This window comes from Streptomyces lacrimifluminis, assembly GCF_014646095.1.
GTDB lineage: Bacteria > Actinomycetota > Actinomycetes > Streptomycetales > Streptomycetaceae > Streptomyces > Streptomyces lacrimifluminis.
In genome coordinates, this window is sequence record NZ_BMMU01000039.1 from 1 (window position 1) to 56728 (window position 56728).

At 69.3% G+C, this 56728-nt stretch carries 52 protein-coding genes, 2 tRNA genes, 1 pseudogene and 1 riboswitch (1 of these 56 cut by a window edge); of the genes and pseudogenes, 28 read left to right on the top strand and 27 right to left on the bottom strand.

Annotation, left to right across the window (positions count from 1 at the left end; translation table 11 throughout):
- Positions 1 to 329 precede the first annotated feature (329 nt).
- A complete protein-coding gene (locus tag IEY89_RS35410; protein WP_189151647.1) occupies positions 330 to 878 on the bottom strand; it encodes a MarR family winged helix-turn-helix transcriptional regulator in 549 nt (182 codons plus the stop codon).
- A 147-nt stretch (positions 879 to 1025) separates the two neighbouring features.
- Here IEY89_RS35410 and IEY89_RS35415 point away from each other — a divergent pair, with 147 nt between their 5' ends.
- Entirely contained in the window at positions 1026 to 2300 is a 1275-nt protein-coding gene (locus IEY89_RS35415) for an MFS transporter (RefSeq protein WP_189151694.1), read from the top strand.
- A 31-nt stretch (positions 2301 to 2331) separates the two neighbouring features.
- Here IEY89_RS35415 and IEY89_RS35420 read toward each other — a convergent pair whose 3' ends face one another.
- The 3 genes from IEY89_RS35420 to IEY89_RS35430 all read right to left on the bottom strand — a co-directional run bounded on the left by IEY89_RS35420 (position 2332) and on the right by IEY89_RS35430 (position 6558).
- The gene (locus IEY89_RS35420) at positions 2332 to 3162 is read right to left on the bottom strand and encodes a class I SAM-dependent methyltransferase (RefSeq protein ID WP_189151648.1); all 831 of its coding nucleotides are present in this window, start codon (positions 3160 to 3162) and stop codon (positions 2332 to 2334) included.
- 114 nt (positions 3163 to 3276) lie between these two features.
- A complete protein-coding gene (locus IEY89_RS35425) occupies positions 3277 to 4962 on the bottom strand; it encodes a SpoIIE family protein phosphatase (protein WP_189151649.1) in 1686 nt (561 codons plus the stop codon).
- Positions 4963 to 5181: 219 nt separating this feature from the next.
- Positions 5182 to 6558, bottom strand: a complete 1377-nt coding sequence (locus IEY89_RS35430; protein WP_189151650.1) for an NAD(P)/FAD-dependent oxidoreductase — start codon at positions 6556 to 6558, stop codon at positions 5182 to 5184.
- 380 nt (positions 6559 to 6938) lie between these two features.
- Between IEY89_RS35430 and IEY89_RS35435 the strand changes: the two genes are divergently transcribed.
- Positions 6939 to 7760 carry a TetR/AcrR family transcriptional regulator gene (locus tag IEY89_RS35435; RefSeq protein ID WP_189151651.1) on the top strand — a complete coding sequence of 274 codons (822 nt, stop codon included), beginning with the start codon at positions 6939 to 6941 and terminating at the stop codon, positions 7758 to 7760.
- A 241-nt stretch (positions 7761 to 8001) separates the two neighbouring features.
- Entirely contained in the window at positions 8002 to 9963 is a 1962-nt protein-coding gene (locus tag IEY89_RS35440; RefSeq protein WP_189151652.1) for a sigma-70 family RNA polymerase sigma factor, read from the top strand.
- Positions 9964 to 10061: 98 nt separating this feature from the next.
- On the opposite strand, the gene IEY89_RS35445 is transcribed toward IEY89_RS35440, so the two are convergent.
- Together IEY89_RS35445 and IEY89_RS35450 are read right to left on the bottom strand one after the other, a co-directional pair.
- Entirely contained in the window at positions 10062 to 10208 is a 147-nt protein-coding gene (locus IEY89_RS35445) for a hypothetical protein (protein ID WP_189151653.1), read from the bottom strand.
- Positions 10209 to 10779: 571 nt separating this feature from the next.
- On the bottom strand, positions 10780 to 12948 hold the full coding sequence (locus IEY89_RS35450) for an asparagine synthase-related protein (protein ID WP_189151654.1): 2169 nt from the start codon (positions 12946 to 12948) through the stop codon (positions 10780 to 10782).
- Positions 12949 to 13760: 812 nt separating this feature from the next.
- On the opposite strand from IEY89_RS35450, the gene IEY89_RS35455 reads away from it, so the two are divergent.
- From IEY89_RS35455 to IEY89_RS35470, 4 genes are all read left to right on the top strand, one after another.
- Positions 13761 to 15185 (top strand): NsdA family TPR-like regulatory protein, encoded by a 1425-nt coding sequence (locus IEY89_RS35455; RefSeq protein WP_189151655.1) that lies wholly within the window; start codon positions 13761 to 13763, stop codon positions 15183 to 15185.
- 101 nt (positions 15186 to 15286) lie between these two features.
- The gene (lhgD, locus tag IEY89_RS35460) at positions 15287 to 16510 is read left to right on the top strand and encodes an L-2-hydroxyglutarate dehydrogenase (RefSeq protein ID WP_189151656.1); all 1224 of its coding nucleotides are present in this window, start codon (positions 15287 to 15289) and stop codon (positions 16508 to 16510) included.
- Positions 16511 to 16714: 204 nt separating this feature from the next.
- Complete coding sequence (gene trmB, locus IEY89_RS35465; protein WP_189151657.1) at positions 16715 to 17509, top strand: tRNA (guanosine(46)-N7)-methyltransferase TrmB; 795 nt, start codon at positions 16715 to 16717, stop codon at positions 17507 to 17509.
- Between the two features lie 127 nt (positions 17510 to 17636).
- Positions 17637 to 19043, top strand: a complete 1407-nt coding sequence (locus tag IEY89_RS35470; RefSeq protein ID WP_189151658.1) for a PrsW family intramembrane metalloprotease — start codon at positions 17637 to 17639, stop codon at positions 19041 to 19043.
- Between the two features lie 36 nt (positions 19044 to 19079).
- On the opposite strand, the gene IEY89_RS35475 is transcribed toward IEY89_RS35470, so the two are convergent.
- From IEY89_RS35475 to IEY89_RS35495, 5 genes are all read right to left on the bottom strand, one after another.
- Positions 19080 to 19532 (bottom strand): aldo-keto reductase family protein, encoded by a 453-nt coding sequence (locus tag IEY89_RS35475; RefSeq protein WP_189151659.1) that lies wholly within the window; start codon positions 19530 to 19532, stop codon positions 19080 to 19082.
- Between the two features lie 102 nt (positions 19533 to 19634).
- Complete coding sequence (locus IEY89_RS35480) at positions 19635 to 20699, bottom strand: M23 family metallopeptidase (protein ID WP_189151660.1); 1065 nt, start codon at positions 20697 to 20699, stop codon at positions 19635 to 19637.
- A gap of 11 nt (positions 20700 to 20710) precedes the next feature.
- Positions 20711 to 20868: riboswitch (cyclic di-AMP (ydaO/yuaA leader) on the bottom strand.
- Positions 20869 to 21198: 330 nt separating this feature from the next.
- Positions 21199 to 22320, bottom strand: a complete 1122-nt coding sequence (locus tag IEY89_RS35485) for a PP2C family protein-serine/threonine phosphatase (protein ID WP_373287336.1) — start codon at positions 22318 to 22320, stop codon at positions 21199 to 21201.
- A 173-nt stretch (positions 22321 to 22493) separates the two neighbouring features.
- Positions 22494 to 22567: transfer RNA gene (locus IEY89_RS35490), tRNA-Met, on the bottom strand.
- A 77-nt stretch (positions 22568 to 22644) separates the two neighbouring features.
- Complete coding sequence (locus tag IEY89_RS35495; protein ID WP_189151661.1) at positions 22645 to 23784, bottom strand: dihydrofolate reductase family protein; 1140 nt, start codon at positions 23782 to 23784, stop codon at positions 22645 to 22647.
- 132 nt (positions 23785 to 23916) lie between these two features.
- On the opposite strand from IEY89_RS35495, the gene IEY89_RS35500 reads away from it, so the two are divergent.
- The 6 genes from IEY89_RS35500 to IEY89_RS35525 all read left to right on the top strand — a co-directional run bounded on the left by IEY89_RS35500 (position 23917) and on the right by IEY89_RS35525 (position 27765).
- Positions 23917 to 24459 carry a MarR family winged helix-turn-helix transcriptional regulator gene (locus tag IEY89_RS35500; protein ID WP_189151662.1) on the top strand — a complete coding sequence of 181 codons (543 nt, stop codon included), beginning with the start codon at positions 23917 to 23919 and terminating at the stop codon, positions 24457 to 24459.
- 134 nt (positions 24460 to 24593) lie between these two features.
- The gene (locus IEY89_RS35505) at positions 24594 to 25262 is read left to right on the top strand and encodes a GTP cyclohydrolase II (protein ID WP_189151663.1); all 669 of its coding nucleotides are present in this window, start codon (positions 24594 to 24596) and stop codon (positions 25260 to 25262) included.
- Positions 25263 to 25370: 108 nt separating this feature from the next.
- The gene (locus IEY89_RS35510) at positions 25371 to 26450 is read left to right on the top strand and encodes a YihY/virulence factor BrkB family protein (RefSeq protein ID WP_189151664.1); all 1080 of its coding nucleotides are present in this window, start codon (positions 25371 to 25373) and stop codon (positions 26448 to 26450) included.
- Positions 26451 to 26618: 168 nt separating this feature from the next.
- Positions 26619 to 27038, top strand: coding sequence for a phage holin family protein (locus IEY89_RS35515; RefSeq protein WP_189151665.1), 420 nt, complete (start codon positions 26619 to 26621; stop codon positions 27036 to 27038).
- Entirely contained in the window at positions 27035 to 27502 is a 468-nt protein-coding gene (locus IEY89_RS35520) for a DUF3618 domain-containing protein (protein WP_189151666.1), read from the top strand. The genes IEY89_RS35515 and IEY89_RS35520 overlap by 4 nt, the downstream gene beginning before the upstream one ends.
- Entirely contained in the window at positions 27499 to 27765 is a 267-nt protein-coding gene (locus IEY89_RS35525; RefSeq protein ID WP_189151667.1) for a DUF4235 domain-containing protein, read from the top strand. Before IEY89_RS35520 ends, IEY89_RS35525 begins: the two co-directional genes overlap by 4 nt.
- Before the next feature lie 68 nt (positions 27766 to 27833).
- Here the strand turns inward: IEY89_RS35525 and IEY89_RS35530 are convergent, their stop codons facing one another.
- Positions 27834 to 28037 (bottom strand): cold-shock protein, encoded by a 204-nt coding sequence (locus IEY89_RS35530; protein WP_164320436.1) that lies wholly within the window; start codon positions 28035 to 28037, stop codon positions 27834 to 27836.
- A gap of 244 nt (positions 28038 to 28281) precedes the next feature.
- Positions 28282 to 28620 (bottom strand): helix-turn-helix domain-containing protein, encoded by a 339-nt coding sequence (locus tag IEY89_RS35535; RefSeq protein ID WP_189151668.1) that lies wholly within the window; start codon positions 28618 to 28620, stop codon positions 28282 to 28284.
- Between the two features lie 290 nt (positions 28621 to 28910).
- Between IEY89_RS35535 and IEY89_RS42090 the strand changes: the two genes are divergently transcribed.
- Together IEY89_RS42090 and IEY89_RS35545 are read left to right on the top strand one after the other, a co-directional pair.
- A complete protein-coding gene (locus IEY89_RS42090; protein ID WP_373287337.1) occupies positions 28911 to 29240 on the top strand; it encodes a hypothetical protein in 330 nt (109 codons plus the stop codon).
- Between the two features lie 96 nt (positions 29241 to 29336).
- Entirely contained in the window at positions 29337 to 29696 is a 360-nt protein-coding gene (locus IEY89_RS35545) for a hypothetical protein (RefSeq protein ID WP_189151669.1), read from the top strand.
- 117 nt (positions 29697 to 29813) lie between these two features.
- Here the strand turns inward: IEY89_RS35545 and IEY89_RS35550 are convergent, their stop codons facing one another.
- The 4 genes from IEY89_RS35550 to IEY89_RS35565 all read right to left on the bottom strand — a co-directional run bounded on the left by IEY89_RS35550 (position 29814) and on the right by IEY89_RS35565 (position 32639).
- Positions 29814 to 30122, bottom strand: coding sequence for an SCO5918 family protein (locus tag IEY89_RS35550; protein WP_189151670.1), 309 nt, complete (start codon positions 30120 to 30122; stop codon positions 29814 to 29816).
- An 88-nt stretch (positions 30123 to 30210) separates the two neighbouring features.
- A complete protein-coding gene (locus IEY89_RS35555) occupies positions 30211 to 30537 on the bottom strand; it encodes a CBS domain-containing protein (protein ID WP_189151671.1) in 327 nt (108 codons plus the stop codon).
- Positions 30538 to 30583: 46 nt separating this feature from the next.
- Positions 30584 to 32101 (bottom strand): DEAD/DEAH box helicase, encoded by a 1518-nt coding sequence (locus tag IEY89_RS35560; RefSeq protein ID WP_189151672.1) that lies wholly within the window; start codon positions 32099 to 32101, stop codon positions 30584 to 30586.
- 334 nt (positions 32102 to 32435) lie between these two features.
- Positions 32436 to 32639 carry a cold-shock protein gene (locus IEY89_RS35565; RefSeq protein WP_164320284.1) on the bottom strand — a complete coding sequence of 68 codons (204 nt, stop codon included), beginning with the start codon at positions 32637 to 32639 and terminating at the stop codon, positions 32436 to 32438.
- A 457-nt stretch (positions 32640 to 33096) separates the two neighbouring features.
- Here IEY89_RS35565 and IEY89_RS35570 point away from each other — a divergent pair, with 457 nt between their 5' ends.
- Positions 33097 to 33531, top strand: a complete 435-nt coding sequence (locus IEY89_RS35570) for a PASTA domain-containing protein (RefSeq protein WP_229695603.1) — start codon at positions 33097 to 33099, stop codon at positions 33529 to 33531.
- A 123-nt stretch (positions 33532 to 33654) separates the two neighbouring features.
- Here the strand turns inward: IEY89_RS35570 and IEY89_RS35575 are convergent, their stop codons facing one another.
- The 3 genes from IEY89_RS35575 to IEY89_RS35585 all read right to left on the bottom strand — a co-directional run bounded on the left by IEY89_RS35575 (position 33655) and on the right by IEY89_RS35585 (position 35280).
- Positions 33655 to 34104, bottom strand: a complete 450-nt coding sequence (locus tag IEY89_RS35575; RefSeq protein ID WP_189151673.1) for a hypothetical protein — start codon at positions 34102 to 34104, stop codon at positions 33655 to 33657.
- A 208-nt stretch (positions 34105 to 34312) separates the two neighbouring features.
- Positions 34313 to 34382 (bottom strand) — tRNA-Lys (locus IEY89_RS35580).
- A 337-nt stretch (positions 34383 to 34719) separates the two neighbouring features.
- Positions 34720 to 35280 carry a hypothetical protein gene (locus tag IEY89_RS35585; protein WP_189151674.1) on the bottom strand — a complete coding sequence of 187 codons (561 nt, stop codon included), beginning with the start codon at positions 35278 to 35280 and terminating at the stop codon, positions 34720 to 34722.
- 351 nt (positions 35281 to 35631) lie between these two features.
- On the opposite strand from IEY89_RS35585, the gene IEY89_RS35590 reads away from it, so the two are divergent.
- The 4 genes from IEY89_RS35590 (at position 35632) to IEY89_RS35605 (ending at position 43064) form a co-directional block, all read left to right on the top strand.
- Positions 35632 to 39060, top strand: coding sequence for an AAA domain-containing protein (locus IEY89_RS35590; protein ID WP_189151675.1), 3429 nt, complete (start codon positions 35632 to 35634; stop codon positions 39058 to 39060).
- Positions 39047 to 40456 (top strand): phospholipase D-like domain-containing protein, encoded by a 1410-nt coding sequence (locus IEY89_RS35595; RefSeq protein WP_189151676.1) that lies wholly within the window; start codon positions 39047 to 39049, stop codon positions 40454 to 40456. Before IEY89_RS35590 ends, IEY89_RS35595 begins: the two co-directional genes overlap by 14 nt.
- 672 nt (positions 40457 to 41128) lie before the next feature.
- Positions 41129 to 41911, top strand: a complete 783-nt coding sequence (locus IEY89_RS35600; RefSeq protein ID WP_189151677.1) for a hypothetical protein — start codon at positions 41129 to 41131, stop codon at positions 41909 to 41911.
- On the top strand, positions 41901 to 43064 hold the full coding sequence (locus tag IEY89_RS35605) for a helix-turn-helix domain-containing protein (protein ID WP_189151678.1): 1164 nt from the start codon (positions 41901 to 41903) through the stop codon (positions 43062 to 43064). The genes IEY89_RS35600 and IEY89_RS35605 overlap by 11 nt, the downstream gene beginning before the upstream one ends.
- Before the next feature lie 168 nt (positions 43065 to 43232).
- Here the strand turns inward: IEY89_RS35605 and IEY89_RS35610 are convergent, their stop codons facing one another.
- Both IEY89_RS35610 and IEY89_RS35615 read right to left on the bottom strand, forming a co-directional pair.
- On the bottom strand, positions 43233 to 43772 hold the full coding sequence (locus IEY89_RS35610) for a GNAT family N-acetyltransferase (protein WP_189151679.1): 540 nt from the start codon (positions 43770 to 43772) through the stop codon (positions 43233 to 43235).
- The gene (locus IEY89_RS35615) at positions 43769 to 45082 is read right to left on the bottom strand and encodes an NsdA family TPR-like regulatory protein (protein ID WP_486389068.1); all 1314 of its coding nucleotides are present in this window, start codon (positions 45080 to 45082) and stop codon (positions 43769 to 43771) included. The genes IEY89_RS35610 and IEY89_RS35615 overlap by 4 nt, the downstream gene beginning before the upstream one ends.
- A 214-nt stretch (positions 45083 to 45296) precedes the next feature.
- On the opposite strand from IEY89_RS35615, the gene IEY89_RS35620 reads away from it, so the two are divergent.
- The 7 genes from IEY89_RS35620 (at position 45297) to IEY89_RS35650 (ending at position 51026) form a co-directional block, all read left to right on the top strand.
- Positions 45297 to 45743 (top strand): ATP-binding protein, encoded by a 447-nt coding sequence (locus IEY89_RS35620; protein ID WP_189151681.1) that lies wholly within the window; start codon positions 45297 to 45299, stop codon positions 45741 to 45743.
- 192 nt (positions 45744 to 45935) lie between these two features.
- On the top strand, positions 45936 to 46829 hold the full coding sequence (locus IEY89_RS35625) for a glycosyltransferase family 8 protein (RefSeq protein ID WP_189151682.1): 894 nt from the start codon (positions 45936 to 45938) through the stop codon (positions 46827 to 46829).
- 11 nt (positions 46830 to 46840) lie between these two features.
- Positions 46841 to 47743 (top strand): phosphotransferase family protein, encoded by a 903-nt coding sequence (locus IEY89_RS35630; protein ID WP_229695605.1) that lies wholly within the window; start codon positions 46841 to 46843, stop codon positions 47741 to 47743.
- Positions 47740 to 48474, top strand: coding sequence for a glycosyltransferase (locus IEY89_RS35635; RefSeq protein WP_189151684.1), 735 nt, complete (start codon positions 47740 to 47742; stop codon positions 48472 to 48474). The genes IEY89_RS35630 and IEY89_RS35635 overlap by 4 nt, the downstream gene beginning before the upstream one ends.
- Before the next feature lie 22 nt (positions 48475 to 48496).
- Entirely contained in the window at positions 48497 to 49372 is an 876-nt protein-coding gene (locus IEY89_RS35640; RefSeq protein WP_189151685.1) for a PIG-L deacetylase family protein, read from the top strand.
- Entirely contained in the window at positions 49369 to 49986 is a 618-nt protein-coding gene (locus IEY89_RS35645) for a hypothetical protein (RefSeq protein WP_189151686.1), read from the top strand. The genes IEY89_RS35640 and IEY89_RS35645 overlap by 4 nt, the downstream gene beginning before the upstream one ends.
- Before the next feature lie 2 nt (positions 49987 to 49988).
- Positions 49989 to 51026, top strand: a complete 1038-nt coding sequence (locus IEY89_RS35650) for a glycosyltransferase (protein WP_189151687.1) — start codon at positions 49989 to 49991, stop codon at positions 51024 to 51026.
- On the opposite strand, the gene IEY89_RS35655 is transcribed toward IEY89_RS35650, so the two are convergent.
- Positions 51013 to 52053: a phosphotransferase gene (locus IEY89_RS35655; protein ID WP_229695606.1), complete on the bottom strand. Its 1041-nt coding sequence runs from the start codon at positions 52051 to 52053 to the stop codon at positions 51013 to 51015. The genes IEY89_RS35650 and IEY89_RS35655 overlap by 14 nt on opposite strands.
- Before the next feature lie 69 nt (positions 52054 to 52122).
- On the opposite strand from IEY89_RS35655, the pseudogene IEY89_RS35660 reads away from it, so the two are divergent.
- Positions 52123 to 52323, top strand: a pseudogene (locus tag IEY89_RS35660) (IS1380 family transposase); the annotation flags it as partial.
- Between the two features lie 184 nt (positions 52324 to 52507).
- On the opposite strand, the gene IEY89_RS35665 reads toward IEY89_RS35660, so the two are convergent.
- From IEY89_RS35665 to IEY89_RS35680, 4 genes are all read right to left on the bottom strand, one after another.
- The gene (locus IEY89_RS35665) at positions 52508 to 53308 is read right to left on the bottom strand and encodes a hypothetical protein (protein ID WP_229695607.1); all 801 of its coding nucleotides are present in this window, start codon (positions 53306 to 53308) and stop codon (positions 52508 to 52510) included.
- A 564-nt stretch (positions 53309 to 53872) separates the two neighbouring features.
- Positions 53873 to 55609, bottom strand: a complete 1737-nt coding sequence (locus IEY89_RS35670) for a relaxase/mobilization nuclease domain-containing protein (protein ID WP_189151689.1) — start codon at positions 55607 to 55609, stop codon at positions 53873 to 53875.
- A 5-nt stretch (positions 55610 to 55614) separates the two neighbouring features.
- A complete protein-coding gene (locus IEY89_RS35675) occupies positions 55615 to 56166 on the bottom strand; it encodes a MobC family plasmid mobilization relaxosome protein (RefSeq protein WP_189151690.1) in 552 nt (183 codons plus the stop codon).
- Positions 56167 to 56513: 347 nt separating this feature from the next.
- A protein-coding gene (locus IEY89_RS35680; protein ID WP_189151691.1) for a DUF2637 domain-containing protein crosses the window boundary here: on the bottom strand, positions 56514 to 56728 show its 3' end. Its footprint extends 580 nt past the window's final position; the window shows 215 of its 795 coding nt (coding positions 581–795); its start codon lies beyond the right edge, outside the window; its stop codon occupies positions 56514 to 56516.

Here is a 56728-nt window from a genome sequence, read left to right on the forward strand (position 1 = left end):
CGGCGACTCCGACTCTATCAGATCCTTTCGGGCCTGATTCCCAGTCAGCGGGGCTTGTCCTCCCGGCTGTTGGGCCGTTCCGACGTTTCAAACCTTAGCGGATCCTCTCGGCGATTCCCAATCGGGCCGCTGAGCTCCATCGAGCCCCATTCGAATTGAATTCGGGCGTGCCGAAATCAACCCGGCTGGGAGATCGTGCTGATGGTTTGGGTTGCCGCTGCTGCGGCGGGTTGCCACCGCAGAACCGTTACGGCCCCGTGGCAACCCGGAGAACATTACGGATCGAGCAGGGGGATGTCAAGCACCCCTGTCCACGCCTGTCAAGATCTTTAGTCCAGGTCGGTGAGTCGCCCGCCGGCGTCCGGCTGGGCGTGCTCCACGCGGCGCAGGAGACGGGTGAGAACGTCGCCGAGCCTGCCGCGTTCGTCCTGGGAGAGGTCCTGGAGGAGGTCTTCCTCGAAGACGGTGGCCAGGCGCATCGCCTCCAGCCACTTCTCGCGGCCCTCGTCCGTCAGCTCCACGATCACGCGGACCCGGTTGGCCTCGTCACGCTCCCTGGTGACCAGTCCCTCCGTCACCATCCGGTCGATCCGGTGCGTCATCGCGGCCGGCGTCAGGCCCAGCCGCTTCGCCAGGTCGCTCGGGCCCATGCGGTACGGGGCGCCGGAGAGGACCAGCGCCTTGAGGACCTCCCACTCGGCGTTGCTGATGCCGAGCGTGGCGGTCTGGCGGCCGTAGGCCACGTTCATCCTGCGGTTCAGTCGGCCCAGGGCCGCGACGATCTTCTCGACCTGGGGGTCCAGATCTCTGAACTCGCGCTGGTAGGCGGCGATCTGCTCATCGAGCGTCGGCTCACCGACGGCGGGGGTGTCACCCATGGGCGCAGTGTCCCATGCGCGCGCTTGGTGTCGAAGCCCTTCGAGGTGTACTGTTCAGGCCTTAACTTTAGCTTCGAAGTCTTCACATCTAATCAATTCGGTAGGCGTACGACTTCACAATCAAGGCAGGTGAAAGTGACCAGGGCGATGGGCGCAGCGATGCGCCGGATCCATGTGGGCAACGCACTCAGCGCGTTCGGGCTCGGCTTCACCGTCCCCTATCTGTACGTCTATGTGGCGCAGGTGCGGGGACTGGGAGCGATGACGGCGGGTCTCGTACTTGCCGTCTTTGCCGTGGCCGCGCTGGTCGTGCTGCCGTTCGCCGGGCGGGCCATCGTCCGGCGCGGCCCGCTGCCGGTGCTGCTCGTCGCCCTGGTCACCGCCGCTGTCGGCGCGCTGCACCTCGGGCTCGCCGCCAACGCGACCGCCGTACTTCTTGCCGCTGTGGCGCTGGGGGCCGGGCAGGCCGTGATGCAGCCGGCGCTCGCGACGATGATCGTGGACTTCTCGTCGGCGGAGACGCGGTCGCGGGCCTTCGCCACCCAGTTCTTTCTGCAGAACCTCGGGCTCGGCGTCGGTGGGCTCATCGGCGGGCATCTCGTGGACACGACCCGGGTCGGCTCGTTCACCCTGCTGTTCGCCATCGAGGCGGCGATGTTCCTGCTGCTCGCCGTGATCATGACGGCCGTACGCATGCCTCGTTCGCCGAGGATCGACGGTGCTCCTGCTCAGGCCAAGGGCAGCTGGAAGCAGTTGCTCGGGAATCGGGCGATGGTGCAGCTGTGTGTGCTGGGGTTTGTTCTTTTCTTCGCCTGTTATGGGCAGTTCGAGTCGGGGTTGAGTGCGTACGGGGTCGAGGCGGCCGGGATCTCGACGTCCGCGCTCGGTTCGGCGCTGGCGGCGAACACCGCGGTGATCGTGGTCGCGCAGTTCGCGGTGCTCCGATTCGTCGAGCGGCAGAAGCGGTCCCGGGTGATCGCGGCCGTGGGAATCCTGTGGGCCGTCGCGTGGGGCGTGGCGGGGTATGCGGGGCTCGGGCACGGCAGCCAGGCCATGGCGACCGCCGCGTTCGTGTCGACGTACGCGCTGTTCGGGCTCGGGGAGGCGATGTTGTCGCCGACCGTCGCGCCGCTGGTGGCCGATCTGGCGCCGGACGGGATGGCGGGGCAGTACAACTCGGCGTTCGCCCTGGTGAAGCAGCTCGCGCTGGCTGTCGGTCCGGCGGTGGGCGGTCCGCTCGGGGCTTCGCTGCACGGGCCGTACATCGTGATGTTCCTGCTGTTCTCGCTGGGGATCAGCGTCCTCGCCGTACGGCTGGGGCGGGAGCTGACTCCCGTACAGAATCAGCCGTCACTGGCGCGGCGGAGTCGGGTGGTCGCGCAGGGTGGGGCTCCGGTGGAGGCCGTGGTGCCTACTCCGTAGGAGTAGGCACCGGCTCGGTGGCGTCCTGTTGTCAGCGGGTGGCTGTGGCCAGGGTCGAGGTGAAGGGGAGGGTTGCCGAGCCGTCGGGGGACGTGTGGGGGGCCAGGGCTTCGCGGATCGTTTCCGCCGCTTCGGTGAAGCGGGCCGGGCCGCCCGTCTCCTCGATCGACTGGCCCCAGGGGACGGCCGCGAGGTGGCCGGAGGCGAAGTCCGCGAAGTCGGGGAACGCGACGGCGAAGGTGACCTCGCGGGTCGTGACGTCGTGGAAGCCGGCGGTGGTCAGGGCGGCGGTGAGGCGGTCGGCGGGGCAGGAGAGGGAGGCGGCGAAACGTGCCTCCGCCTCCGGGGTGCCGTGTTCGGCGACCGCCTTGAAGTGGGCGGCGAAGTACGGGGAGCGGTCCACGGGTGGGGTCCAGGCCGTGGCCGTGAAACGACCGCCCGGACGGGTGACGCGGGCCGCTTCGGTGAGTGCGGCCTCCAGGTCGGGGAAGAACTGGAGGCCCTGTTGGCAGACGACCGCGTCGAACGAGTCGTCCGGATACGGGAGTTTGTCGGCCGGGGCCTGGGTGAACTCGATGTCCGGGTACATCCGCGGTGCCTTGCGGGCGGCGATTCTGAGCATGCCCTCGAGGAGGTCGACGGCGGCCACGTGGCCCGTGGGGCCGACCTGGGCGGCGGCCGAGCGGGCGACGAAGCCGGTGCCGCAGGCCAGATCGAGGACGTGGGCGCCCGGGAAGAGGTCGACGGCCTCCAGGGCCGCGGCGACGAAGGGCGCCATCAGGGGGGCGCTGTAGCGCTCGTAGTGCTCCGTGGCGGTGTGGGTGGCGTTGTCTTTGAGGGGGAAGCCTGTGAGATCTGCCATGGAGGAGCTACTAGCAGGCGCCGGCCGGTTCGCCTAGGTCCTGTCGTCACATTCCCGTCGTCCGCCCGGAGGGCGGGCCGGGCGGCGTCTGGTGCGTGCTCTCGGTGTGCCGGATCACTTGCCCACCGGCAGCACGAACTCGCACCACACCGCCTTGCCGCCTCCCGGTGTCCGGCGTGAGCCCCAGCTGGTGGCGACCGTCGCGACGATGGCGATGCCGCGGCCCGATTCGTCGCCGGGTTCCGCGGTGCGGCGCAGGGGGAGGTGGTCGTCGCCGTCCGTCACCTCGACGATGAGGCGGCGGTCGGTGCGGCGCAGGCGCAGGCGCATCGGGGGTGTGCCGTGCTGGAGGGAGTTCGCGACAAGTTCGCTGGCCGCCAGGACGCCCACGTCGTGCAGTTCGGTGGGGAAGCGCCAGCTCGTCAGGACCCCGGAGGCGAAGGCACGCGCGCGTGGGGCCGCCTCGATGCCGCCCAGCAGTTCCAGGGCCGCGTTGCGGAACAGGTCGCTGTCGGGGCCGGTGCGGGCCGGGTGCTGGAGGACCAGGACCGCCACGTCGTCGTCGTGGTCCGCGGTGACGCCCGCCGAGCGGACCAGGCGGTCGCAGATGACCTGGGGGCTGCCCGTGGCGCCGGACAGGGCGCGCTCCAGGGCGGCGATGCCCTCGTCGAGGTCCTCGTTGCGGCGTTCCACCAGGCCGTCGGTGTAGAGGACCGCCGTGGAGCCGGGAGTGAGCGGGATCGAGCCCGAGGCGTGCATCCAGTCGCCCGTGCCGAGGGGTGGGCCCGTGGGTTCGTCGGCGCGCTGGACGACTCCGCTCTCGTCACGGACGAGGATCGGGAGGTGGCCCGCGGAGGCGTACACCAGCTTGCCCTCGTTCGGGTCGTGGACGGCGTACACGCAGGTGGCGATCTGGTTGGCGTCGATCTCCGTGGCGAGGCCGTCGAGGAGCTGGAGGACCTCGTGCGGGGGGAGGTCCAGGCGGGCGTACGCGCGGACCGCCGTACGGAGTTGGCCCATGACCGCTGCCGCGCGCACTCCGCGGCCCATGACGTCGCCGATGACGAGGGCTGTGCGGCCTCCGCCGAGGGTGATGACGTCGTACCAGTCGCCACCCACGGCCGCTTCCGTGCCGCCGGGGTGGTAGGTGGCGGCGACGCGGAGGTCGTCCGGTTCCTCCAGTTCCTGGGGGAGGAGGGAGCGCTGGAGGGTCACAGCGGTCTCGCGCTGGCTGCGTTCGCTGGCGCGCAGGCGTTCGGCGGCCTCGGCGTGGTCGGTGACGTCGGCGGCGAAGATGAGGACGCCGCCACTCCCTTCGGGAGTGGCCGTGGCCTCGACCGGGGTGCACGTGATCGTGTACGAGCGCCCGCTGTGCGCCTTGCGGGACTTGAGCGTGCGGGGCTTGGCGCTGCGCAGGACCTGGTCCAGGAGGGGCAGCAGGCCCAGTTCGTCGAGCTCGGGGGCCACGTCCCGCGCGGGGGCGCCCTCCGCGCGTACGCCGAAGGCCGCCGTGTAGGCGTCGTTGGCGTACGCGATGCGGTGGTCCGGGCCGTGGACGATGGCGACCAGGGCCGGGATGCGGTCGAGGACCTCGCGGGTGGGCAGGTCGTCGACCGCGGGGAGGCAGGGCGCCCCGTCGGCGAGCTGCTCGGCGCGGGCGGCGGGTACGGAGCCGGGGCCGGGGCCGGAGCCCTCACCGAGTCGGTCCGGCAGCCGGTCCGGAGTGATCGGGTGATCCGTCCGCGCTGCGGCGCGGCGCTGCGTTCCGGGAAGTCGGGCGCTCCAGCGCGTGAAGTTCACGAAACCTTGCCTCGTGTTTGTCGGCACAGGCCGGCAGCGGGTCGGCCGGAGGTACGGGGGGCGTTCCCCGGGAGATACAGCACTTACGGAATGCCTCGCGGGTAGAGAGGGGTGGAGAAGGCGTGTGCGGCAAGAGCGTGGAGAACCAGTCTGGCAGGGTGGCCGACCCGGCCGACATCCTTCAGACGCCGGCCGCGTCGGTGGAGTTCCTGGATCCGGTCAGGACGACCCCTTCGGGTCCTGGTTCAGGTTCTGAGGATGCTTCCCACCGGCCGCGAGTTCGAACTCCGCACGGGGATGTTCGAGTGAACCGAGGGAGACGATCTCCCGCTTGAAGAGTCCCGACAGAACCCACTCGGCGAGCACCCGGGCCTTGCGGTTGAAGGTGGGCACACGGCTCAGGTGGTAGACGCGGTGCATGAACCAGGCAGGGTAGCCCTTCAGCTTGCGTCCGTAGACGTGTGCGACACCCTTGTGGAGTCCCAGCGAGGCTACTGAACCGACGTACTTGTGGGAGTACGTTTCGAGCGGCTCGCCCCGCAGCGAGCGGGCGATGTTGTCGCCGAGGACCTTGGCCTGGCGTACCGCGTGCTGGGCGTTGGGGGCCGTCTCCTTGCCGGGTTCCGCGGCCGTGACGTCGGGCACGGCGGCGGCGTCACCCGCGGCCCACGCGTGCGTGGTGCCCTCGATCCGCAGTTCGGCGGTGCACTTGAGGCGTCCGCGCTCGTTCAGCGGCAGGTCGGTGGCGGCGAGCAGGGGGTGGGGTTTGACGCCGGCGGTCCACACGACCGTACGGGTGGGGAAGCGGGCGCCGTCGCTGAGGACGGCGATCCGGTCCGCGCAGGAGTCGAGGCGGGTCTCCAGGCGCACGTCGATGTTGCGGCGGCGCAGCTGGGTGACGGTGTACTTGCCCATCTCCTCGCCGACCTCGGGCAGGATGCGGTTCGAGGCCTCGACGAGGATCCACTTCATGTCCTCGGCCTTGACGTTGTGGTAGTACCGCGCGGCGTAGCGGGCCATGTCCTCCAGCTCGCCGAGCGCCTCGACGCCGGCGTAGCCGCCGCCCACGAAGACGAAGGTCAGGGCCGCGTCGCGGATCGCGGGGTCGCGGGTGGAGGAGGCGATGTCCATCTGTTCGATGACGTGGTTGCGCAGGCCGATGGCCTCCTCGACCGTCTTGAAGCCGATGGCGTGTTCGGCGAGGCCGGGGATCGGCAGGGTGCGGGAGACGGAGCCGGGGGCGAGGACGAGTTCGTCGTACGTCAGTTGCTGGGCGCCCGTTCCCTCTTCCGCGGTGGCGAGGGTGGTGACGGTCGCGGTGCGCTTGGCGTGGTCGATCGCCGTGACCTCGCCGACGACGATCCGGCACTGGCCGAGGACCCGGCGCAGTGGTACGACGACATGGCGGGGCGAGATGGAGCCCGCCGCCGCCTCCGGGAGGAACGGTTGATAGGTCATGTACGGGTCGGGAGTGACGACGGTGATGTCGACCTGGCCCCGTTTCAGCTCCTGCTGGAGCTTCCGCTGGAGGCTCAGGGCCGTGTACATACCGACGTAACCGCCGCCGACAACGAGAATGCGCGCACGTTCCTTCACCGTCCCATGACGCACCCACCGCTCGCGTTTGTCCACAGGCCCGGCAATTTGTGTGACCTTCGACCAATGGGCCGCAACGTTGCCCGAATCGTCGGCGTGCGGGGCAGAACCGCAGGTCAGCTGGTGTGAGCCGGGTGGCACGAGGGGGCGCAACCGGGACGTAAGCGACGCATACTCCGATCGGGCGGCACCCCGTGCGGAACGTGCCCCTTCTGAATTGACCCTCGCTCAACTATGTTCGTAGGTCGACGGGGTGTAGGGGGATGCGCTCTTTCGGGTCCGCTCCGCGACGGGGGACCCGTGGTTCAGTGCTTGTTCCGCGCGCTCCGGCTGCCAATGGCGGGGTCTCCGGGGGGAGACGTCATTACCGGGGGAACATTATGCACATTCAGGATTCTCGTTGGTCATCCGCGTCCGCCATCGCACCAGGCGGACCGGTCAGCGCGGCGGCGGGCAACGGACGCGGTGAGGGATCGCGTACGGCGCCGTTGCGTGTGGACGCACAGCGCAATCTGGAGCACGTGCTGCGCGCGGCACGTGAGGTCTTCGGCGAGCTGGGATACGGCGCGCCGATGGAGGACGTGGCACGGCGCGCGCGGGTGGGTGTCGGCACGGTGTACCGGCGCTTCCCGAGCAAGGACGTCCTGGTCCGGCGGATAGCCGAGGAGGAGACCTCCCGGCTGACCGACCAGGCCCGTGCGGCGCTCGGGCAGGAGGACGAACCGTGGTCGGCGCTGTCGCGCTTCCTGCGGACGTCGGTGGCCTCGGGCGCCGGGCGGCTGCTGCCGCCGCAGATACTGCGGGTCGGTGTCGCCGACGACGACGCTTCCGATCGTGCCGACGGCTCCGGTGGTCTCGGTGGCTCCGGTGGCCTCGGCCTCGATGAGGCGCGGGTGCCGCAGCAGCGGACCCAGCCGGCGGGTGCCGGCTTCGGTGGCGGGGAGCTGCGACTGGTGTCCGACGACTCCGCGGCGGCTGCGCCTGCGGACGACGCGGGCGCGGTGGCACTGCTGGACGTGGTGGGCCGGCTCGTGGAGCGGGCGCGCGAGGCGGGCGCACTTCGGCCGGACGTGTCGGTGTCGGACGTCCTGCTGGTGATCGCGACGGCGGCGCCCTCGCTGCCGGATGCCGCGCAGCAGGCGGCGGCCTCTTCACGGCTGCTGGACATCCTGTTGGAGGGGTTGCGGTCACGGCCCCTGTGATCGAACGAACCCGAAGGCAACGAACTCGAACATTTTCGGGCGGGGTGGCCAACTTTCCTGCGGGGAGAGTCGGTTGAGCATTCCCCGTTCGGGTGAACGCTAGTACCTCGGTGCGGGAAGTCCCCACGGACGAGTGGTTGGTTCGTTCCAGGTGTCCTGAACAAAAGCCAATATGGCACTCTGACCCGGTGTTCGGGACTGGATGTGCAGGCAGCTGTGCAGGCGGCGGGGGCTTTCCGCGATGAGTTTTGACGGGCGGGACGAGTCACCGGGTGACGGCGACCCGGAGACCGGCGGAGGGCTGACCTCGCCACAGGTGCCGAACCAGGGCGGGCCGGGGGGCGTTCAGTACCTGGGCGGCTCGGTGGACGACGCGGAGTACCCCGAGTACCTCGACGACCTCATGGAGGGGAGCGTCCCGGCGCAGCGCGGGGGCAGCCTGCTGCCGCCCCGCGCGGACAGCGTGCTGCCGCCGCCCATCGAACTGCCACCCTCCGACACCGACCTGATCGGGCGGATGCGCTCGGGCGACGACACGGCGTACGAGGAGCTGTACCGGCGCCACGCCGACGCCGTACGCCGGTACGCGCGCACCTGCTGCCGTGACGGCCACACCGCCGACGACCTCACCGCCGAGGTCTTCGCCCGCATGCTCCAGGCGGTGCGTGGCGGCTCCGGCCCCGAGTACGCCGTACGCGCCTATCTGCTCACCACCGTCCGCCGGGTCGCCGCGAACTGGACGACGTCGGCGAGACGTGAGCAACTGGTCGACGACTTCGCGGTGTTCGCGGCGCAGGCGGCGCGCGGCTCGGACATGTCCGCCAGGTCCATGGTGTCCGCCGACAACGACACGCTGGACCTGGGCGCCGACGTGCGCGCGATGCACGAGGCCGAGCGGTCCATGGCCATGCAGGCGTTCCGGTCGCTGCCCGAGCGGTGGCAGGCCGTGCTGTGGCACACGGAGGTCGAGGACGAGTCGCCGAGCGAGGTCGCCACGCTCTTCGGGCTCGACGCCAACGGCACGCGCGTACTCGCCAGCCGGGCCCGCGAAGGGCTCAAGCAGGCCTACCTCCAGGCCCACGTCAGCTCCACCCTCACCACCGACGAGGAGTGCTCCCGCTACGCCGACCGGCTCGGCGCCTACGCCCGCGGCGGGCTGCGCAGCCGGGCCGAACGCGGGCTGCGCAAGCACCTGGAGGAGTGCGCCAGGTGCCGGCTGGCCGCGGGCCAGATCAAGGAGGTCGCGAACGGTATCCCCGCAGTCGTACCGATCGCGGTCATCGGCTGGTTCGGCGCCGCCGGGTACGCCAAGGTGGCCGCGCTGGTCGCCGGGGGCGCCGGAGCGGGTGCGGTGGGCGTCGGTGGCGCGGCGGCTGCGGCGAGCGGCTCGTCGTCCGGCGGGGCCGGGGGCGGCGCGGTGGCCTCGGAGGGGCTGGGAGCGCCGCTGAAGGCGGGGATCGCGGCGGGAGTCGTCGCCGTAGGGGTCGCGGCGGTGGTGTTCGCGCTGGCCGGTGACGAGGTCCCGAAGAAACCGGTGGCCCAGCCTGCGCCGTCCGCTCCGTCCGCGCCGGTGGGGCGGCCGGCGGCGCCGACACCGAGCCCGACGCCGCCGGAGCAGGAGCCGGAGCAGGCACCTCCGGCCGTGGTCCCGGCCCTGGCGCCCACGCCCACCCCGAGCCCGACCCCCACTCCGACCCCCAGCCCGACCCCGACGCCTGCCCCGACTCCCACCCCGACGCCGCCTCCCCCTTCCCCGCCGCCGCCCGCCCCGGCCGACTACCAGTGGAACGAGCTGGAGTACGGCATCACCGGCGACGGCACCAAGCCCGAGATGCGGCTCGGCGAGAGCAGTTGGGTGTGGCAGCGGTGGGGGGTGTCGATCGGGGACAAACAGTACGAGCACGGGGTGACCGTCCACGGGGAGTCCTCGGTCACCATCGATCTCCACCGCGAATGCGCCTCGTACGACGCCCTGGTCGGCGTCGACGACATGGCGCTGGGCCTCGGCCAGGTCCGCTTCTCGGTGTTCGCCGACGGACAGCGCATGTGGCAGTCCGAGCTGATCCAGGGCGGCCAGGAGGCCGTACCCGTCCACGTCGATCTCACCGGGCGCAAGACGATCCGCCTGGTCGTGGAACCTCACTCGCCGTTCGACTCGGTGGCACTCGCGGACTGGGCGGAGTCGAAGTTCATGTGCCGGTGACCGGGGTGCCGGTGCCAGGGCAGGTGGTGCCTGTGCCGGGGTAGATGGTGCCTGTGGCGAGGTAGGTGGTGTGGGGTGCGCCCGGTGGTGGCGCGTGGCTACCGGTGGGCGAGTTCGTCGAGGAGGTCGAGCACGTCGGCCGGGGTGAGGTCCGATCCCGTCGTACGTTCGGACTCGTACCGTTGCGGTCCCGGGGCCCTGCGGGCCGTGGTCTCCGTCTCCTCGGCCCGCGCGCGGTCCGGCATCGGGCGGGGGTGGCCGCCACGCCAGCTGTCGGAGGCGGCGAGGAGGCGGGCCGCGTGGGGCAGGTCGCCGAGGTCGGCCAGGGCGGGGCCGCGCCACAGGGCGAGGGCTCGGGAGGCTGCGGGCGGCGGTCGTGGGGTCGGCGCGGTCCAGGGCCGCCTTGCCCTGTCGTACGAGGCGTTCGAAGAGGTGGAGGTCGATGTGGTCCTGGGGTGCCGTCAGGCGGTACCCGCCGGGGTCCGAGGTGATCGTGTCCCTGCCGAGGGTGCGGCGTAGGCGGCCGATGAGGGCCTGGAGGGCTGCGGGGGCGTCCTTGGGCGGGGTGTCCGCCCAGACCTCGGCGATCAGGATTCTGTACCGCACCGGCCCATTCTCGCCCCGCCGCCCCAACCCGTCCCATCCCGTTCCTGGGGGCTGCCGTGCCCGGACGCCCGCTGTCGGCCCTGAACGGGCCTCGTCCTCAAAATCCCCCAGAGGGGGGACCCCCAGACGGGCTGGATGTCCCGGGCCCGCGCTGGACACAGACGGCGAACGGGCGGGTGGGTGGGAAACAAAGCCCCGTAAGGCCAGACCTCACCCCCGGTGTGCCCCCGCCCCCGCTCCCAACGCGCCCCTCTGGGGGGTGATTCCCGACGGTACGGCTCGTTGGCGGGCCGGGGTTCCGGTCCAGCAGGTGCCTCGGCGGGAGAGGAGGCGGCGTAGCCACACCTCCAGGGAGACCAGGTCGGCCAGGCCGTCCAGGGGGAGGGGTTCGCCCTCCGCGGCGCCTCGCAGGGCCTTGCGGACCACCCTCGCCTCCACCAGGCCCGCCTCCGCGAGCAGCGGCGTGTCGAACAGGGTCATCAGGGAGTCCACCGACACACGCAGGCCCGTCCGTGAGGCCGCGGTCGCCGACGCGTGGGACGGTGCGCCCCAGCCGGGGGGCAGGTCGGCGACGCCGGCGCCTTCCAGGACCGTACGGAGGATGGACGCCCGGGCCCCGGGCTGGACGCGCAGGGCCTCCGGGAGGGCCTGGCACGCGCGTACCACCTGGTTGTCCAGGAAGGGGGTGTGCAGGCGCTGGAAGCGGATCTCCGCGGCCTGTTCCAGGACGCGTACGTCGGCCGCCTGGCGGGTCAGTGCCGCCCGCGCGCGGAAGTGTCCGGGGCGTTGGCCGGGGCCCACGCCGACGCCCGCGCGGTCCGTCGTCCAGTTCAGGCGAACCGATACTTCAGCCAGCGCCTCACCGGTCAGCCAGCGCGCGGCCGGGCCGGGTCTGGCCCAGGTGAGCGCGGCCAGGGAGGCTCCCACCGCGCCGCCCGGCTCGTCGAAACGGCGCTGCATCAGGCGGTCGGCGAGGTTCTCGATGCCGGCCCGGTAGGGCGTACGGGAGAGCTTGCGGGCGGCGCCGTACACGCGCGCGGGGACCATCACCGAACCGTCGGCCTTCGCGAGCGCCGCCACCGGGCGGACCAGGTGGCGCCGTTTGCGGTCCATCAGGAGGTCGGCGAGGCGGGCGGGGTGGGCGTCCAGCACCTGCCGGGCGCCGTAGCCGGTGAAGTGGTCCGCGCTGCCCGACGCCAGTCGGGCCCGGTGTCTGGCCGCCGTCACCAGGGACGGGCCCGGCTCGTCGGTCAGCGGGCCCTCCAGGTCGGCGTACGGGAGGACGTCCTCGCCGCCCGCCACCACCACGTGGTGCAGGCGCGGGTTGGCCGCCAGGTTCCCCGCCCGCTCCAGTTCCGCCTCGCGCCCGCCCACCACCAGGTCGTTGAACGTCACCGCCACGAGCCGCTCCCCCGCGCCCGTGCCGTGGCCGAGGACCGTTCCCGGCATGCCCGGCAGACCTGCCGCCAGGAGCGCGAGCGTTCCCGAGGCCGGGCCGCCGGACAGGTCGGCCCCTATCCCCGGTACGGGCATTCCGCGCGCGGCACGCCGTTCCGCAGGGCCCATGCCGGGCACGGGCCCGGGATCCATGGTGGCGTCGGGCACATGGCGAGGGGCGGACAGCCGGGCGCGTACCGCCTCCACCAGCGCGTCCCGTACGCCGTCCACCGCGCTGTCGGCATCCACCGAGGCCGCCGCGACCGCGAGGGAGGCGACCGGTTCGTACCCGGCGATCTCCCGTGCGCCGGCGCGCAGGATCAGCGCGTGCCCGGGCGGAATGCGCCGTACTCCGTCGTAGGGGGTCGAGTCGTGCAGCGCGGCCGGTACGTCCGGGGCCGCGAGGAGCGCGGCGAGGTGGCCGAAGTCGAGGTTGGCCTCGATGAGGTCGGCGAGCGGGAGGGCCGCCGTCGCGTAGGCCGTGCCGCCCGACCAGGGGGTGTAGAACACCGGGCGCGCGCCCGCCAGGTCGCCGCAGACCATGAGCCGTCGGCCCACCTGGACGATCGCCGTGTAGCTGCCCGGCCAGGCCGTCAGATGGCGAAGTGCCCCTCCGCGCGCGGCGAACAGCGCGACCCGCAGCTGCTCGTCGGTGGCTCCGCAGATACCGAGGACCGCGATGCGGGTCTGTGCGTCGGCGCTCACGACGCGCACCTCGTCGGGGCGCCAGTCGCCGACCGCCCAGAGGGGGTCGGGGTCCCCCCAGAGAAGTTGGGAGCCCACCGGGTGGACGGACTCGCCGTCGTAGCCCGTCGCCCCCGCCGCGTATCCGGCACCGGCGCCGGTCCCGGCTCCGGCGCTGTCGGCCGCGTAACCGCCGGGTCCTGTCGCATACTTGGCGGCCACAGCTGCGGTGCTGCTCCATCCCACCAACCACCGCATCGACGCCTCCACAGGCTGTGGACAACCAGTGCACCGTACGAACTCGGCACCATGCTGCCATGAAGGACGCGCCTCGGAGGGACGGCGGAGCCGCTCGTGCTCCCCGAAGTGCGCCCCTGCGAACTCCTGTGCACCCCTTGGAACATGCCCGCCCGGGCCCGAACGCACGCGCGGGTCAAGGGACTTCGAGGCTCGGAACACGGGACTTCGACGTTCGGACCAGGGGATCGCCGGACACCGGCGGAAAGTTCACACCCCGTCGGGCAGGGAGTTCCCGACACATCTCCAGCACGGCTGCGACCTGAATGCGCCCCCGTTACGCTCCCCCAAGACGCCCCACGCGCCCTCAACTTCCATGGTGGGAGGGGTAATCGGCCCGGAATGGAGGGGGCTGTTTTCGGCCAAGTTGGCGAAGCGGAGGCAGGCTCGCGCACGCTCCGTACAGGCTCTGCGGAGCGCAGCGCCCACGCACAGTCCGGGAGGCGGAGTTCGCCTCCCGGACCGGTCCGCCGCCCGCGGGGATGTAGGCGGCGGTGTCCCCCAGCCCACTGGATCCAGTACAGCGGGCCGACCCACGCAGGATCCATGGAAGCGCTCCCGCCATGGCCGGAGAAGAGCGCACGGCCAGGCGCACGGCCACACGTCGGGAGCACGTCGCAACGGTGCGTACATCCCCAGAACTTCCGTACGGACCACAATCCCGCCATCCGGAACAATGCCCCTTAACGCTTGGGATGCGGCGAACTACGCTGGGTTTACGAATGCCGCATGGTTATGCCAGCGCGGCAGCCGTCTGTGTCGAGGGGTGGCGCATGTCCAGGGAGCAACGCGGGCCGAACGAAAAACTCGGCGCCGTTCTCGCCCTCGCGGGAATCAGCAACGCAGGACTCGCGCGTCGCGTCAACGACCTTGGCGCCCAACGCGGGTTGACTCTTCGCTACGACAAGACGTCGGTGGCGCGCTGGGTGTCGAAGGGCATGGTGCCGCAGGGTGCCGCGCCGCACCTCATCGCGGCGGCCATCGGCCAGAAGCTCGGCCGCCCGGTGCCGCTCCACGAGATCGGCCTGGCGGACGCGGATCCCGCACCCGAAGTGGGCCTCGCCTTCCCCAGGGACGTCGGACAGGCCGTCCGCTCGGCCACCGACCTCTACCGGCTCGACCTCGCGGGGCGCCGCGCCGGCTCCGGCGGCATCTGGCAGTCGCTCGCCGGATCGTTCGCGGTGAGCGCATACGCAACGCCCGCCTCACGATGGCTGATAACCCCGGCCGACAGCTCGGTGGCACGCGACGCGAACCCCTCCGAGGGCTCCGGCGCACCGCTGAAAGTCGGCCACAGCGACGTGCTGAAACTGCGGGAGGCCGCGGAGGACGCCAGGCGCTGGGACTCCAAGTACGGGGGCGGCGACTGGCGTTCGTCGATGGTGCCCGAGTGCTTAAGGGTGGAGGCGGCGCCTCTGCTGCTGGGGTCGTACTCGGACGAGGTGGGACGCGCGCTCTTCGGGGCGTCCGCCGAACTCACGCGCCTCGCCGGGTGGATGGCCTTCGACACGGGCCAACAGGAGGCGGCACAGCGGTACTACATCCAGGCGCTGCGCCTCGCGCGGGCGGCGGCGGATGTCCCGCTGGGGGGCTATGTCCTCGCTTCGATGTCCTTGCAGGCGACCTACCGGGGCTTCGGTGACGAGGGCGTCGACCTCGCCCAGGCCGCCCTGGAGCGCAACCGGGGCCTCGCGACGGCCCGCACGATGAGTTTCTTCCGGCTGGTCGAGGCACGGGCCCACGCACGCGCGAGTGACGCCCACGCGGCCGGCGCGGCACTGCGCTCCGCGGAGGGCTGGCTGGAGCGGGCCCGCGACGGCGACAACGACCCGTCCTGGCTGGGTTTCTACGGCTACGACCGCTTCGCCGCCGACGCCGCCGAGTGCTACCGCGATCTGAAGGCACCGCGTCAGGTCCGCCGTTTCACGGAGCAGGCACTGTCGAAGCCGACGGAGGAGTTCGTGCGCTCGCACGGACTGCGGCTGGTCGTCTCGGCGGTCGCCGAGCTCGAGTCGGGCAATCTGGACGCGGCATGCGAGCAGGGCGTACGGGCGGTGGAGGTCGCGGGGCGCATCTCCTCGGTGCGCACCACCGAGTACGTGAGGGATCTTCTGCACCGCCTTGAGCCGTACGGCGACGAGCCGCGGGTGGTGGAGTTGCGGGAACGGGCCCGGCCGCTGCTGATGACCCCGGCGTAGATTCCACAGCGTCCACAGACGCTACGACGTGTGTCCGCTTCCTGCGTTTGAAGTGACTGTCAGTGGCGCAGTGCACTATCGAAAGCAGGAGGTGGAGCGCGGTGGAGCTGACGCGTGGGATCGCTTACGACTGTGACGTGCTGGTGATCGGTGGGGGGATCGTCGGTCTGTCGACGGCGTATGCCATCACGCGCGCCGCCCCGGGCACCCGGGTGACGGTGCTGGAGAAGGAGTCGGGCCCCGCCCGGCACCAGACGGGCCGCAACAGCGGTGTCATCCACAGCGGTATCTACTACCGGCCGGGCTCGCTCAAGGCCGAGTACGCGGTGCGGGGCGCCGCCGAGATGGTCAAGTTCTGCGCGGAGTACGGCATCGCGCACGCCGTCACCGGCAAGCTGATCGTCGCGACGGAGCGGGAGGAGCTGCCCCGCCTGCACGCCCTGGTCCAGCGCGGCCGGGAGAACGGCATTCCGGTGCGTGAGCTGGGCCCCTCCCAGATCGGGGAGTACGAGCCGGAGGTGCGGGGACTCGCCGGCATACACGTGGGGACGACCGGGGTCTGCGACTACGTGGCGGTCGCCCGGCAGCTCGCCGAGTCCTCCGGGGCGGAGATCCGGTACGGAGCGGAGGTCGTCAGGATCGACCGGCGCCCGGAACTCGGGGTGGCCGTGCTGACGGCGGGGCCCGGGGGCGGCGAGGTCGTGCGGGGCCGGGTGCTGGTCAACTGCGCCGGGCTGTACTGCGACGAGGTGGCCCGGCTGACCGGCGACGACCCAGGGATGCGGATCGTGCCGTTCAGGGGCGAGTACTTCACGCTGGCGCGGCCCGAGCTGGTGCGGGGGCTGGTGTATCCGGTGCCGGATCCGGCGTTCCCGTTCCTCGGGGTGCATCTCACCCGGGGGATCGACGGGGGCGTCCACATCGGCCCCAATGCCGTGCCGGCGCTGGCCCGCGAGGGGTACGGGTGGGGGACCGTGCGGATGCGGGAGCTGGGGGCGACGATGGCGTGGCCGGGGTCGTGGCGGATAGCGGCGCGGCACTGGCGGTACGGGGGCGGAGAGCTGCGGCGGTCGGTGTCCAAGAAGGCGTTCACCCGGGCGGTGCGGAGGTTGTTGCCGGTGGTGTCGGAGGGGGATCTGGTGCCTGCGGCGGCGGGGGTGCGGGCGCAGGCGGTGCTGCGGGACGGGACGCTGGTGGACGACTTCCTCATCCGGGAGGGGGCGAGGGCGGTGCATGTCCTGAACGCGCCGTCGCCGGCGGCGACCGCGTCGCTGCCTATCGGGCGGGAGGTGGCTCGGCGGGCGTTGGGTGCGCTGGGTGCGTGACGCGAGGGTCCTTTCGCCCCCGCCGCCCCTACCCGTCCCACCCTGTCCCTCAGGGCTGCGCCCCCAGACCCCCGCCACGGCCCTGAACGGGCCTCGTCCGCAAACTCCCCCAGCGGGGGACCCCCGGACGGGCTGGAGGGTGCCGGCCGGCGCGGGAGAGGTACGGGATGAGCACGCTGCCGCGGCGGTAAAATCGGCCCCACTGTGTCTGACTCCATTGACTCCGCCTCCTCCCCCGACCCGACGCCCGCTGCCGTCCGGCCCAAGGGTGCGCCCAGGTTTCCCGGTGGGCCGCAGGCCGATCCCGCCGGGTCGCACTTCGAGCGGCGGATCAGGAGCTTCCAGCCCCGGCGCAGCCGGGTCACCGCCGGGCAGGGTGACGCGTTGCGCCGGCTGTGGCCCAAGTGGGGCCTCGACATCGACGGGCGCGCTCTCCGGCTCGGCGAGCTGTTCGGGGACGACCGGCCCGTCGTACTCGAGATCGGCTTCGGGATGGGCGAGGCCACCGCGAGGATGGCTGCCGACGATCCCGGTACCAATATCCTCGCCGTCGACGTGCACACCCCGGGGCAGGGCAATCTGCTCAACCTCGCCGACCAGCACGGACTGACCAACATCCGCGTGGCCAACGGTGACGCCATCATCCTGCTCCGCGAGATGCTCACCCCCGACGCCCTCGACGGCCTGCGCGTCTACTTCCCCGACCCCTGGCCCAAGAAGCGGCACCACAAGAGACGGCTGATCCAGGCCGAGTTCCTCGACCTTGTCGCCGACCGGCTGCGCCCCGGCGGACTCGTGCACTGCGCGACCGACTGGGAGCCGTACGCCGAGCAGATGCTCGATGTACTGAGCACGCACCCGGAGTTCGAGAACACCCGTCCCGAGGGCGGTTACGCGCCCCGTCCGGAGTTCCGGCCGCTGACCCGTTTCGAAGGCCAGGGACTTGAGAAGGGTCATGTCGTGAACGACCTGCTGTTCCGCCGCGTACAGCACTCGTAAAGCACGCACGGAGCCCGCACGGAACGGGCGCGGAGCCCGCACGGAACGGGCTCGCAGCATGCGTAGAACACCACATAACCTCCCGCATCGTCGCGGGCCGCGCCCCTCCCTCGTTAGGGTCAATGCCGTGGCCACCTTTCCTCCGTACCCGACGCACCCGAGCGGTCCCACCGACGGTCCCGTGGGCGGGGCGCTGCGGCACGCTCACTGGTGGCAGCGGTCATGGGTGCGTTACGGCGCCCTCACCAGCCTGCTCGCGCTCTCCGGGCTCGTCATCCTCGCCCTGGTCCGCGAACAGACCGGCACCGAGGGCTTCCTGGTCGGGCTCGGACTCGCCGTGTTTCCCGTGCCGTTGCTCGTCGCCGCGTTCCGGTGGCTGGACCGGGTGGAGCCGGGGCCCTGGCGGAACCTGCTCTTCGCCTTCGCCTGGGGTGCCTGCGCGGCGGCCCTGATAGCGATCGTCGCCAACAGCTTCGCGACCAGATGGATAGCGACGGCCACCGCCGATCCGTCCAGCGCGGACACCCTCGGGGCGACCGTCATAGCGCCGATCGTCGAGGAGTCGGCCAAGGCAGCCGCCGTACTGCTCATCTACCTCTTCCGGCGGCGCGACTTCACCGGGATCGTCGACGGGGTCGTCATCGCCGGGGTCACCGCCACCGGCTTCGCCTTCACCGAGAACATCCTCTATCTGGGCACCGCCTTCGGCACCGACCAGCTCACCGGGGACAGTGGAATCGCCTCGGTCACCGCGGCGACCTTCTTCGTACGCATCGTCATGTCACCGTTCGCGCACCCCCTGTTCACGGTGCTCACCGGCATCGGGTTCGGGATCGCCGCGCTGTCGGGCGAGCGCCGGCGCGTCCGCAAGGTGCTGCTGCCGCTGGCCGGGCTGTTGCTCGCGATGAGCATGCACGCCTTTTGGAACGCCTCGTCGACGTTCGGGGAGTACGGGTTCTTCGCGGTGTACGCCGCGTTCATGGTGCCCGCGTTCGGCCTGCTGACCTGGCTGGTCATCTGGACCCGGCAGCGCGAACTGCGCACCGTGCGCGCCGAGCTGCCCGCGTACGCGGTGGCCGGCTGGCTGACCCCGGCCGAGCCGTACGCCCTCGGCTCGATGCGCGCCCGCCGCCTGGCCCGCGAGTACGCCCGCCGTCACCTGGGCAGGCCTGCGGCCCGCGCGGTGGCGCAGTACGAGGCGTACGCCACCTCACTCGCGTTCCTCCGCCACCGGGGGCGCCTCGGCCGGGCGGGCGCCGACTTCGTCGTCCGGGAGCGTGAGCTGCTGGGCGAGCTGTGGCAGCGCAGGGCGGTGGCCCGCCCGGCCCTGGACCACGCGGCGCGCGCCATCGCCCCGGCCCCGGCTCCCGTCCTGCCGGTCATCTGGCCGCCGTACGGCCGACAGGGGTACGGCGGCCAGATGACGCCGTACCCCCCGTACAGCCATGTCCACGGACACACCGGCAACCCCGGCCACGGCCACCAGCGCCCCGCCCACGACCCGTACCCGGCCTACAACCCGTACCGCTCGTAGCCACGCCGCCGCACTCGCCGCGCACTCTGCGGAGTCTCAGGCCGAAGCCACCGTAAGGCTCGCGACCTCCGCCTCCGTCAGTTCCAGTTCCGCGACCGCGAGCAGCGGCGGGAGCTGGTCGACCGTGCGGGCGGACGCGATCGGGGCCGCCACCGTCGGCCGGGCGGCGCCCTGCGCACGCGGGCTGTCGACCGCCGTACCGGCGCGGTACTTGCCCGTGAGGAAGCCGGAGGCCAGGGCGTAGTACGGGTCGGCGGCGAGGCCCGTGCGGGAGGCGATGTCCCGCCGCGAGCCCTCGTAGGTGTCGCGTGAGACCAGGTTGTAGTAGGGCTGGACGGCCACGTACCTGGCCAGGCCCTCGCGGTCGGAGAGGTCCAGGGAGTCCTCGAAGGATTGCGTCTCGTCGGCGGTCCAGCCGAAGACGTTGCCGCCGAGGGCGAGCGGGAAGACCTCTAGGTCCGATGATCCGAGCTGGCGAAGAGCAGTCATGCTCGTCGTCAACGCCCGGCGGTCCTGACGTCGACGAGCGAGCGCCAGGACTGCCGGGGAGAGACCGCGGGACTACCGGAGCGAGACCGGGGAAAGCGTCTCCTACGGGTTCAGGCCCATGCTCCGCAGCCAGGCCATCGGGTCGATGCCCGCGCTGTCCGAGCTGCTGGTGTGCACCTCCATGTGGAGGTGGGCCCCGGTGACGTTGCCGGTGGCGCCGACACGGCCGATCACGTCACCCGTGTTGACCTTCTGGCCGACACTGACGTTGATCGACGACTGGTGGGCGTACCAGATCTCGGTGCCGTCCTCAAGGGTGAGGATCGTCCGGTAGCCGTACGAGCCGCTCCAGCCCGCCTCGGTGATCGTGCCGGTGTGGACGGCCTTGAGCGGGGTACCGGTGGGTGCGGCGAAGTCGAGGCCGGTGTGGTAGCCGGAGGACCACAGCGAGCCGGCCTGGCCGAACGACGAGGTGATCGTGTACGAGGAGGTCGGCAGCGTGTACTGCTTGGCGAGCTCGGCGAGGCGCGCGGCCTCCAGCTTCGCCTTGGCCTCCTCGGCGACCTTCTTCTTCTCGGCGGCGACCTTCGCGGCGGCCTCGCGCTTCACCTTGGCGGCCTCGGCGGCGGCCTTCTTCGCGGCGGCGTCCTGGGCGGCCTGCTGGACCTTGGCCTCGGCCTGGTCCTTCTGCTGCTCGGCCTGGAGGATGATGCGGGCGCGCAGGGCCTCGCCCGCGTCGCTGGTGCCCTGCTGCGTCTCCTCGGAGGTCACGCCGACACTGCTGAGCGCGGTGGCGGAGCCCTGGGGCTCGTTGTCCGAGTCGTCCTGTGTGAAGGGCGAGCCGACCGAGGGCAGGTCGGGGATGGAGATGGAGACCGGCGGCTTGCCGGTCTGCGCGCTGGCCATGCCACCCGCGCCGACGGCGGCTATGACACCGACGCCGAGAACGGTGGAGCTGCGGGCGAGCCCTCCGCCGCGCTGCTTGCTGACGCGGTGCCGGCCGCGGACAGGGCGGGTGGATTCCGCGGTGGGATTCCACTCTTCCCAGGGGCCCTCGTCGGTGCGGTTGCCGCCGAAGCCGAAGGTCGGGATCTTGCCGGCCTCGGTCTCGCTGCTGCGCTGACTCGGCACGAACGGGGCCTCTGGGGCAGCCGGGTTTGACGCCACGTGGGCGTGCTCCTTTCCTTCCCTCTCGCCTACCGGGTTAGCTGACGGGTTCGGAGCAGGAAGGTCTCCTACGCGCGTATACCTGCCGTGTGGCCACGGAGGCGGACGAGCGATTCACCCCAAGGTGGTGGTTCCCCGGTTCCCTTGCGGGATTCGGCGCGTGCGCACGTAGCCGTCTCTTGTGACGGCTGGGACAACCGCGCTGCGTTATCGAACGTTAATAGACCCGGCCACCTGTTTCCAAGCTGTTCCCAGTGATCGTTAACCCTTTTCCCGAGGACTTTCTGGGTCACCACCGGTGAAAATCGGGCGAGTTGACCATGTCACAAGTGACTCCTGAGTATTGACTGTGTGTCAGATGTTGCGCGGAGAGAGATCGCGCACTCACCTTCGGTGACAACCGATGAGAACCGAGTCGGACCGGATGTCACGACTGGCGTCAGAACCGATGTCAGGACTGATGTCAGGACCGATGTCAGGACTGATTCCGGTACCGGCATCACGGCCGTCGTACGGCGAGCAGCGCCATGTCGTCCGTGGTCCCGCCGCCCGAGTGCCGGCGCACCTCGTCCGCGAGGGTGGCGAGCAGGGTGACCGGGGACCGGAAGACGCGACCCGTGAGCCGGGCGGCCGGGTCGAAGAAGGCGCCGTGCTCGTCACGGGCCTCGGACAGCCCGTCGGTGTGCAGGAGCAGCGTCGCGCCGGCGGGGAGAGGGGCCTCCTCCACGCGGTCGGGCCAGGCGCCGAGGTCGCCCATGCCGAGCGGCAGCGCGGGCTCGGCCGGGTCGAGGGTGCGCAGGGTGCCGTCGGCGCTGAGGAGCAGGGGCGGGGGGTGACCTCGGTTGAGGATGCGTACGGTCCCGTCGCCGTGCGGGATTTCGGCGAAGACCGCGGTGGTGAACCCCTCCGCGGCTTCGAGCCCGTCGCGCCGGGCACCCTCACGCGCGAGGGCCCGCTCCAGCCGCTGGGCGACCCCCTCCAGGGTCGCCTCCTGTTCTGCGGCCTCCCGGAACGCCCCGATGACCACGGCGACGGCCGCCACCGCCCCCATGCCCTTGCCCCGCACGTCCCCGAGGACGAGCCGCACGCCGTACACGGTGTCCTGCACCGCGTACAGGTCTCCGCCGATGAAGGCGCCCTCATGGGCGGCCTCGTACCGCGCGGCGATCTCGAATCCGCCGATGCGCGCCTCCGGTTCGGGCAGTACGGCGCGCTGCACCGCCTCGGCGATCTCGCGGGCCGAGGCTAGGCGCCGGTCACCCCGGCGCACGACCCGGTTGATGACGACGGCCAGGACCGCGACCGTGGCCACGGTGACCGTCTCGGTGACCGAGTCGACGTCCGCGGTGAATCCGTAGCGGAGGTGGACGACGTACCCGGCGAAGAGGGCGGCGGCGCCGGTGACCACCGTGGTGCGCAGCGAGGAGAGCGGGGCGGCGATGAGCGGGGCGGCCGTGAAGAAGGGGATCGCGGTGAAGGGGCGCGGGGCGGCGTAGTCGTAGACGATCCCGGCGAGGATCAGGAGCGCGGGCAGGACGCGGACGAGGGCCCGCACCCGCGAGATGACCTCTTCCTCCGGCTCGCCCGCTGGCGGGTCCAGGAAGTGTCCCGACCGTCCCACTCGTCTCGTCTCCCGCCGGATCACCACGGCCCGTCCGTCCCGTCCAGGTTTCCGGGGGCGGGAGCGGCGGGCGAGCCAGGTGGACCGACCGGGCTAAGAGGGCAGGGAAACGGCTCAGGAAAACGGCCAAGGGCCGGAAACCAGTTTCCTGGTTTCCGGCCCTTGGCCTTTAGTAGCGGGGACAGGATTTGAACCTGCGACCTCTGGGTTATGAGCCCAGCGAGCTACCGAGCTGCTCCACCCCGCGCCGTTGAATGCAACTATACGCCATCCGCGGGACGTCGATCACCACGTTTGATTCGGCGGGCTCCCGGGCGCGGGACGTCAGCCGGACAGATGGGCGTTGGGAGCCTTGGCGCGCTCCTCGTACTCGGGGAGCACGACGACCTCGGTGCCCGCCCCCCTGAGCAGCCCGTTCCCGTCCGCCGCCACCACGAAGGTGTCCGGCTCGCGCCAGGCGGTCACCACCCGGCGGACGCCCGCGTCGAGGATCAGCCGGGCGCACGGTGCCGGGCGGGACGCGCGCCGGGCGCAGGGTTCGAGGCTGCTGTAGACGGTGGCCGTCGGGAGCCGGGGGTCGGCCGGGTCGAGCCTGGCGAGCGCCGCCTCCTCCGCGTGCACGACCGGGTCGCCGCCCTCCCGTGAGTGTCCGCGCGCCAGTTCCGTGCCGTCTGCGGCCACCACCACCGCCCCGACGCTGAACGCCGTGCGCGACGGCGGACACCGCTCCGCCAGTTCGCACGCCAGGGCCAGCCAGTGCCGGTCGGCGCCGGAGGCGAGCGGGCCGGTGCCGGGTGCGGTGGGCTCGTACCGCATGAGGACGACGTCCTCGATACGCCGGGTCTCCGTGAGCCGGAGCCGGCCGCCCTGGTAGGCGCCGGGGCCGAAGAGGCGGGGGGCGCCCGGGTCGCCGACGAAGAGGGGCGCGAGGACGAGCTGGAGTTCGTCGGCGAGGTGCTGCTGGAGGAGCTGGGTGTGGACGGTGCCGCCGCCCTCGACCATGAGGCGCTGGACGCCCCGTACGTCGTGGAGGTGTTCGAGGAGGGCCCGCCAGCCGAGGGAGCCCGGCCCCAGGGAGACGATGTCCACACCGGCACCGAGGTCCGCCCGCCGGGCCCGTTCGGCGCCCTGGTCCGTCGTGTACACGAGCTTCTCGCCGCCCGTGTGCCAGAAGTTGGCGGCCGGGTCCAGCACGCCCGATCCGCTCACCGTCACCTTGAGCGGGTACGCGGGTTTTCCGGCCGCCAGCCGCGCGGCCCGCCGCTCGGGCGAGTTGACCAGGAGCCGCGGGTTGTCGGCGCGGATGGTGCCGGCGCCGATGAGGATCGCGTCACTGGCAGCCCGTACCTCGTCGACCCGGTCGAAGTCGGCGGGGCTGGAGAGCAGCAGCCGCTCGGGGCCGGTGTCGTCCAGGTAGCCGTCGAGGGAGACTGCGGCGGACAACAGGACGTGCGGGAGGGGCATGGCAACACTCTCTTCCAGCGCTTCCAGGACATCGGGACTTCGAGGCTTCGGGCTTCGGGGCTTTCGGCGCCTTGGAGGCGGTCTTGACCGGGCGAGCTTGGTTCAAGTTTTAAACAAACCTACACTGGTCGCATGACGACCCGCTGGCTCACCCCCGAGGAGCAGCGCGCGTGGCGCGCGTACGTCGCGGCCTCGCTGCTCCTGGAGGACGCGCTCGACCGGCAGCTCCAGCAGGACGCCGGGATGCCGCACCTCTATTACACGATCCTGGCCTACCTCTCCGAGACGCCCGAGCGGCGGCTGCGGATGACCGATCTCGCCGAGAAGCTGAAGATCACGCGCAGTCGGCTGACGTACGCGGTGGCCCGGCTGGAGAAGGACGGTCACGTCCGGCGCGAGGCCTGCCGGTGGGACAAGCGGGGCACCGTCGCCGCGCTGACCGAGGAGGGCATGGCGGTGCTGGAGCGCAGCGCCCCGGGTCATGTCGCCACGGTCCGCGCGTCCCTCTTCGACCATCTGACCCCGGAGCAGGTGGGCCAGCTGGAGGAGATCGGCACCCGGATCGAGCGGGCGCTCCAGGGGGACGGGGCGGAGCCGGCGCCGGAGAGTCTGCCGTGGCTGCGCAGGTCGTCGACCTCGTGCAACGCCGGAGAGTCGGGCGACGCCGGCGCATGAGGCAGCCCGTGACGCAGCCCATGAACCCGTTGCTTTAACTTTGAAACATGAGGTAGGGTCACCCTTCGAGTGAGGATCTGCTTCAAAACTGAAGCAGATCCGAGGATCGATCACGACCGACCCGGGAGACCCGCATGCCCGACTTCCCCGCCGCCACCCAGCGCTCCCGCGTCCGCGTACCGCTGCGCTTCCACGACGGCTACAGCGTCGACACCGACCTGGTCACCTTCCATGGCCTGGCCGACGGTCAGGAACACGTGGCGATGGTCCTCGGTGAACCGGCGCCCGGCACCACCCCGTTGGTCCGGCTGCACTCCGAGTGCCTCACGGGCGACGTCTTCGGCTCGGCCCGCTGCGACTGCGGCCCCCAGCTGCGCGAGGCCGTCGAGCGCATCGCCGAGCGCGGCGGCGTCCTGCTCTATCTCCGCCAGGAGGGCCGGGGCATCGGCCTCTACAACAAGCTCGACGCGTACGCCCTCCAGGACGAGGGCCTCGACACCTACGCCGCGAACGCCGCGCTGGGCCTCCCGGAGGACGCCCGCGACTACACGGCGGCGGCCCAGATGCTCCAGGCCCTGGGGATCACCTCGGTGGACCTGCTCTCCAACAACCCGGACAAGGCCAACCAGCTCCGGGCCCTGGGCACGGACGTCCACGACCGCGTCCCCACCGGCGTGTTCACCACCCCGGCCAACGTCCGCTACCTCCGCGCGAAGGTCCTGCAGACCCACCACACGCTGCCGCTGGGCGAGTTGGGCGGCGTCGGCGGGCACACCGGCCTCACGGAGCTGAGCGTCGGCTGACGCGTCCGCCAGGGCTGTCACGCGACGGTGGCAGGCGGCTGAAGAGACTCGTCCAGGCGCGGTCCGCAGGAACGGTTGGATTGCCGCCCGACCGGATACTCGGGCGGCATGCCACGCATACTGAGACGCCAAGGACACGACGACGAGCCCGACGGACACGGCGGGCACGACACGGCCGACCGGACGGCCGAGAGGGCTCGGGCACCCGAGGCCGGACCGACCGAACAGGTGGAGCGGCAGTCACCCGACACCCCCACCGACCTGCCCAAAAGCTCCTGGTGGGCGGTACTGAAAGGCACCGCGAAGGAGTTCAAGAAGGACGAGCTGACCGACCGGGCCGCCGCGCTGACCTACTACGGGATCCTGGCGCTGTTCCCTGCCCTGCTGGTGCTGATCTCGATGCTCGGGATCATGGGACGGTCGACGACACAGCGGGTCCTGGACAACATCCAGGACCTGGCCCCCGGCGCGGTGCGGGACGTCCTGCGCAACATGGTGCAGCAGATGCAGGGCACCGCCGGAATCGGCTCGGTCCTGGCCGTCGTGGGTCTGGTGCTCGCGGTGTGGTCGGCCTCCGGTTATGTCGCCGCGTTCATCAGGAGCGCCAACGCGGTCTACGACATCCCGGAGGGCCGCCCGGTGTGGAAGGTGCTGCCCGTCCGCGTCGGCCTGACGGTGGTTCTGATGGTCCTGGCCGTGGTCAGCGCCATGATCGTCGTGTTCACCGGCGGCCTCGCCGAGAAGGTCGGGAGCGCGCTGGGAATCGGCGACACGGCACTCACGGTGTGGTCCATCGCGAAGTGGCCGGTGCTGGTGGTCCTGGTCACGATCATGATCGCGATCCTGTACTGGGCGACACCGAACGCGAAGATCCGCGGATTCCGCTGGATCACGCCGGGCAGTTTCCTGGCGCTGCTGATCTGGATGGCCGCCTCCGCCGGGTTCGCCGTGTACCTGGCCAACTTCGCCTCGTACAACAAGACGTACGGCACCTTCGCCGGCGTGATCATCTTCCTGGTGTGGCTGTGGATCACGAATCTGGCGATCCTGCTGGGCCTGGAGTGCGACGCGGAACTCGCCCGCCAGCGGGCCGTCGCGGGCGGCCACCCGGCCGACGAGGAGCCCTACGTACGGCCGCGGGACACCCGGAAGTGGGACGCGGAGGACCGCCGACGCTTCGAGTCCTGAGCCGGCCGAGCGGCGCGTGATCCGCCGGGGTGACACGGCGATGCGGGGGTACTCGCACAGCCTACGGATCCGACAAACGCGCAGGGCAGGGTCGTACGGGTGTCAACGAACGCCGGCCGGGCCTGCCACGCACACCGACGAACGCCGACGAAGGACGGGTGAGCACCCATGACAACACAGGGCTCCCACCGAACGGACAGCGGAGCGCAGGAACCGGTGGGCGACCTGGTCCAGCGTGCCTCGCAGCAGTTGTCACAGCTGGTCCGCGACGAGATGCGGCTGGCGCAGGCGGAGATGACCGAGAAGGGCAGGCGGTACGGCAAGGGCGGTGGCCTGTTCGGCGGTGCCGGCGTGCTGGGTGTGCTCACGCTGCAGGCACTGGTGGCCACCGTGATCGCCGCCCTGTCGCTCGCCGTGGACGTGTGGGTGGCGGCGCTGATCGTCACCGGCGTCCTGGCCGTGGTCACCGCGGTGATGGCGGCGCTCGGCAAGAAGCAGTTCAGCAAGGCTTCCCCGCCCACGCCCGAGCGGACGGTGGACAGCGTCAAGGCCGATGTGGCCACGATCAAGGAGAGTGCACAGCGATGAACGAGGACAAGTCGCAGCCGGGTGCCGAGGCGGCACCGTCCCCCGAGGAACTGCGGATGCGGGTGGCGGCGACCCGTGAGGAACTCGGCGTGACGGTCGAGGCGCTCGCGGCGAAGGCCGATGTCAAGGCCCGGGCCCAGGAGAAGACGACGGCCGTCAAGCAGCAGGTCGCCGAGAAGACCGCCCAGGTCGGCGCCCAGCTTCGGGACAAGGCGACGACCGCGGCCCACGCGGTGCAGGACAGGACCCCCGAGCCGGTGCGCGCCAAGGCCGCCGCGGCTACCGGGCAGGTCCACGAGAAGGCCGTGCACGTCGCCGAACTGGCCCGGGACAAGACCCCGGAGCCGGTACGGGAGAAGGCCGGCCAGGGCATGCGGGCGGCCCGCGACAATCGTGTCCCGCTGCTCGCCGTCGGGGTGATCGTCGCGCTGCTCATGGTCCGCCGGTCGAGGAGGAACCGATGAAGACCTCGAAGGCCGCCTACAAGCCGGTCGGCATGGCGATGGGCATCCTCGGTGGTCTGCTGGCCGGGGCGGTGTTCAAGCAGGCCTGGAAGCGGCTCGCGCACGAGGACGAGGCCCCCGACGCCACGGACGAGTTCCGCAGCTGGCGCGAGGTGCTCGGGGCAGCCGTCGTGCAGGGAGCGATCTTCGCCGGGGTCAGGGCCGCTGTCGACCGCGGCGGCGCCACCGCCATCCGGCGCCTGACGGGTACCTGGCCGGGCTGAGCGAACTCGGGACAACGACTGGGCCGCGCGGCGTGTGCCGCGCGGCCCAGTACGTTCACCGAAGAAAATCAGGCGGTGGTGATGTTCTCCGCCTGGGGGCCCTTCTGGCCCTGGACGACGTCGAACGTCACGGCCTGGCCCTCCTGGAGCTCACGGAAGCCCGAGGAGTTGATCGCGGAGTAGTGCGCGAAGACGTCCGGGCCGCCGCCGTCCTGGGCGATGAAGCCGAAGCCCTTCTCCGCGTTGAACCACTTCACAGTTCCAGTTGCCACAGTCATGCCTTCCAGTCGATGAAACGTCTGCCCCTTCGTGAGGCAGACGGAGGTGATCGCCCTGGTCCCTGCGGCACAGCACAGCAAAGCGCCCACACCAAAGGCGTGGGCAAGGGGAAATCCGAACCACGACAGCTCCCACAGACGCTACCCGTCCGCACGCGCCATCACCACAAAAAACGCCGCTCAGTATTCCGGCCATGCTCGTGGGTGATGGCCCGCCGACCCGGCGGGCACGCTCACTTCAGGTCGTTGTCGATGGTTTGGACGATTTGTCGGTGCGACGGTACTCGGCGTTGATGCGCTGGGCTTCTTCCAGCTGGTCCTCAAGGATGATGATCCGGCAGGCGGCGTCGATCGGGGTGCCTCGGTCGACGAGCTCACGTGCGCGCGCCGCAATGCGCAGTTGGTAGCGGGAGTAGCGGCGGTGTCCGCCCTCGGAGCGCAGCGGCGTGATCAGTCGCGCTTCGCCGAGGGCCCGCAGGAAACCGGGAGTGGTACCGAGCATCTCGGCGGCCCGGCCCATCGTGTAGGCGGGGTAGTCGTCGTCGTCAAGACGGCCCAGCGACTCGTCTGCTGTCATCTCACCTCTCTCATGGAACGCGTCGAGGGGCCTTGGTGCCGTAACGGCACCAAGGCCCCGAAGGAACTGCAAACACCATCTGCCGGCCCTACTGCTGCACCGGCCTACTTTTTCCGCACTGCCGTCCGATAACGCCGACGGGGGCGCGGGGATCGCGGATTTACGACCGGAGACCACCTACCTATCGATGTCCTGCGGTACCCGGGCTCAGACTCCGCCCGGGCGATCCTGATGGCGCTCGACTCCTCCGTTCTTTCCCTCTGAACCAACAACAACCTATCGAACAGGTACTGCGAACTGCTGGTACTGCTGGTACTGCTGGTACTGCTGGTACTGCTGGTACTGCTGGTACTGCTGGTACTACCACCGCGTCAACCGCGGCCCTGCTCACGGCGGCCCCTGATCACTGCGGGCCACCCGGTCCGGTCGTCAGTTCCGTCGCCGTCCTGCACATGCCTGGCTTCGAAACTCCACCACCGCACCGTCCTACGTGTACTGCCGCCCGGCAGTTCGTGTCTGCCAGGGCCTCGCTGCTGATCTCGTCTACGAGAGAAACAATAATGATCCGAGCCACCAATGTCTACTCCGGCAAGCATAGATTTTGGCGAGCTGGACGATGAGGTAATCCTCCTGGGCCGGTCTGCGGACGCCGCCCGTCCCGACAGGGACACCACCGCCCCAGCCGCCGGACGTGCCGTTGCATAGAATCCGGTGTCATGCCGAAGCCTGACGACCTGATCGTTGACATCGCCGCCCTTGTGGAATCCGGGCGGAGCAACCAGATGTCCCTGACCGTGGTCACCGGTGGTGCTGTCATCACCGGTCGACTGGCGCCCGAAGCCGTGTGGCGGCAGAGGGTGTCGGAGGTCCTGACGGACTCCGCCCAACTGGGGGACTTCTCCGCCGTCTTCAAGACCCCCGCCAAGAGGGACGGGCCGCCCACGCATCTGCACTTCCACGTGGCCCGCATCCTGCAGGGCACGGTGGGGATCCCGGAGACGGGCGGGATGTACCGCATCGCCATCGAGGACGTCAGCGCCTGGACCGTGGGCGACTTCCGCTACTCGGACCACTGATATCCACCGACCGTCGACCCACCGCCGCGTCTGAACGGCACGGCACGCACTGAGGGCCCTACCGGCGCGCGCCGGTAGGGCCCTCAGTTGCTTGTCCGGCTCGCGCCGGCCGGTCGGTCAGACGGACACCGGAGTGCCGAGCAGCGCCGAGGCCCGCTCGAACGGGTTCTCGGTCCGCACCGGTTCCGCCGGGGCGACGGTGCCGCAGGTGAAGCCGAGCCGGGTCATGGCCCGCACCACTTCGCCCGCGCTGAAATCGCGGGGGTCCTGGCGGGTGACGACCTGGCCGACCTGCTTGACGGGGTAGCGGCGCCGTCCGACGATCACGGTCTCACCGGTGACCGACTCGGGCTTGATGCCCTTCATCGACTCCAGCACACCGCTCTTGGTCAGGTCGAACGGGAAGCGTGCGATGACACAGCGCATGATGCCTCACAGGGAGAAGGAGAGACGGAGAGACTGAGGTGGAGATGGCGAGCGGACCGCGACACGGGGCCGACCGCCGTGAAGCGGTTCAGCCCGCCAGGCCGAGGACACCCGGGGCGCCGCCGTGTTCGGCGGGCCCACTGCTGTCGGTGATGTCACTCAGGCGGATGCGGTCCGTGTAGCCGAAGCCGTCCCGGACCGCGGCGAGCCGGGCCTGGGTCACCAGGCCCACGTACTGGCCGTCCTCGTCGCGCAGGACCAGATGCCCCGCCCCGGCGGCGGCCGTGACGGACAGCGCCACCTCCACGGTCATGTCGTGCCAGACCTGCGGTCCGGTCATGTCCGTGGCGTCGGCCGCCGTGCGGGGCACGGGGTCGGCGGTTGTCGGGCGGGGCTGCATCTGGACCAGCGGCAAAGAGTGCCTCCTGCGGAGATGGGACGGCTTCCTGAGCAAGAAGGTGCTACGCCGCCGCGGCGACGTTGGGCCGGCGTGAGGGCGCGCGGCCGGCCGCCGAGGCGGGGCGACGGCGGCCTCGTGAGGCGGCACCGCGCTTGGGGCGCTCGACCACCGGCGCCTTGATGACGACCGGGATGCCCGACGGGGTCTGGGCGCCGGTGATGCGGTGCAGGGCCTCTTCGCCGGCGCGGACCTGGGTGGTCTGCGGGACGATGCCGGCCGCCACCATCAGGCGGGTCATGTCACGGCGCTGGTTCGGGGTGACCAGGGTGACGACGCTGCCGGACTCACCGGCGCGGGCGGTCCGGCCGCCGCGGTGGAGGTAGTCCTTGTGGTCGGTCGGCGGGTCGACGTTGACGACGAGGTCGAGGTTGTCGACGTGGATGCCGCGCGCCGCGACGTTGGTCGCCACCAGCACGTTGACGTGCCCGCTCTTGAACTGCGTCAGGGTGCGGGTGCGCTGCGGCTGCGACTTCCCGCCGTGCAGCGCGGCGGCCCGTACCCCACTGTTCAGGAGCTGCTCGGTGAGGCGGTCGACGGCGTGCTTGGTGTCGAGGAACATGATCACGCGACCGTCGCGGGCCGCGATCTCGACGGTGGCCGAGTGCTTGTCGGCGCCGTGGACCTGCAGCACGTGGTGCTCCATCGTCGTGACCGCGCCGGCCGAGGGGTCGACGGAGTGCACGACCGGGTCGCTGAGGTAGCGGCGCACGAGCAGGTCGACGTTGCGGTCGAGGGTCGCGGAGAACAGCATGCGCTGACCCTCGGGACGGACCTGGTCGAGCAGGGCGGTGACCTGCGGCATGAAGCCCATGTCGGCCATCTGGTCGGCCTCGTCGAGGACGGTGATGGAGACCTGGTCCAGCCGGCAGTCGCCGCGGTCGATGAGGTCCTTGAGGCGTCCGGGGGTGGCGACGACGATCTCGGCTCCGCCGCGCAGCGCGCTGGCCTGCCTGCCGATCGGCATCCCGCCCACCACCGTGGCCAGCCTCAGCCGCACGGCGCGGGCGTACGGGGTGAGGGCGTCGGTGACCTGCTGCGCCAGCTCACGCGTCGGTACGAGGACCAGGCCCAGCGGCTGCCTGGCCTCGGCGCGCCGCCCGGCCGTACGGGCCAGCAGCGCCAGCCCGAAGGCGAGGGTCTTGCCGGAGCCGGTGCGCCCGCGGCCCAGTACGTCCCGGCCGGCGAGGGAGTTCGGCAGGGTCGCGGCCTGGATCGGGAAGGGCACGACCATGCCATGCGTGCCGAGCGCGGTCAGCAATTCCTTGGGCATGTCGAGATCGGCGAAGCCCTCAACGGCGGGAAGCGCGGGGGTGATCGTCTCGGGGAGAGCGAACTCACCCTGGACCGCTGCGGGTCGACGGCCGTAACCGCCGCCGCCGGAGCGACCCTGCCCACCGGATCGGCCCTGCCCGCCGGACCGGCCGGCGGTCGGCGAACCGGATCGGCCACCACTCCGTCCGGAGGCGGCACCACCGTTGCGGGTGCGGGAGAAGCGGTCGTTCGTACGTGTGCGGTTCATGCGGAACCTTCCTCGATGCGGCTCACATCTAGGAATTTCCGCAGCGAAGAGCGGCGCGGGAATTGCAAGAATGGGCCGAAAGAATGCGAAAGCGAATCTGGGCCGGCAGGGAATTCACGCGGGCTCAGGTAATGAATTGGGTGACTCGATACGGAGCGATGTCCGGGGCGTTCTTCCCGCTCGCGGACTCACTCGGAGTCCGTCGCCTCACACGTGAAGCAACTTGAAGCAGGCGAAGACGGGTGAAGACAGGTGAAACGATTGCGGAAAATGCATGCAGCTGGGGCCCGCACCCCGAGGGATGCGGGACCCAGCTGCACACTACGCGTCAGCGTCAGACAAGAACGATGTTCTCGGCCGTCGGGCCCTTCTGGCCCTGCGCGATGTCAAAGTTGACCTTCTGGCCTTCGAGCAGCTCGCGGAAGCCCTGGGCGGAGATGTTCGAGTAGTGGGCGAACACGTCAGGGCCGCCACCATCCTGCTCGATGAATCCGAAACCCTTTTCCGCGTTGAACCACTTCACGGTACCAGCAGCCATGTCAAATCTCCTTCAGGGGCAGTGATTACGGGTCCACACAACGCAGACTCCGTGTCGCCGCGATGATTACCCCGTCCGGAAAAAACCGGCATTAAAACTTCGGGAACCACAACTGCAACTTAGATCGACAGTAGCACACTGCGACCGCCGACGAGCGTTGAATAACTCTCAGCTATTTATTACGGCAAATAACCTGCCCGTGCGTTCCGTCAATATCTCAGCTTGCGGCCACAGATATTGGGGCGTGTCAGACGGAGGGCCCGGCCGGCACCCCGCTCCGCCGGCCGACCGACCGCCGACCCGCCCTCGGCCACGGAAGCCGCGCCCACCACCGCGCGGGCCCTCGTCGCACCCGGTACCCGTTCGTGTCACAGCAGCGCCACTCCGCCCGCACAGCCCCCCACGCACGACGCATGATGCTCCCCCGACTCACGCACCGTCCCTGGGGGAAACCAGCATGCGCACCCGGACCGTCGCAGCCGCACTCGCCGCCGCGGCACTGCTCACGCTCACCGCCTGCGCGAGCCCCGACGACACCGGCCCCGGCAAGCCGGACACCTCGACCCAGGACACCGACGACCGGACACAACAGGACACCGGCACCCCCGAGACCCCCACCAGGGCCCCCACGGAAACGCCCGGCAGCGCCACCGACGCAGGCTCCGAAACGGCAACGCTGCCCGACCTCGTCGGCCAGAACCTCCAGGCCGCCCAGGACGAGGCGCAGGCCGCCGGTTTCCGTGTCCTCGACGACCAGGACGCCAGCGGCGAGAACCGCTTGCAGGTCTTCGACCGCAACTGGACGGTCTGCAGCCAGGACCCCGAGCCCGGCACGCACCCCACGGACACCCCCGTCACCCTGTACGCCGTGAAGGAGGACGAGACCTGCTGACATCCCCCGCTGACCGGAACCGGGAGCGGTACCGACGGTTGATCCTGCCCCCCTCCTCAACGGGCTTGCACGTCCTCTGTACGCGCCAGTCGGCCCCTGTGCGGTTGCCGTCACCCGCGCTGGTCACGACACGGCCACAGCGGCCACTCGCTCGCCGCTCGCCGCTCGCCGCTCGCCGCTCGCCGCTCGCCGCTCGCCGCTCGCCGCTCGCCGAGCATGATGCCCACCTCCACACGCACGTCCAGGGGAAACCATCCGCACCGACATCAACACCAACACCTTCACCGTCGCTCTGCTGCTGGCCGCGGCCACGGCCTGCTCCGGGAGTAGCGACGCCGAGAAGCCGGTGGCGAAGCCCGGCACGACGAAGACCGCGAAGGAGAACACCGCGGCGAAGCCGAGCGCGAGACGTGCGGCGCCCCGCGCGCTCGGCAAGCCGTTCGCCTGCGCGGCCGACGGGGCGACGATGGTGAGGACCGTGCTCGCGTACGAGCAGGGGCGGTTCCACCCGCAGCAGTCCGCCGACGAGGAGTTCGGCACGACCGGGTACACGTGGGCGGCCGTCGAGATCAAGGCGTGCCTGAAGAACGGCGTCGACGACGCTGAAGACTCCGGCGGAGTGACCGGTCCCGCAAGCGTGACCCGATACCCCTCGTGTGCCAGGGGGTTCAGGGTGCCGTCCTCGCGTCCGCCGCCCGAGCACCGACCGAGCCAACGATCACTCAGCCCCCGGAAACGATGAAAGCCCCAGCTCAGATGTCCTCTGAACTGGGGCTGACCGTAGACCCTGTGGGACTCGAACCCACAACCAATGGATTAAAAGTCCTGGCCAAAGCTTGCCGGGTGGTTCCGGACGGTTCTTCGGCGTCCGGAACCACCTGGTCAGAGCAGGTGCCACTCCTCGCTCAGTCCACGCCGTGATGGCCTCTGCCACATCATCCGCTCACGCATCGCTCACGCACTGCGGGCCACTGAGCAGCAGCTTTTCGGCCTACACGAGAACGAACGACGCAGCCTCGCCGCTCCAGTTCGGTCAGCAGCGACGGCGAGGGCTCGCAGGCGTTCCAGCGCACGTCCAGCTTCTCCAGCGCGGGCATGTCGACGACCCAGTCCGGCAGCCGCGTGAGGCGGTTGCTTCGCACGTCGAACTGGCGCAGCCGGAGCAGGCCAATCCCTTCTTCGGTCCGTTCAGTGCCCGTAGGGAGGCTCGAAGCAGCCTGTCTCCAGGTATGGGCCGTTGGTATGTACGCCGTAGTTGGACTTCTGCACGAACGCGGTGACGCAGGCGTCGGGGTGGACGCGCAGGCCGACCATGGCCCCCTCGGGGGTGTAGTACTCGTTGTTCTTGAAACGCCGGAACATATCCCGGACAGTCAGCGCGTCGTCCCCCTCCTCGTACCCGAGCTCGAGCAGCGCCGCGCGCACGGTCGCGGGGTCCCACTTCCCCTGCTCCCACAGCCGCTTGAGCACCGGCTCGATACGGGCGGCCTCCCGCTCGGCATCCCGCTCGTGGGCGGGGGACATCTCGCCCGTTCGCCGGTAGGCGTTGTTCTCGTTGTAGTGCGGAGCACCGTCACCGGCCCCCGGCTCCACATACGGAGAGGCTCCCGGGACGCTGGGCGAGGCGCTGGAACCGGCTCCGGCTCCGGCCGCCGAGTGCGAGGCCCTCTGCTGACCGCAGGCGCCGAGCGTCAGAATGAGGACCGCACCGACAAGTACCGCGCGCTGGACGGACGTTGAAGTGGGCATGGAGCAACTCTGTCATCCAGGCGGACGGCGGCGGCTGAGTACCCGGACTCAATCCGACAGGTCACGGCGTCTGCGGCCCCTCCCGGGATCCGCTGCCCGGCATCCAGGTCGCTGTCCCGGGCGAAAGCTCCGCCGTCGGCCGCCATCCGCCCCCACAGGGCATCGGCCAGGGCCTCACAGAACTCGGTTGCGTAGGCCAAGGGAAGCGTCCTCTCGCAGAACCACTCCGCGAGGATCATTACTCGCCAAGTCCGCACCGTCTCGGTACAAACTGCTGATCCGAGGGGAGACCGCTGGCAAGATGGCCGCTTGTGTGGGCTGCGCGGCAGCCGGGGGAGCAAGGAGCAGTGGGTGGGGACGACGATTAACGGCCGGTTTCTGTTGCTCCCTCAGGAAGCCCGCCCGGGGGGTTTGTCCGAGGTCCGCAAGGCCGTGGACATCAAGAGCGCTGGCGGTGACCACGTCGCTGTGAAGCTGCTCAAACAGCGCGAGGACGACACGATCACTCGGATCTTCCTGGAACGGGAGACCTCTGCGCTCAAGGCACTGAACCACCCCCACATCGTGCGGATGCTCGACTCTGGCTGGGATCAAGGGCTGGAGCGGTACTTCATCACCCTGGAGTGGATTGACCGCAGCCTCAAGGACGAGATGGCGGACGGCCGTCCCCTTGACTGGCCGGCCTACTTCACGCGTATAGGCGGACCGCTAGCTTCCGCTCTCGCGTATGCCCACGAGAAGGAGATCGAGCACCGTGATCTGAAGCCGGGAAATGTACTGCTGGCCAGTGACGGCACGGTCAAGCTCGCCGACTTCGGGATCGCCAAGATCTTATCCAAGGCCGCGGCCGTGACCGACGAGACGGTCGCGGACTTCCGGTCCGCACTGTATTCGCCGCCTGAGCAGAGCGAGACGGTCCCGTACGTGCGTGACGTATACGCCTACGCGGTCCTGGCCATTCAGGTCCTCTCCCGCAGCCAGGCACGTGACTACCACGATCTGGCGACGGTACTCGACGGTCTGGAACTCGACACCGAGATCCGCAACGTCCTCAGAACCTGCATCGACTTCGACCCGAAGAAGCGGCCAGCCAACGCCATCGTCCTAGAACACCGGCTCCTGGAGGCCGAGCGGGTCTGCGAGAACCGTGATGCCCGCCAACGCAACGCGCTCTGGCTGAAGATGACCCGTCGCGCGGCCGAAAGCCTCAGCACCACCCCGGCCGGAGAAGAGATCGACTGGGATGCGGTGAAGAACACGGTGCTGGCGGACATCTCCGGCACCGTTCACGTCGACTACGGCTACAACGCGCAGAGCGACGAGGTCGACACCGGCACGGTGCGGGTGTTCGGTCAGAGTCTGTTTCTGCGCCTGGTCAACGACGAGGATCAACGCGACCGGTGCGTAGTCGTCTCGGCTGAGGAACGAGCAGAGGAATGGATGGCCAAGCGCCGTGCGTCCGCCCTCAAACTCGGCCCCATCCTCACTTGGACGTTCAACGACCCGGGCGAGGACCCGGCGTACGACGGCCTGAACCTGCTGCTGGACAGCCTCAACGCGGAACTGGACGCGCGCGAGACCCTGGCTAAGGAGGGCAAGCGCCAGCAGCTCGGCGACCTGTTCGACGGCTGGCGCCGCGTCCTGGAAGCCCGTGAGGAGGCGGCGGCCAACGGACGGCAGCCGATCCAGTACGAGCGGATGGAAGGCGGCGGCCGTACCCGGGTCTTCCATCTGGCCGCGCCCGACACCACCGCAGAAATTGGCGAAGAGTGGTCAGTCTCGGAGTACCCCTACAGCCGGCCCATCGACCGTGGCGAGATCACCAACCGCACCGACGACACCGTCGTCCTGCGGATGACGCGTCCCCAGGCCGTCCTGCCCGCTCGGGGTGTGCTGCTGCCCTTCCTCGGACCCAGCCAGAATGCGATTAACCGGCAGCGCGACGCGCTCACCGCGGTCGCCGCCGGCCAGACCGCCAATCCCGACCTGCGGCAGATCATCGACAACCCCACGGTCCTTGAGGTCGGCCCGCCCACCGAAGTCACCACCTGGGTCCGCGCCGATCTCGACCAGAGCAAACGAGACGTCGTCGCCCACGCCCTGGGCACTCAGGACCTGCTGCTCGTCGAGGGACCACCCGGTACTGGCAAGACCACCGTGATCGCTGAGATCGTCGAGCAAACCCTCAGCCGGCACCCCACCGCCCGCATCCTCATCGTCAGCCAGACCCACATCGCCATCGATAACGCCCTCAAGCGCCTTGAAGACGCCGGCATCACCGAACTCGTCCGCCTCGGCCGCGTCGACGATCCGCGCGTCGCCGAAAGCGCCCAGCCGCTACTGCTCGATCGGCAAGTCAAGAAGTGGACCCAGGGCGTCCGCACGCGCGCAGAACGACATCTGGAGAACGTGGCCGCCAAGAGCGGCCAGCAGCCCAGCCACCTCAAGGCGGCCTTGGCTCTGGAAGAGCTCGCCGCGGTGGCCGCCAACCTCGCCCACGTGACAACCCGACTCGACGAGCTGGCGAACCAGCCTGTGCCTGAGCGCACCACCTCCGCCAGGGAACTCGGCGAGGAAGTCGTCACCACCCGGGCCCGCCGAGAACAGCTCCTCGAACAGAGAGCGGAGCTGTTCGCTGACGTGCAGACCATGCTCGCCGGCGAACTCACCCTCCGCGAGGAAATGAGCGCCGCAGACGCCCGCGACGTCGTCGAGGTACTCCTTGGCCCGGCCGGGCCCGGCCGGGAACTGATGCACCTGCTGAGCCTGCAGGGCGAATGGCTCCAGCGTATCGGCACCGACCAGAACCTGATCGCTGGCTTCCTGCGCACCCGGCGCGTTATCGGCGGGACCGCGCTCGGCTTCCTCGGCCACCCGGCGGCCCGGGATCTCGAATTCGACTTGTGCATCTTCGACGAGGCGTCCAAGGCAACTGCGACCGAGGCGCTGGTGCCGATGGCCAGGGCCAAGCGGTGGGTGCTGGTCGGTGACACCAACCAGCTGCCCCCCATCGATGAGGATTTGCTGCGCGACGAAAAGATCATGGCCGACCACCAGCTCATCCCCGAATTGGTGAAGACCACCCTGTTCCAGTACTTCGCCAACTCCACCAAGGCACCCGTCAAGCACCTGCTGCGCGAGCAGTACCGGATGACCCCGGCTATCGGCAACATGATCAGCAGTTGCTTCTACGACAACAAACTGATCTCGCCGAACGACCATGTCCTTCCCGGCTACAGCACGGTTAACAAACCCGTCCTCTGGCTGGACACCAGCGCCCTGCCGAACCGCCGCGAGGACGAGCAGTCCGCTGCGCAGACCAGCATCTCCAACCGTCTTGAGGGCCAGCTCGCGATGCGACGCCTGGAAGTCATCGACCGGGCCATCGACAAGGGGGTGATCAAGACTCCCGACGGCAAGCGCCTCGACGTCCTACTGATCGCCCCCTACGGCCGCCAGGTCGACGAACTCACCAAGCGCCTAGCCTCCCTGAGGCTCAAGCACATCGCTCCAGAAGTGCTCTCCGTCGACGCGGTACAGGGCCGAGAATGCGATCTCGTCGTGTTCTCCGTGACCCGCAGCAACGTCAGCGGCCGCTTCGGATTCCTCGGCCAGCCCTACTGGCGCCGCATCAACGTCGCACTCTCGCGCGCCCGCTACGGCCTGATCATCGTCGGCGACGCCGGCTTCTGCCGCAGCAAGCCAGGCGCCCTACGCGACGTCCTCGACTACATGAGCGGCCACCCGGAAGACTGCGAGATCCGCAATGCCTACCTCTAGTCCCGCCTTCGGCGACGACAGCCTCCTGGCCCTCCGCTTCCACAACACCCGTCCCGGACTCGAACTTATCCAGATCGCCGACGCCGCGCTGCCCGTCGCCCGGATCACCGCCGAGGTCCTCGCCCAGGACAGCAAGGACCTCCCGCTCATGGAGGAATTCGTACTGCGGCTGGTCGAGCACAACGTGAGCAGCGCGCGTGGCATCGCCGGCCTGCTCGGCCTGCCCGAAAACATGGTCGAGCGGACCGTCGCCGTGCTGTTCGGTTCGGACGACCTCAAATGGGCCCGCCCCACCGCCGCAGACGTAGGCCGGGCCCCCGGGCTACGTCTCACCGACAAGGGTCATCTCACCGCTCAGAGGGCCGCCGCGATAGCGCCCGTGCGGGTCAACCAGCCTCTCGTCTACGACCAGATGCTGTGGAAAGTAGCCCCCTACGACCGCCGCACCACCATCCCGCGCGGACAGGCCGAGGAAAACGGCCTGCTCATGCTGCCAGTGGCACAGTCCGGGCCCGTCAACGACGGCGACATCACCGCAGCCGAAATCACCACTCTGCTCCGCGAGAACGGCAACAACAAGCGCGAAGTCCTCCAGGTCAAAGGCATCTCCCAGGCCCCGGCCCGCCGTGTTCTGCCGGTCAAACTCCTGGTGTACGCCGACGCGGAACGTACCGACGTCGAAGTCGGCATCGTCGTCGACGGCGAACTCAGTCAGGCCCACGAACTCGCCCTCATCGGCCACGGTGGTGCCAAGGCCCTCGGCATCACCGTCGCGCCGCCCCCCGAACGCCCTCTCCTGGACCCCGACCTTGAAAAGGCCCGCGTGCCGCTGCACGAGGTCACCCAGCAGCGTGCAGAACAGGCCGCATTCCAGCTCGGCGCTCACGCCCCCACGCCCGGTCCGCCAGCAGTTCAGCAGCCACAGGCAGACGAGATCCGAGCCATCGGCGTCTTCGAGCACCCGGATGTCCTCGACGACGCACTCACCAACGCCCGCCGCCGGATCCTGATCATCTCACCGTGGATCAAGAACGCGATCATCACCACCGACTTCCTCAGCAAACTCGAACGTCGGGTCAAACAGGGCGTCAAAGTGGACATTGCCTACGGCTACGAGGAGAACGACACCAAGACCGACCCAGCCTCCGTCCGCAAACTCACCAACCTCGCCGACCGCTACCGCGACAAACTCAGCTTCACGCGCCTGAAGAGCACCCACGCCAAGGTTCTCGTCTACGACGATGTCTGGGTGACCACGTCCTTCAACTGGCTCTCTTTCAAGGGTGACCCCGAGCGCACCTACCGCATGGAGGAAGGAAGTCTCGTCCGCAACCGCCAGATCGCCGACACCCAGTACGCCCGCTACCTTGAGCTGATCGCCGACCAGCGCCGATAACTGTCAGCCGTGGTGCCTCCCGCATGCCGCTGCCGCGGAATCCGGCAGCAGGAACGTCGAGTCTGCGGTGCCGATCGTGGCAGTGGCGGTACCGCACGGCCTGCCGACTCGGCCAGGACGTCTGAACCCAAAGCGGTTCGAACGTCCCCGGCCTCTTCGCCGCCAGCCGCGTCGTTGACCACATCTACCGCCAGGTCATCGCCGCCGCCGGTAGTGGCTGCGCAGCGACCCTGGACATCGCGCGCTGCCTCGCGGGCCTAAGCGACGGCAGCCCCAGCGGGGCTGAAGGCGTCGTAGCCACGGCCTGTCGCACGGAGCAGAGGCGCTGGAACTGAGAGTGAACAGCTGAGGGAGGGCCCCTCACGGTCAAGTCGTCGCCGAACGGGCACCACTCAACTGCCGGATGTCCGCAAGCCGTTCCCGCTCCCGGATGCCTCGGTGGACGCCGCCTTCGCTCACATGCTGCTGTGCATGGCGCTCTCCACTCAGGAGATCCACGCCCTGATCTCTGGGACCCGATCTCCAACGCCCGCACCTGCCGCTGGGCAGATCCACCTGCGACAACACTTTGAGAGGCAGGCGACTGAAGCAGAAATGCAAGTTTTACGTGTGGAACTGAAGCACTACGTGTACCATTGCGCATGGAACACTAGCAGCGGACTGGAGTGACACATGGACGGTTCCATCCCCGCCTGGGCTCAGTCGCGGTTCGGCGAACATGCCGCGACGATCCAAGGCGCCATATGGCGCGCCCTCAACGAGACGGCCCAGGGGGTTGCCGATATCCGGGCAGTGTCGCGCAACAAGAAGGGGTTCGCCCCTGGGGGTGAACGCGCCGTCGACCAGTTCGAGCTCCTGGTCGCCGAACTGGAGGAGCTCGCGATCGAGGGAACCGAGGTGGTCAGCACGGGCTCCTGGTATGGCTTGCCCCTCGTGCTGAACACGCTCATCTACCCGGTCCACACGCAAAACGGAGACGAGCACGTGGACCGCTGGCCTCGTCGGAGGCTGTCGAAGCTAATGAAGGAGATTTTCGCTTCGACAGCGGCTGGCAGGAGATGGGTAGCCGATCCCATCACTGGCTTCGATGCCGACGAAGAGCTCCGTGCTTCGCTAGCCGAGCTCGCGGGGCGCGATCCGAGACCTCGGTTGGTGCTTGTTGTCTATGAGTTGGATCGTTCCGGACTGAAGCGCACATGGTGGGGTGAGGCCGAACTACGGGATGAAACGGGCGCCATTCGATGGCTGACCGAGCGTTCGCCGCTCGTAGCGCCACTCGCTACCCCTCTTGCCCCTGTGGCAGACGAGGCAGGAGATGATCGGTTCGACTCGGGCGACCTGCCAGACCTGCCGATCGCCGACAGGTCCGAAGAGGAGCAACACTCTGAACAGCCTCTGCCCACCGAGCGAGCAGACGAGACCGACGACGACGCCGTAGAGAGTGATGAGAGCTGACCATCCAACGATCCCCGGCCTTGGTGGAGTATCCCCCAAGGCCGTCTGGGATGCGTTTCACCCGCCTCGCCTCACACAAGCCCGCCATCTAGCAGGCATGACCAAGAAGGAGGTTGCCCAGGATATCGGCGTCTCTCCCGCTGCTGTCGGACAGTATGAAACAGGCAGCAGTAAGCCGAGGCCGGACCTTCTCCCTCGATTGGCTGATGTCTTGGGGGTCCCGCTCGAGTTCTTCCTCGCAGGGAGGCCGATTGGGAAGCTGGACACGTCAATGGCCTATTTCCGCTCGTTGCGATCTACGAGCGGGGCACAGAGGAGCCGTGCGCTCGGTTTCGCAGGGCAGGTGTGGGAGTTGACTTTTGCCCTAGAGCGTCGCGTTCAGCTTCCTCTTGTTAACCTTCCTGGATTCACTGGCGGCGAAGTACATCCAGGCACCGAATTGCCTTCAGACGCTAGGGAAGCTGCGCAAGATCTTCGCGCTTATTGGAAACTCGGTCGAGGTCCCGTCAAGCACTTGGTGCGACAACTGGAGACTCACGGAATCGTGGTTTCTGTCCCGCCCGAAGCCGATGAAGCCGCATCCAAAATTGATGCGTTTGCGACTTCGGGCTTGCCTCGCCCGCTCATGGTACTGACCCGTAACCGAGCAGATGACGTGTACAGACATCGATTCAGCGCAGCGCACGAGTTGGGGCACTTGGTCCTACATTCCTCTTCTGCCGGAGATAGTCAACAAGAGCGGGAAGCTGATGCTTTTGCGGCCGAATTCCTCACGCCGCGAACGAGCATCCTTCCTTTCCTTCCACGCCGCATGGACCTGGCGCAACTTGCTGACCTGTCGCGCACGTGGGGCGTCTCGGTCAAGTCTCTGATCTATAGATGCCGTGAGCTCGGACTGGCATCAGACGCCACCGCGAGCCGCGCTTACCAGAGGCTGAATGCTTTGACTGGCCAGCCAGGTTTCTCTCCGGAACCTGTGGAGCGCTTTCCTGGCGAGCAGCCAATCATGCTCCAAAGGGCATTCGAGCTCGCACAGAAAAATCAAGGGCTAACGATTCGCGAATTGGCGAAGGAGCTCGCTTGGAGAGCGGAGCGAGTCCAGGAAATTCTGGGAGCACGAGAGACTCGGCCCGTTCTTCGCCTGGTTGACTGATTTGCAGGTGCGGCCTGCCACAGAGAGAACTTCGGCAGGCCGCACCTTTACGTCACAGAGAACGCATCTAGCATCCTTTTTGATTTCCGTGCGACTCGTCACCATGCTGCCGGGGCCACCACGTTCACGCCGTGCTGCTCGAAGACGGCGGGCAGTCGTGCGGGGCGGTCAGCGGCTGACCCGGATCATCACGGTAAGGACCGGCGAGGCTGGCGACGGCTGGCTCTGCCCGATGTCCTCGTACCCCCACGACTCGTAGAGCGCGTGGACCTTTCCGTCGCCGGCGGCCGGGTTGACCATGAGCGTGACGAACGGCTCGTCTCGTGCGGCGAGGAGGGCGTCATGGATGCGCCGGGCCGTGCCGGTCTTCCGCCAGATGGGGCGGACGCCGATCTCCTTCAGGGCTACGGCCGGACGCTCGGTGTACTTGTCCGCCGGCGCGGGTGTGGTGCGCTGCCAGTAGCGGTCGCCGTGCTCGATGGTGTTGCCGTAGGCGTAGCCGACCGGATGCCCGTCCGCGTATGCGAGGACGGCCGTGAACCCCGGCTCGGTGCTGTGCCGGTCCAGGCGCTCGCCGAATGCGGTGACCGCGTAGTTCGGCAGGTGGAGCAGCGGGGCGCGCACGTCGGCGTACACATCGAGGAGATCGCCTCGGGCGGTGTCGAGGGTGGTGAAGGTGCGCAGTTCGATGGCGGGCGCCGTGGTCATGCGGCAATCCTCCAGGTGGCGGCGTGCTCGGTCCAGGTCTGCGCGGTGGTGGTGTCCGGTGCGGTGGCGCGTAGCGCGGCCCCGAACTCCTGCAGCATGCGCGTCACCCGGGCATGCTGGGTAGCGGCGTCGGCCGGGACCTTCATGGCAGTGGCCGTCGCGGTTTCGGGCGCACCTTGGGCGAGCTGGGCATGTGCGAGCCGGGTCGTGGTGATGGCCCGGGACCGGACCATGTGGGGCCGGAGGGCGTACAGGCAGCGGTGGGCGTGGTACTCGGCGGTCGAGTAGTCGCCGAGCGCCAAGTGTGCTGACAGAGCCAGGGAGTCCAGCTCGGCCTGGTCGTAGAAGGCGAGCATCCACACCGGCCGGTAGTCGGCGGGGTCGGCGCGCAGCATGGCCTCCTGCGCCTGCTCGAAGGCGCGGCGGGTGCCGGTGCGGTCGTGTGCCGCGCCGTGGATGGCGCCCTGGCGGGCCAGTCCGAGGGATGCGAACAGGGGGTCTCGGCGGGTGAGGTGCAGGTTGCGGGCGACGTCGTTGGCTGCGAACGCGTCGGCGGGTCGGCCCATGTGGCGGTACATGGTCCCCGCGTGACTCCAGATGCGGAACTTGATCGACTGGTCGCCGGACATCTCGGCGAGAGCCTGCGCCTCACGCATGTGCGCCTTCGCGACGTCGTAGCGGCGGCCGTCGATGGCCGCCCACATCGCCGAGGAACGGAACGCGGCTGCGGAGGCGTAGAGGTTGCTGCGTACACGCTGGCTGGCGCTGCCGGCGTTCTGGAGGTTCAGGGCCTCGTCGGCGAGCGCGGCGGCCCGTTTCTCGATGCCGAGTTGGCCGCCGTGGCGGTGGTCGCTGGCGATGATCTCGGCGAAGCGCTTCTGTAGACGGTCGACGTCGCTCATGCCGATGCGGCGTGGGGATGCGGTGCCGGGAGCGGCGGCTGCCGCAGCGGCAGCCGCCGCGATCCCGCCGACGAGGGTACGGCGCTTCATGTCGGGGTCCTCCTGCTGCGGTGGGGCCGGGGTGGACGGAGTCCGACCCCGTGGCACGAACCCTAGAGCGACGGCGGGCAGGCCGCTGACGTCCTCAAGTGCCGTGCGGGTAGCCGATTTGGGCCACGCGACCCGGCCTGCTTTCCAGTCCCGGACCGATGAGCCGTCGAGGCCGCCGTGTCTCCCAGTCAGCTGCTCTAAAGCCCTGTTCACAGCCTCAGCAAGGCCGTTGGAGCTGTAGCCGTGTTCGGCCATCCACGCCTCAAGAACGGCGTTGCGCGTGGTGTCCATGTCCGCACGGTAGCTCTCACGCCCCATCACCCACCAGGTAAAGGGAAGGTCAAATCGCCCTAGTTCCTTCCAGCGCAAGGAGGGCTGATCGCCCTAATCACCTTGCTCAGAAAGGGAGTTGTCTTGTTGTCGGTCGCTCGCCACGCCCCACCGTGCGGGCGGCTGTTGACGGCCCGGCCCGCCCCTGAGGTTCCCCCGCGGGGGTGGGCCGGGCGCCGAGACAACCCGAAGGCTCCCCCCAATGACGAGACTCACTACGCCAGTTCACGTCGTCTCCGTCGGCCACCCCGCCTACAGCCAGACCTTCCCCTGCGAGCCGTCCACGGCCGAGATCGGCCGCCGGCTCCTCCGGGACGTCCTCGGCATATGGCGCCTCGACAACCTCGCCGACCACGCCGCGCTGATCGTCACAGAGCTGATCGCGAACGCCACCAGGCACACCCCGTGCCACGAGATTCGCCTGTTGGTCGAGCGGCCGAGCGCGACACGGCTACGTGTGGGTGTGTTGGACCGGGAGCCGGCGCGCTTGCCGACTCTCAGCCAGGCCGATGCCGATGACGAGTCGGGCCGCGGGCTGCTCCTCATCGACGCAGTCGCTGACCGCTGGGGATACGACCTGCGCAGCTCGGGCGGGCGCCCATGGGGCAAAGAAGTCTGGGCCGAACTCCGTATCGAGGACGGCTCGTGAAGACCCCGGCCACGGCGCACCTTCCCCTTCCGCACGGCGCCCCCCGCCCCCAACAAATCCGCGGGGTGAGCGAGGGCTCCAACGCCACCTGCAGCACCTGTAATTCGCACCCTCGTATGGCCTCCGGACCATGCACGGGTGCCGTGCGGTGATCACCCGTCGCTGTCTTGGCTCGTCCCTTGGAGGACTTCGGTGTACGCGATCGGCTTATGCATCGACGAGCGGTACATGCTTCCGGCGCTGGCCACGGTGTCCTCACTGGCGAACGGGCTGGCGCCACGAGAGCGCAAAGAAGTGGCGCTGCGCGTTCTGGCCTTGGACCTCACGGCCGCGCATGCCGTGACGCTGGCGCAGTTCGCCCGGCGGCTCGGTTTCGGATCGTTCGACATCCGGTGGTGTGCCCCGCCGGCCGCGTCCCGTCTGGTGGACGCCGAGTACATCAGCATCACCACCTACCTGAGGTTTCAGTTCAGCCCGGCGTTCGTCGGCCGTCCCTACCTGATTTACGTCGACTCGGACATCCTGGCGCGAGGGGACCTTTCGGTCCCGCTCCACGACCTGCCGGACGGGCAAATGGGTGCCGTGCAGGACGAGTTCATCCCGCAGGTCGGCGGAACAGGGCACGCGCTGCCTGGAGTGGCCGAGCGGTGGCCGCAGCTGCGGGACCGCGTCTACTTCAACGCGGGCGTGCTGTGGATGCCGGTGGCGATGCTGGCGTCCATCCGCGCCGGAGTCGAGGAGGCACTCGTCCGCTGCCGGCGGCACATCCTTCACAACGACCAGGACGCGCTGAACCTGTGGCTGCTGTCCTCCCAAGCCGTGCGTCCGGTCAACGCGGTGTTCAACCGGTTCGAGCTGGGGCGCTTTGGGGAGCGCGGGAACTGGGTGCGGCGGGTGGTGGACCGGCCGGTGCGCTCGGACCCGGATGCGGTCCTGGTGCACTTCGTCGGGCCCGAGAAGCCGTGGCTGGCCAACTGCCCGGCGACGGAGGACGTCCGCGAGTACCGGGCCCATCTGCGGGCCACTGTCCGCCACGTCAACGGCATGGGTGAACTGGGCATCGAAGCTGCCGGCGGTGCCCGATGACAGGGGCGGCGGTGGAGCCCGTTGTCGCCCGGGCCTGCTCGGGACTGCTGTCGGTCGGCGCGGTCTCCTCCCGGCGGTTGAAGGCGGGATCGCGCTCGGCCGTCTACCGCGTGGCCCTGGCCGACGGGCGCCGGGTGATCGTGAAGGTGTTCTCGGATACTGCCAGCCGAAACGCAATCAGCGAAGGCCGAGTGATCGAGGCCGCAGCGGGCATCGTCCCCGTCCCCGCGGTACTGGGCTGCGGCCTGGTCCCCGGGCACCCGGCGACCGCGCTCGTCACCGCGGATCTCGGCGATCTCACGCTGGACGGGGCCATCAAGGCGGGCCGCATCACACGCCGGCAGGCTCTGGAGCACCTCGGCATCCTGCTGGCCCGCTTCCACCAGATCCCCGACAGACGGGCCGGACTCCCGGTGCGGCCGTTTACCGAGCATGTCGCGTGGCTGGCCCGCCGCTGTTCGCGCGAGGTGATGGACCGGCTCGAACCGGCCCTGGACGCCATGGCGGACCCGTGCGCGGAGCAGGACCGGATGGTGCTGGGCCACGGCGACCTGCACGGCGACAACATCGTCATCCCCGAGCACGGCCCGGACGCCGGTCTCCTCCACGTCATCGACTTCGCGCAGACCACGCTGTGCGTACCGGAGTTCGACGTCGCCCAGACCCTGACCGTCACCAGCGCCGTGGAGCCGGAAGAGCGGCAGTACGTCACCGCCGCCTACGGCCGCAGTTTGGACGAGGCGCTCGTAGAAGCGTCCGTCGCCTTCCACACCGTGCGCTGCTGGACCCATGCCGTCGCGTCCGGCGACGAGCCCAGCCGCGCCCGGTGGGCAGCCCGACTCCATCGCGCGGCAGAACGCACCCCGCACCTGTTCCGCACCCCCACCCCCATGAACGAAAGGAGCAGGCGGTGAGTACTCCGACTCTGTCGATCGTGATCCCGGCATTCAACGAAGGCGCCTACCTGCCGCGGTATCTACCGACCGTCATCAAGTCCCTCCAGATGTGGGAGGAGGCGACCGGCGAGAGCGGCGAGATCCTCGTCGTGGACAACGCCAGCGTGGACGACACCGCCAAGGTCGCCGCCTCCCTCGGCGCCCGCGTCGTGCACGAAGACGTCCGCAACATCGGGCAGGTCCGCAACACCGGCGCGGAAGCCGCCCGGGGCCAGTACCTCTTCTTCATCGACGCTGACGTCGCCGTCCCGGTCGAGGGCATCACCACTGTGATGCGTCTGCTCGTCTCCGGCCTGCACGTCGGCGGAGCGATCCCCGCGCTCTACACGCCCAAGCGGCTCGGTGCCCGACTGCTGTGCCGGTACTGGGACGCCTACCGACGCAGGCACCGTGGCGCCCAGGGCGTGGACCAGTTCTGCACCATCGCGGCCTTCCGCACGCTCGGCGGGTACCGCACCGACTGGTTCATGAGCGAGGACGTGGAGTTCTTCGCCCGACTGCGCCAGCTCGGCGACGCCACCCGCCGGCCCGTTGTCCTCGTCGACGAACTGCGCGTTCGGCCCTCCACCCGCCGCTACGACCAGTGGCCGACGTGGCGAATGGTGTGGTGGCAAAACCCGATCACAGCGCGTCTCCTGCCGGCATCCGCCACCTTTTGGCGGCACTGGTACCAGTCCACCGTCCGCTGACCTGGAGGCGACCCGCGTGCCGATGCTGCCCGCACCAGACGCCCAGGGGATCTACACCTTCCCCACCGACCTGATGACCGCCCACCTCAACTGGCAGGAAGAGACGGCCACCCGCAAAGCCAAGGCCCCGGTGCTGGAGGTGACGGCGCCGCACAGCGGCACCCACTACGTCATCGAAGAGCGCCGTCCCGCCGGCCGCCCGGTGGTGGTGATCGAACCGAACCACGACGACTTCGCGCTCTCCGCCTCCGGTCTGTTCCTGACCCGGCCCCGCCCGCTGACAGTGATCACGGTCTTCAGCCGCTCCTTGAGCGTCCACCCGGCACTCGAAGCCGCCTACCCCACCGTGGAGGCGGTCTCCACCCTGCGGGAGCGGGAAGGCGCCGAGACCCTGCGTCCCTTCGGCGCGGCGCAGCATCTGCTGGGCCACAAGGACGCCGCCCCTCCCTACCGGGCATACGACCCGCTGCGCCTTGAGAAGATCACCGAGGAACTGCGCTCGCTGTTGGCCGGGCATCCGGATGCGGAACTACTGGCGCCGGCCGCAGTGACCCGCCATCCCGACCACCTGCTGGTCCACGAGGCCGCCCGTCGCCTGGGCTGCCGCTGGTTCTTCGAGGACCTCGCATTCTGGTCCACCTACGCCCTCACCGGCTGCGACCAGCACCTGTTCCGTGTCCGCACCGGCACCAGCCTGGCACCCGAACTCGCCGACATCACAGACGTGTTGCTCGACAAGGTCACGCTGCTACACCTGCACGGCTCCCAGATGCACCCCGCGGCCAAGATGTACCGCCCCATCCGCCATGCCTGGACCGTGGCCGAGGACCGCCCCGGCACCCCGAACCGGGCCGGTCCCGCGTACGCCGAACGCTTCTACCGCCAGGAGACGTCGTGACGATCATCTGCCTCGAAGGCCCCTCCTACGGCGGCAAGACCACCGCGATCGGACACCTGCGCACCACCCCCGAACTGGCCGACAGTGCAGTGTTCCTCGGTTGCTACGTCCGCCACCTCCGGCGTACCCATCCGATCCCTCCGGCTCGGACCTACTCGGCCTCCGAACAGTTCGCCGCGTTCGAGACATTCATGACCGCTGAGATCGACCGAGTTGCCCAGGCCACCGAGAACCCAGGCCGCCTGGTCATCCTGGACCGCTCGGTGGACACCCTCATGGCCCATGCCTACGCCATGGATCAGCTCTACGGCTTCCGGGTGCATGCCCAGGTCCGTCGACGCCTTGAGGAGCTGCCACATCTGCGGCCGGACCACACCATCTACCTCGATGTGTCTGCCGAGACGCTGCGGCGCCGTCGCCGGACCGAGGCCGGCTCCCTGGCCGAGAGCGAGTACTTCCTCCACGACGCAGCATTCCTCGCCCAGGCTCGCGCCTACTTCCTCGACAAGCCCCGGCCGCCGATCACCCGCCAGATCACCGTGCTCCCCGCCGACGCACCACCGGGCCACATCGCGAAAACCGTGCAGGACCTGGTCGAAGCCTGGAGCCGGTGACCATGCCGACCGTACTGTTCGCCTGGCGCCGCACCCCGCCGCCGCTGCTGATCGGCGGGGCCGAGGTATCCCAGCAGCTCCTAGCCGAGGAGTTCGCCGCCTCGGGCTGGCAGGTGACCTACCTCGGCTCCCACGAGGCGCCATGGAATCGCGTCAGCGAACTGCCCGCCTTGCACGGGCACTTGGGCGCCCACGACGTCCCGTACGAGGTGCGCCAGCAGGAGGTGCGCTACGAGTGGAACGGCGTGCGCTGCCGGGCCGTAGCTCAGGACTGGATCCACTCCGCCCTCGCCGCCGCCCTCGCCGAACTCGCACCCGACCTGGTGATCACCTCGCAGGAAGGCGCAGCCGACCTCGCCGCCCAGGCACGCCACACCACACAGGTGGCCGCCTGGCTGCACTCCGTCTCACCGACCAGCCTGAACGTTCTCCACGGCAGCCCGCAAACCGCCCTGGCCGTCTCCCGGTTCGTCCTGTCCCGGGCGCGCGTGCAGTCAGGAACGCGGGCTGTGCTGCTGTATCCGCCCTTCACCCGTCCGGCGCCGGGCCCCGAGCCGTCCGGGGACGCGATCCTCATGGTCAACCCAGTGCCGCAGAAGGGCGCCGCCCTGCTGCACCAGCTCATCGACCGGCTGCCCGGTCAGCGGTTCACGCTGGTCGAGGGTTGGTGGGACACCTCCGGCGACTTCGCCACGTACCCGAACGTCACCTATGCGAGCCGCACCTACGACATGAGCCCGCTCTACGCAGCTCACCGGCTGCTCCTGGTGCCTTCCACTGTCGAGGACGCCTTCCCTCGCGTAATCATCGAAGCCGGTCTGCACGGCCTGCCAAGCCTGGGCGCCGACCGCGGCGGCATCCGCGAAGCGATCGGTGACGGCGGCGTGATCATCCCCGGCGACGCTGGTACGGAGGCGTGGGCCGCAGCGATCAGGGCAGCCCCCGATCCACTGCTGGGCAAGCGGGCGCGCGAGCAGTCCTTGCCGTTCACCCGACCACGCCTGCCCGAGCTCAAGGCGGCCGGGGTTATCCCGTCATAGCGGCCCGGACCTCATCCAGGCGATCCGTCCACCAGTGCAAGAGTGCCTCATCGTCCAGGAACAGATCGTCGAAGCCGTGATCGCCGTGCTTGTAGTGGAAGCTCAACTGCCAGAAATCGGTCATCCGCTTCCACCACAGTCGGCGTACCCCGTCGGCCAGATCCTCGACGGACAGGTCGACCACACGTCGGTAGCCCCCGACGAACGCGCTCACCCGCTCCAGATCGAACCGTCCTTCGACACCGAACTGCACCTGCGCCGTCCGCGCGACCTCCTCGGCATACGGACGCACCCGCAACCGGTCCCAGTCCAAAACCGCTGCCACCTGGCCGCCCTGCCACAGGATGTTGCGGTACTGGAAGTCACCGTGCGTCCAGCCGTACGGGCCCGCTGGTACATCGCCCTTCGGGTACAGATCGCCGTACTTCCCGAGCAGCTGCTTGCGCTGTTCCATCGCCTCGGCAACGGACCGGTCGAACGCGGAAGGGGAATCCAGGGCAGCGACGGTGGCCAGATAGCGGTCCGCCGCCTCCAAAGCCTTCGCCACCGAGGCAACCTCTGCCGACGGTGGAACGGCAGGCACCGGTGCGGGGGCGTTCGCAACCAACGCGCGGTGAATGAGGCCGAGCCGCTCACCCAGATCGGACACATGGTCCAGGGGCAGGTCGCTGCCGCGTACGTGCTCGCCGTCCACCCACTCGATGACGCAGTACCCGTGGTCTTCGACCTCGGCGACGGTGTCGCCGCTACCGCTGACCAGCGGTGTGCAGACCGGGATCCCGTCTGCGGCCAGCGCCGACAGCGTCCCGAGATTGCGGCGGGCCGCCTCCAGCGGCACGTCGATGATCTGCTTCACCGCGAAGCGGCCCCGGGTGGTACCGATCCGCCAGTTGCGGTTCATCAGGCCGTCCGCCAGGTACTGAGGCGGCTCCGTGAGTTCACCGAGATCGAAGGCGTTGGTAATCGCCGCAAGATCCCTGCTGAGGGAGGTCTCCCGGGCGTCATCCACTGCTGCGAGGTCGGTCACCCGGCGCAGGATACGCGTTCCATCCCCGCACAAAACAACCTTCACGGTGACCCGCCCGGATACTGCAGGTCACTCGACCTGCCGACCTGGATGCCGATGCTTGCACTGAATGACCAGGCCCGACTCTGGGAGCCCAGCCGCCTGTTCAGCCCGGTCGGCCAGCTCATCACCACTGGCCGCCGGATCCTCCGCCTCGCCCGCCACTGGCCCTGGACCCATGTCGTCACCAGCGCCCTCCGACGGCTCGACCAACTACCCAACCCAGCCTGACCAGTAGCTTTCGCGTCCCTGCAAGCAGCACCACGTCTCCGGAGCAGTGGAACCCCGCGCCCACCCGACACGTCAGTCGGGCCACCGGCCTGCCCGCCAACAGCCACGGAACGCAAAACGGTCCGCCGACTGCGTGTCGGCAGACCGTCACGAAAGATCGCAGCTAGGCCAGCGACGGTCTGGCTCATTCCTGCGACCGATAGTGCGGCCGCTCTTGGTCTCTGAGCGGGAACCGCGTCTGGCTCGGGTCAAGGAAATCAATAAGCTCCGTCAAGCGCATGTTGAGTTCCACAAGACGATTACTCCCGGGTGCCTGTGAAGCGAAGTTTACGACGCCCTGGTCTACCCTCTTGAACCATCCTGCGAAATACTCATCCCTATCCAGCCGTGCACAGAACTCAGCGAAGCCTATGCAGCGCCAGTTCCGGCGCTCACCATCACGCTCCGGAACAATCATCAACTCACCGATAGCTCGCTGCTGACCTGTAGGAACATGAAATATCGGATCCAGGTCAACAGCAAATAGAACCCGCCGAATAGTGGTCAGATATTCAAGTAGGCTGCGGTTCATGCGCTGGTCTCCGAGATCCAGAAATCCTACAGTGCGCCGAACTATCTCCACCCACCCTAAGTACTCTGCCAGCACAAACACAGTATGCCTACGAGCATACACATTCATGAAATCGACGCTGGTTGGAATAGCATCTTCGCCATTGATTAAGAATCTGGTCAGGAACTCGTCATCGAGGATGGTTCGTATTCGACTTCGTAGATCATGCATAGCCCAGAGGAAAGGATCTCGGTAGCGAGCCATGAGGTCTTGCTCGTCCTCACGTCGCACTCTGCGAGCGAGTGCATAGTTGAGCGGAACGCTCGCGACTGCAACCGCGAGACCCGCTCCGCCAGCGATGAGCGCAACCACGACTTCGGCTTGCACAACAACACCCCCAGCCAACGACCATCCGGACGGGACGGGTTTGCCCACGGCTATGACGCAGTGACCCTATGTGCCGGTTCCGCGACACATCGCAATACATGTCGATGACCATGTCCTCACCCTTGGCCTCGACCTCACCGAATGTTGTGGCCGTGGTCTCTTGACTACGTTGAGCGCGTGTCATCCAAGTAGGCCGACCTCTGGACCCCGGCGGTCTGCTCTCGCTGCGGTGACGCCGTACGGAATTCGCACTGGACGGCGCCCTGCTTGGCTGCGGCGTGCTCTTCCGGTTCCACCGAGGCGCCTCCGGCGGGCCCCAAGCCTGTATCGCGGCGATGTGAACTGTACCCACGAGTGACTAGCCAGAAGGGCCAAGTGGAGCCATTCCAGGCAACCTTCACGAGAGGCGACCTTCACAGATTGGGGCCGCTTCGAGACACCTCCGTAGTCCCAAATGACGTCGCCGTAGCCAGTGCAGGCCCGTCGGCTCAGATCCGGTGTGGTGATGGTCACGACGTATCTCGTCTCGGCGTACAGATCAACCTTCGGCTGCGACTTGCCCATTGGGCCCCTGCGGCAGAAGCACACTCCGCCCTGTGGTTCTGACGGGGTCTACCGGCGCTGTCGGTGCTGCTGTTCTGCGGATGTTTTGGCTGCCGCTGGGGGCTGAGGCTTTCGGGCCTGCTGGACGCTGACTGAGGTCGTGATGTTCGAGCGTCGGCGGGCTGCTTCAGCGCGGCGGTTGGGTGCGGGATTGCGGCTGGTGTGCTGGATTCGGGTGATCAGGACGCGGGCGGGTTGGCGAGCGGTGGTCAGCTCGCGTTGGGTGGCGGCCTCTTTGAGGAGTCGGTGGGGCTTGTGGCCGCCTGCTTCGGCATCGGCGAGGACGGTGGCGAGGGCGGGCCAGCCAGGGTCGGCGAGAATCCGGTCAGCGTGTTCGGGAACGGCCGCGCGTACGTCGCTGGCCAGGGTGCGACGGGTCTCTTCGTTCGGTCGGCGGGTTTCGAGTTCGGCAAGCGTGGGGGCGAGGGCGCGGTCGGCGGTTATCTGAAGGTGCTGGACGGCTTGCCGGGCGGCGTCGGTCTGGTGGGCGTGGCCCTTCGCTTCGTGCCAGCGGCCGGCGAGGATGGCGGCCCAGACCATGGCGGCGATGAGGGCGGCGAGGGCGCTGCCGTCGGGGCCGGTGGCGGTGTTGACGATGTCGCGGGCTGCGGCCCGCAGGGCATGGGCGGCGCGGTCTTCCGCCCTGATCTGAGAGCGCTGGGCACGAGCGAATGCCTTGCTGGCCGTCTGCAGTTGGACGCGCAGGTCTGAGGGGGCCTTCTGGGCGGTGGCTTCCATCAGTTCCCCGAGGGCGGTGATGTGGGCCTGGGCGCGCGCGTCACCAGCGTCGCCGGTGCCGGTGTCCGTGATCTCGGTGTGGAGAATGTCGAGGGCGTCGGTGGCCCGCTGCCAGGGAGTGCTGGGTCGGTTGCGACGGGCGGTGGGGTGTTCTTCGGACCGGCTGGATTCGAGGCGGGCCTTGATTTTAGGCAGGGAAAGGTCGGGAGAAATCTTGCTTCCGGGGTGGTAGATCTGCTCGCCGGCCTCGTTGACGTCGCCGGGGCGGCCGACGGCATACCCGAGGAGGTCCCCTGACGGGCCGCGCCGGACCTGGACCTCGATGCCGCTGGCTTCGAGGTAGGCGATGAATTCCTCGGCGTTGGTCACGTGAGTGATGGCCGCGCGGACGCGGTCCTGGAGCCACTCGGGGCTGGGCTCTTCCCAGCCGAGGCGTTCGGCTTTGTGCATCTCGGCCTGAGTGGGGCGCCGGGCGGCAGTGCGGTCGCCCTTCTTCAAGCGGCGCAGCCCATAGTCCTTCTCAATCTCACGGCAGGCGTCGCCGACGCGGAGGCCGCTGTCGTGGAGCTTGGGACGCCGTCCGTCTTCGCGGACGGTGGTGGCGAGGATGTGGATGTGGTCGTCGGCGTGGCGTACGGCGATCCAGCGGCAGCCCAGGTCGTCGCCGGCGGGGGCGATGCCGGCCGCCTCGACGATGCGCTGGGCGATCTCGCCCCACTCTGCGTCGGAGAGGTGGCGGTCCTCGGGGGCGGCGCGGACCGGGCAGTGCCAGACGTGGTCGGTGACCGGCTTGCCGAACTCGCTGTTGCGCAAAGAGACCGGCTCGTCGAGGTAGTGGCCGAGTTCGGTGAGGGTGGCGTTCTCGTCGCGGCCGGGGTCGGGCATGCCGAGCATCGCGAAACCCGCCACGATGTGCGGGTCGAAGTGCTCGTCGTGAGTTCCGCGGCCGTAGAGGTACGCGAGCAGGCCCCGGGTGTTGGCCCCGGCTGGCTTGATGGCGGCGATCACGCTGGTCAGACCTCCCGCAGGTCGGTGGGCTCGCGCAGGGCCTCGGCGATCAGCTCCAGCAGGTCGTGGAGCTCGTCCAGGCGCTGACGTATGTCGGGTGGGGTGTGGTCGCTGTTGAGGGCGCGGGCGATCTGGTTGACGTTGACGCCGATCCGGTTGAGCTGACGCAGCACCTGGGCGCGGAACATGTGGGTGCGGCGACGGTCCTCGGATAGGGGCAGATTGGCGGTGAACCGGCCGGTGACGAAGGCGAGGACGATGTCGGCGGCGAAGCCGGAGTCGCCCTTGTAGCCGTGCTCGGCGGATGCCTCCTGGAGCTGGGTGTGCTCATCGCCGGTGAAACGCAGCGGGCCGACGCGCACGACCCGCTTGGTGCCGGTGAAGCGACGGATCGTGGGCTGCACGCTCTGCACGGCAGGCTCGCCGGCCGCAGCAGCTGCGGTGTCGGCGGGGCGCAGGACGGCTTGCTGGACGGAGTGAAGCGTGTCCAGGTCGGAGCCGCCCTCGGCCCCGACCCCCTGGTCCGGCGCCCCCTGGCGCCGGGCCGTCTCCGCCACCCCCGGGGCGGAGACCCCTGAAGTCCGGCCATGAGTCGGACTCGGGGTACTACTGGCTCCGCCAGGGGCAGCCCGTCCGAACGACTGCCGCAAACGCCCCAGCAGCGTAGGGGACTTCACCTGAGGCAGGGGATCCTCGGGAGTGCGGTCGGGGTGGTTCGGGTGGTGCGTCACGAGCTGTTCTCCGGAAGTGGTCGCAAGGGCAGGTGGGGCGCCGGGGAGGGGTCGGCAGGGTGTTGGTGATCGGCGCCCCATCCACAGGTGTGGATAAACGGAGGGCGGGTGGGGCGGTGGCCGACGGGCAGGGGTGACCGGAAGCCGTTCCGGCCACCCCGTATGGATTCCGGTCAGTTGCTGTCCGGACCTGATCCAGCAGCTTCGATTTCGGGCCGGAGGATCTCCATCACCTCGGTCTGCCGCTCACTGCCGATCGTCAATTCCCTGTCCTTGACGGCCTTCCGGAGAAGGGACCGGCTGAGCGTGCCGTGCTCAGCGATAGCGATCCGGCCGATCTCCACAAGTTCCTCAACCGTGGCGCTTGCAGGACGGCCACCGCGCGGCT

Excerpts from the sequence above, each read along its gene's own strand:
- IEY89_RS35415 (WP_189151694.1), top strand. The coding sequence starts at position 1,026 with ATGGGCGCAGCGATGCGCCGGATCCATGTGGGCAACGCACTCAGCGCG.
- IEY89_RS35515 (WP_189151665.1), top strand. The coding sequence starts at position 26,619 with ATGACAACACAGGGCTCCCACCGAACGGACAGCGGAGCGCAGGAACCG.
- IEY89_RS35560 (WP_189151672.1), bottom strand. The coding sequence starts at position 32,101 with ATGAACCGCACACGTACGAACGACCGCTTCTCCCGCACCCGCAACGGT.
- IEY89_RS35445 (WP_189151653.1), bottom strand. The coding sequence starts at position 10,208 with ATGCCGGACCGCGCGCGGGCCGAGGAGACGGAGACCACGGCCCGCAGG.
- IEY89_RS35525 (WP_189151667.1), top strand. The coding sequence starts at position 27,499 with ATGAAGACCTCGAAGGCCGCCTACAAGCCGGTCGGCATGGCGATGGGC.
- IEY89_RS35505 (WP_189151663.1), top strand. The coding sequence starts at position 24,594 with ATGCCCGACTTCCCCGCCGCCACCCAGCGCTCCCGCGTCCGCGTACCG.
- IEY89_RS35620 (WP_189151681.1), top strand. The coding sequence starts at position 45,297 with ATGACGAGACTCACTACGCCAGTTCACGTCGTCTCCGTCGGCCACCCC.
- IEY89_RS35550 (WP_189151670.1), bottom strand. The coding sequence starts at position 30,122 with ATGCGCTGTGTCATCGCACGCTTCCCGTTCGACCTGACCAAGAGCGGT.
- IEY89_RS35440 (WP_189151652.1), top strand. The coding sequence starts at position 8,002 with ATGAGTTTTGACGGGCGGGACGAGTCACCGGGTGACGGCGACCCGGAG.
- IEY89_RS35495 (WP_189151661.1), bottom strand. The coding sequence starts at position 23,784 with ATGCCCCTCCCGCACGTCCTGTTGTCCGCCGCAGTCTCCCTCGACGGC.
- IEY89_RS35600 (WP_189151677.1), top strand. The coding sequence starts at position 41,129 with ATGGACGGTTCCATCCCCGCCTGGGCTCAGTCGCGGTTCGGCGAACAT.
- IEY89_RS35510 (WP_189151664.1), top strand. The coding sequence starts at position 25,371 with ATGCCACGCATACTGAGACGCCAAGGACACGACGACGAGCCCGACGGA.
- IEY89_RS35520 (WP_189151666.1), top strand. The coding sequence starts at position 27,035 with ATGAACGAGGACAAGTCGCAGCCGGGTGCCGAGGCGGCACCGTCCCCC.
- IEY89_RS35435 (WP_189151651.1), top strand. The coding sequence starts at position 6,939 with ATGCACATTCAGGATTCTCGTTGGTCATCCGCGTCCGCCATCGCACCA.
- IEY89_RS35535 (WP_189151668.1), bottom strand. The coding sequence starts at position 28,620 with ATGACAGCAGACGAGTCGCTGGGCCGTCTTGACGACGACGACTACCCC.
- IEY89_RS35605 (WP_189151678.1), top strand. The coding sequence starts at position 41,901 with ATGAGAGCTGACCATCCAACGATCCCCGGCCTTGGTGGAGTATCCCCC.
- IEY89_RS35565 (WP_164320284.1), bottom strand. The coding sequence starts at position 32,639 with ATGGCTGCTGGTACCGTGAAGTGGTTCAACGCGGAAAAGGGTTTCGGA.
- IEY89_RS35450 (WP_189151654.1), bottom strand. The coding sequence starts at position 12,948 with ATGCGGTGGTTGGTGGGATGGAGCAGCACCGCAGCTGTGGCCGCCAAG.
- IEY89_RS35475 (WP_189151659.1), bottom strand. The coding sequence starts at position 19,532 with ATGACTGCTCTTCGCCAGCTCGGATCATCGGACCTAGAGGTCTTCCCG.
- IEY89_RS35650 (WP_189151687.1), top strand. The coding sequence starts at position 49,989 with ATGCCGACCGTACTGTTCGCCTGGCGCCGCACCCCGCCGCCGCTGCTG.
- IEY89_RS35570 (WP_229695603.1), top strand. The coding sequence starts at position 33,097 with ATGCGCACCCGGACCGTCGCAGCCGCACTCGCCGCCGCGGCACTGCTC.
- IEY89_RS35455 (WP_189151655.1), top strand. The coding sequence starts at position 13,761 with ATGTCCAGGGAGCAACGCGGGCCGAACGAAAAACTCGGCGCCGTTCTC.
- IEY89_RS35595 (WP_189151676.1), top strand. The coding sequence starts at position 39,047 with ATGCCTACCTCTAGTCCCGCCTTCGGCGACGACAGCCTCCTGGCCCTC.
- IEY89_RS35610 (WP_189151679.1), bottom strand. The coding sequence starts at position 43,772 with ATGACCACGGCGCCCGCCATCGAACTGCGCACCTTCACCACCCTCGAC.
- IEY89_RS35640 (WP_189151685.1), top strand. The coding sequence starts at position 48,497 with ATGCTGCCCGCACCAGACGCCCAGGGGATCTACACCTTCCCCACCGAC.
- IEY89_RS35410 (WP_189151647.1), bottom strand. The coding sequence starts at position 878 with ATGGGTGACACCCCCGCCGTCGGTGAGCCGACGCTCGATGAGCAGATC.
- IEY89_RS35500 (WP_189151662.1), top strand. The coding sequence starts at position 23,917 with ATGACGACCCGCTGGCTCACCCCCGAGGAGCAGCGCGCGTGGCGCGCG.
- IEY89_RS35545 (WP_189151669.1), top strand. The coding sequence starts at position 29,337 with ATGCCGAAGCCTGACGACCTGATCGTTGACATCGCCGCCCTTGTGGAA.
- IEY89_RS35585 (WP_189151674.1), bottom strand. The coding sequence starts at position 35,280 with ATGCCCACTTCAACGTCCGTCCAGCGCGCGGTACTTGTCGGTGCGGTC.
- IEY89_RS35615 (WP_486389068.1), bottom strand. The coding sequence starts at position 45,082 with ATGGGGCGTGAGAGCTACCGTGCGGACATGGACACCACGCGCAACGCC.
- IEY89_RS35420 (WP_189151648.1), bottom strand. The coding sequence starts at position 3,162 with ATGGCAGATCTCACAGGCTTCCCCCTCAAAGACAACGCCACCCACACC.